Origin of the sequence: Cohnella sp. GCM10012308 (assembly GCF_042649185.1) — a bacterium.
Lineage (GTDB): Bacteria > Bacillota > Bacilli > Paenibacillales > Paenibacillaceae > Cohnella.
In genome coordinates, this window is sequence record NZ_JBHRYU010000001.1 from 173,015 (window position 1) to 229,625 (window position 56,611).

Annotated in this window: 61 protein-coding genes (2 of these 61 cut by a window edge); all 61 read right to left on the reverse strand. The window is 59.6% G+C overall.

What is annotated here, in order from left to right; genetic code table 11:
• Positions 1-255 carry the beginning of a flagellar type III secretion system pore protein FliP gene (gene fliP / locus ACFOTD_RS00810; protein WP_378114795.1) on the reverse strand. The gene continues 492 nt to the left of window position 1, outside the view, so the window shows 255 of its 747 coding nt (coding positions 1-255); its start codon is at positions 253-255; its stop codon lies beyond the left edge, outside the window.
• Entirely contained in the window at positions 252-752 is a 501-nt protein-coding gene (locus tag ACFOTD_RS00815; RefSeq protein WP_378114796.1) for a flagellar biosynthetic protein FliO, read from the reverse strand. Before ACFOTD_RS00815 ends, fliP begins: the two co-directional genes overlap by 4 nt.
• A 15-nt stretch (positions 753-767) precedes the next feature.
• Positions 768-1,130: a response regulator gene (locus tag ACFOTD_RS00820; RefSeq protein WP_090117377.1), complete on the reverse strand. Its 363-nt coding sequence runs from the start codon at positions 1,128-1,130 to the stop codon at positions 768-770.
• A 24-nt stretch (positions 1,131-1,154) separates the two neighbouring features.
• Entirely contained in the window at positions 1,155-2,480 is a 1,326-nt protein-coding gene (gene fliY, locus ACFOTD_RS00825) for a flagellar motor switch phosphatase FliY (protein WP_378114797.1), read from the reverse strand.
• Positions 2,470-3,471, reverse strand: coding sequence for a flagellar motor switch protein FliM (gene fliM, locus ACFOTD_RS00830; protein WP_282909083.1), 1,002 nt, complete (start codon positions 3,469-3,471; stop codon positions 2,470-2,472). The genes fliY and fliM overlap by 11 nt, the downstream gene beginning before the upstream one ends.
• Before the next feature lie 35 nt (positions 3,472-3,506).
• Positions 3,507-3,989 (reverse strand): flagellar basal body-associated FliL family protein, encoded by a 483-nt coding sequence (locus ACFOTD_RS00835; RefSeq protein ID WP_378114798.1) that lies wholly within the window; start codon positions 3,987-3,989, stop codon positions 3,507-3,509.
• Positions 3,986-4,219, reverse strand: a complete 234-nt coding sequence (locus ACFOTD_RS00840) for a flagellar FlbD family protein (protein ID WP_378114799.1) — start codon at positions 4,217-4,219, stop codon at positions 3,986-3,988. The genes ACFOTD_RS00835 and ACFOTD_RS00840 overlap by 4 nt, the downstream gene beginning before the upstream one ends.
• An 89-nt stretch (positions 4,220-4,308) precedes the next feature.
• A complete protein-coding gene (flgG, locus tag ACFOTD_RS00845; protein ID WP_378114800.1) occupies positions 4,309-5,133 on the reverse strand; it encodes a flagellar basal body rod protein FlgG in 825 nt (274 codons plus the stop codon).
• A gap of 101 nt (positions 5,134-5,234) precedes the next feature.
• Positions 5,235-5,636, reverse strand: a complete 402-nt coding sequence (locus tag ACFOTD_RS00850; protein ID WP_378114801.1) for a TIGR02530 family flagellar biosynthesis protein — start codon at positions 5,634-5,636, stop codon at positions 5,235-5,237.
• Entirely contained in the window at positions 5,629-6,081 is a 453-nt protein-coding gene (flgD, locus tag ACFOTD_RS00855; RefSeq protein ID WP_378114803.1) for a flagellar hook assembly protein FlgD, read from the reverse strand. Before flgD ends, ACFOTD_RS00850 begins: the two co-directional genes overlap by 8 nt.
• 28 nt (positions 6,082-6,109) lie before the next feature.
• On the reverse strand, positions 6,110-7,513 hold the full coding sequence (locus ACFOTD_RS00860) for a flagellar hook-length control protein FliK (RefSeq protein ID WP_378114805.1): 1,404 nt from the start codon (positions 7,511-7,513) through the stop codon (positions 6,110-6,112).
• A gap of 43 nt (positions 7,514-7,556) precedes the next feature.
• Positions 7,557-8,465 (reverse strand): MotE family protein, encoded by a 909-nt coding sequence (locus tag ACFOTD_RS00865; RefSeq protein WP_378114807.1) that lies wholly within the window; start codon positions 8,463-8,465, stop codon positions 7,557-7,559.
• Positions 8,466-8,497: 32 nt separating this feature from the next.
• The gene (gene fliJ, locus ACFOTD_RS00870) at positions 8,498-8,944 is read right to left on the reverse strand and encodes a flagellar export protein FliJ (protein ID WP_378114809.1); all 447 of its coding nucleotides are present in this window, start codon (positions 8,942-8,944) and stop codon (positions 8,498-8,500) included.
• A 6-nt stretch (positions 8,945-8,950) separates the two neighbouring features.
• Positions 8,951-10,267 carry a flagellar protein export ATPase FliI gene (fliI, locus tag ACFOTD_RS00875; RefSeq protein ID WP_378114811.1) on the reverse strand — a complete coding sequence of 439 codons (1,317 nt, stop codon included), beginning with the start codon at positions 10,265-10,267 and terminating at the stop codon, positions 8,951-8,953.
• Positions 10,257-11,090: a FliH/SctL family protein gene (locus ACFOTD_RS00880; RefSeq protein WP_378114813.1), complete on the reverse strand. Its 834-nt coding sequence runs from the start codon at positions 11,088-11,090 to the stop codon at positions 10,257-10,259. The genes fliI and ACFOTD_RS00880 overlap by 11 nt, the downstream gene beginning before the upstream one ends.
• Positions 11,083-12,099 carry a flagellar motor switch protein FliG gene (fliG, locus tag ACFOTD_RS00885; protein WP_282909094.1) on the reverse strand — a complete coding sequence of 339 codons (1,017 nt, stop codon included), beginning with the start codon at positions 12,097-12,099 and terminating at the stop codon, positions 11,083-11,085. The genes ACFOTD_RS00880 and fliG overlap by 8 nt, the downstream gene beginning before the upstream one ends.
• An 11-nt stretch (positions 12,100-12,110) precedes the next feature.
• A complete protein-coding gene (gene fliF / locus ACFOTD_RS00890) occupies positions 12,111-13,697 on the reverse strand; it encodes a flagellar basal-body MS-ring/collar protein FliF (protein WP_378114815.1) in 1,587 nt (528 codons plus the stop codon).
• A 44-nt stretch (positions 13,698-13,741) separates the two neighbouring features.
• Positions 13,742-14,056, reverse strand: coding sequence for a flagellar hook-basal body complex protein FliE (gene fliE / locus ACFOTD_RS00895; RefSeq protein WP_378114817.1), 315 nt, complete (start codon positions 14,054-14,056; stop codon positions 13,742-13,744).
• 59 nt (positions 14,057-14,115) lie between these two features.
• A complete protein-coding gene (gene flgC / locus ACFOTD_RS00900) occupies positions 14,116-14,565 on the reverse strand; it encodes a flagellar basal body rod protein FlgC (protein ID WP_378114819.1) in 450 nt (149 codons plus the stop codon).
• A 46-nt stretch (positions 14,566-14,611) separates the two neighbouring features.
• A complete protein-coding gene (flgB, locus tag ACFOTD_RS00905) occupies positions 14,612-15,016 on the reverse strand; it encodes a flagellar basal body rod protein FlgB (RefSeq protein WP_378114821.1) in 405 nt (134 codons plus the stop codon).
• A gap of 234 nt (positions 15,017-15,250) precedes the next feature.
• On the reverse strand, positions 15,251-16,018 hold the full coding sequence (gene codY / locus ACFOTD_RS00910; RefSeq protein ID WP_378114823.1) for a GTP-sensing pleiotropic transcriptional regulator CodY: 768 nt from the start codon (positions 16,016-16,018) through the stop codon (positions 15,251-15,253).
• 35 nt (positions 16,019-16,053) lie between these two features.
• The gene (gene hslU / locus ACFOTD_RS00915; protein ID WP_378114825.1) at positions 16,054-17,448 is read right to left on the reverse strand and encodes an ATP-dependent protease ATPase subunit HslU; all 1,395 of its coding nucleotides are present in this window, start codon (positions 17,446-17,448) and stop codon (positions 16,054-16,056) included.
• Between the two features lie 23 nt (positions 17,449-17,471).
• A complete protein-coding gene (gene hslV, locus ACFOTD_RS00920) occupies positions 17,472-18,014 on the reverse strand; it encodes an ATP-dependent protease subunit HslV (RefSeq protein ID WP_282909101.1) in 543 nt (180 codons plus the stop codon).
• Positions 18,015-18,152: 138 nt separating this feature from the next.
• Entirely contained in the window at positions 18,153-19,481 is a 1,329-nt protein-coding gene (gene trmFO / locus ACFOTD_RS00925) for an FADH(2)-oxidizing methylenetetrahydrofolate--tRNA-(uracil(54)-C(5))-methyltransferase TrmFO (protein ID WP_378114828.1), read from the reverse strand.
• 81 nt (positions 19,482-19,562) lie between these two features.
• Complete coding sequence (gene topA, locus ACFOTD_RS00930) at positions 19,563-21,659, reverse strand: type I DNA topoisomerase (protein WP_378114830.1); 2,097 nt, start codon at positions 21,657-21,659, stop codon at positions 19,563-19,565.
• Positions 21,660-21,738: 79 nt separating this feature from the next.
• A complete protein-coding gene (dprA, locus tag ACFOTD_RS00935) occupies positions 21,739-22,833 on the reverse strand; it encodes a DNA-processing protein DprA (RefSeq protein WP_378114832.1) in 1,095 nt (364 codons plus the stop codon).
• A 107-nt stretch (positions 22,834-22,940) separates the two neighbouring features.
• Entirely contained in the window at positions 22,941-23,867 is a 927-nt protein-coding gene (gene sucD, locus ACFOTD_RS00940) for a succinate--CoA ligase subunit alpha (RefSeq protein WP_378114833.1), read from the reverse strand.
• Between the two features lie 27 nt (positions 23,868-23,894).
• On the reverse strand, positions 23,895-25,055 hold the full coding sequence (gene sucC, locus ACFOTD_RS00945) for an ADP-forming succinate--CoA ligase subunit beta (protein WP_378114835.1): 1,161 nt from the start codon (positions 25,053-25,055) through the stop codon (positions 23,895-23,897).
• Positions 25,056-25,366: 311 nt separating this feature from the next.
• Positions 25,367-26,974: a YifB family Mg chelatase-like AAA ATPase gene (locus tag ACFOTD_RS00950; RefSeq protein ID WP_378114837.1), complete on the reverse strand. Its 1,608-nt coding sequence runs from the start codon at positions 26,972-26,974 to the stop codon at positions 25,367-25,369.
• A 129-nt stretch (positions 26,975-27,103) separates the two neighbouring features.
• Entirely contained in the window at positions 27,104-27,499 is a 396-nt protein-coding gene (locus ACFOTD_RS00955; protein ID WP_378114839.1) for a YraN family protein, read from the reverse strand.
• On the reverse strand, positions 27,496-27,864 hold the full coding sequence (locus ACFOTD_RS00960; RefSeq protein ID WP_378114841.1) for an EscU/YscU/HrcU family type III secretion system export apparatus switch protein: 369 nt from the start codon (positions 27,862-27,864) through the stop codon (positions 27,496-27,498). Before ACFOTD_RS00960 ends, ACFOTD_RS00955 begins: the two co-directional genes overlap by 4 nt.
• A gap of 35 nt (positions 27,865-27,899) precedes the next feature.
• Positions 27,900-29,720 (reverse strand): hypothetical protein, encoded by a 1,821-nt coding sequence (locus tag ACFOTD_RS00965; RefSeq protein WP_378114843.1) that lies wholly within the window; start codon positions 29,718-29,720, stop codon positions 27,900-27,902.
• An 84-nt stretch (positions 29,721-29,804) separates the two neighbouring features.
• A complete protein-coding gene (locus tag ACFOTD_RS00970; protein WP_378114845.1) occupies positions 29,805-30,452 on the reverse strand; it encodes a ribonuclease HII in 648 nt (215 codons plus the stop codon).
• A gap of 219 nt (positions 30,453-30,671) precedes the next feature.
• Entirely contained in the window at positions 30,672-31,538 is an 867-nt protein-coding gene (ylqF, locus tag ACFOTD_RS00975) for a ribosome biogenesis GTPase YlqF (RefSeq protein WP_378114847.1), read from the reverse strand.
• Positions 31,539-31,630: 92 nt separating this feature from the next.
• Positions 31,631-32,368: a signal peptidase I gene (lepB, locus tag ACFOTD_RS00980; protein ID WP_378114849.1), complete on the reverse strand. Its 738-nt coding sequence runs from the start codon at positions 32,366-32,368 to the stop codon at positions 31,631-31,633.
• A gap of 123 nt (positions 32,369-32,491) precedes the next feature.
• Positions 32,492-32,833 (reverse strand): 50S ribosomal protein L19, encoded by a 342-nt coding sequence (gene rplS / locus ACFOTD_RS00985; protein WP_090117408.1) that lies wholly within the window; start codon positions 32,831-32,833, stop codon positions 32,492-32,494.
• 237 nt (positions 32,834-33,070) lie between these two features.
• Entirely contained in the window at positions 33,071-33,883 is an 813-nt protein-coding gene (gene trmD / locus ACFOTD_RS00990; RefSeq protein ID WP_378114851.1) for a tRNA (guanosine(37)-N1)-methyltransferase TrmD, read from the reverse strand.
• A 2-nt stretch (positions 33,884-33,885) separates the two neighbouring features.
• Complete coding sequence (gene rimM / locus ACFOTD_RS00995) at positions 33,886-34,410, reverse strand: ribosome maturation factor RimM (protein ID WP_378114853.1); 525 nt, start codon at positions 34,408-34,410, stop codon at positions 33,886-33,888.
• 120 nt (positions 34,411-34,530) lie between these two features.
• Positions 34,531-34,764, reverse strand: coding sequence for a KH domain-containing protein (locus ACFOTD_RS01000; RefSeq protein WP_090117411.1), 234 nt, complete (start codon positions 34,762-34,764; stop codon positions 34,531-34,533).
• A 29-nt stretch (positions 34,765-34,793) separates the two neighbouring features.
• Positions 34,794-35,066 carry a 30S ribosomal protein S16 gene (rpsP, locus tag ACFOTD_RS01005; protein ID WP_378114855.1) on the reverse strand — a complete coding sequence of 91 codons (273 nt, stop codon included), beginning with the start codon at positions 35,064-35,066 and terminating at the stop codon, positions 34,794-34,796.
• 42 nt (positions 35,067-35,108) lie between these two features.
• A complete protein-coding gene (gene ffh / locus ACFOTD_RS01010; RefSeq protein ID WP_378114857.1) occupies positions 35,109-36,494 on the reverse strand; it encodes a signal recognition particle protein in 1,386 nt (461 codons plus the stop codon).
• A 70-nt stretch (positions 36,495-36,564) separates the two neighbouring features.
• The gene (gene ylxM / locus ACFOTD_RS01015; RefSeq protein ID WP_378114859.1) at positions 36,565-36,927 is read right to left on the reverse strand and encodes a YlxM family DNA-binding protein; all 363 of its coding nucleotides are present in this window, start codon (positions 36,925-36,927) and stop codon (positions 36,565-36,567) included.
• Between the two features lie 173 nt (positions 36,928-37,100).
• On the reverse strand, positions 37,101-38,204 hold the full coding sequence (locus ACFOTD_RS01020) for a stalk domain-containing protein (RefSeq protein ID WP_378114861.1): 1,104 nt from the start codon (positions 38,202-38,204) through the stop codon (positions 37,101-37,103).
• Positions 38,205-38,316: 112 nt separating this feature from the next.
• A complete protein-coding gene (locus tag ACFOTD_RS01025) occupies positions 38,317-39,150 on the reverse strand; it encodes a sugar phosphate isomerase/epimerase family protein (protein ID WP_378114863.1) in 834 nt (277 codons plus the stop codon).
• A gap of 2 nt (positions 39,151-39,152) precedes the next feature.
• Positions 39,153-40,184 (reverse strand): zinc-dependent alcohol dehydrogenase, encoded by a 1,032-nt coding sequence (locus tag ACFOTD_RS01030; protein ID WP_378114865.1) that lies wholly within the window; start codon positions 40,182-40,184, stop codon positions 39,153-39,155.
• Positions 40,185-40,823: 639 nt separating this feature from the next.
• On the reverse strand, positions 40,824-42,071 hold the full coding sequence (locus ACFOTD_RS01035) for a pyridoxal-phosphate-dependent aminotransferase family protein (protein WP_378114867.1): 1,248 nt from the start codon (positions 42,069-42,071) through the stop codon (positions 40,824-40,826).
• Positions 42,072-42,077: 6 nt separating this feature from the next.
• Positions 42,078-43,334: a Zn-dependent hydrolase gene (locus tag ACFOTD_RS01040; RefSeq protein WP_378114869.1), complete on the reverse strand. Its 1,257-nt coding sequence runs from the start codon at positions 43,332-43,334 to the stop codon at positions 42,078-42,080.
• Complete coding sequence (gene allB, locus ACFOTD_RS01045; protein WP_378114870.1) at positions 43,331-44,731, reverse strand: allantoinase AllB; 1,401 nt, start codon at positions 44,729-44,731, stop codon at positions 43,331-43,333. Before allB ends, ACFOTD_RS01040 begins: the two co-directional genes overlap by 4 nt.
• Before the next feature lie 40 nt (positions 44,732-44,771).
• Positions 44,772-45,122, reverse strand: coding sequence for a hydroxyisourate hydrolase (gene uraH / locus ACFOTD_RS01050; protein WP_378114872.1), 351 nt, complete (start codon positions 45,120-45,122; stop codon positions 44,772-44,774).
• A gap of 16 nt (positions 45,123-45,138) precedes the next feature.
• Positions 45,139-45,660: a 2-oxo-4-hydroxy-4-carboxy-5-ureidoimidazoline decarboxylase gene (uraD, locus tag ACFOTD_RS01055; RefSeq protein ID WP_378114874.1), complete on the reverse strand. Its 522-nt coding sequence runs from the start codon at positions 45,658-45,660 to the stop codon at positions 45,139-45,141.
• Positions 45,657-46,148: a nucleoside deaminase gene (locus ACFOTD_RS01060; protein WP_378114876.1), complete on the reverse strand. Its 492-nt coding sequence runs from the start codon at positions 46,146-46,148 to the stop codon at positions 45,657-45,659. The genes uraD and ACFOTD_RS01060 overlap by 4 nt, the downstream gene beginning before the upstream one ends.
• Positions 46,145-46,651: a (2Fe-2S)-binding protein gene (locus ACFOTD_RS01065; protein ID WP_378114878.1), complete on the reverse strand. Its 507-nt coding sequence runs from the start codon at positions 46,649-46,651 to the stop codon at positions 46,145-46,147. The genes ACFOTD_RS01060 and ACFOTD_RS01065 overlap by 4 nt, the downstream gene beginning before the upstream one ends.
• Positions 46,652-46,676: 25 nt before the next feature.
• The gene (gene pucD, locus ACFOTD_RS01070; RefSeq protein ID WP_378114880.1) at positions 46,677-48,947 is read right to left on the reverse strand and encodes a xanthine dehydrogenase subunit D; all 2,271 of its coding nucleotides are present in this window, start codon (positions 48,945-48,947) and stop codon (positions 46,677-46,679) included.
• On the reverse strand, positions 48,938-49,882 hold the full coding sequence (locus ACFOTD_RS01075; RefSeq protein ID WP_378114882.1) for an FAD binding domain-containing protein: 945 nt from the start codon (positions 49,880-49,882) through the stop codon (positions 48,938-48,940). The genes pucD and ACFOTD_RS01075 overlap by 10 nt, the downstream gene beginning before the upstream one ends.
• A gap of 24 nt (positions 49,883-49,906) precedes the next feature.
• Positions 49,907-50,836 (reverse strand): ABC transporter permease, encoded by a 930-nt coding sequence (locus ACFOTD_RS01080; RefSeq protein ID WP_378114884.1) that lies wholly within the window; start codon positions 50,834-50,836, stop codon positions 49,907-49,909.
• Between the two features lie 17 nt (positions 50,837-50,853).
• Entirely contained in the window at positions 50,854-51,969 is a 1,116-nt protein-coding gene (locus ACFOTD_RS01085) for an ABC transporter permease (protein WP_378114886.1), read from the reverse strand.
• Positions 51,966-53,492 (reverse strand): ABC transporter ATP-binding protein, encoded by a 1,527-nt coding sequence (locus tag ACFOTD_RS01090; protein ID WP_378114888.1) that lies wholly within the window; start codon positions 53,490-53,492, stop codon positions 51,966-51,968. Before ACFOTD_RS01090 ends, ACFOTD_RS01085 begins: the two co-directional genes overlap by 4 nt.
• Positions 53,493-53,553: 61 nt before the next feature.
• Positions 53,554-54,747 (reverse strand): BMP family ABC transporter substrate-binding protein, encoded by a 1,194-nt coding sequence (locus tag ACFOTD_RS01095; protein WP_378114890.1) that lies wholly within the window; start codon positions 54,745-54,747, stop codon positions 53,554-53,556.
• A 194-nt stretch (positions 54,748-54,941) separates the two neighbouring features.
• Positions 54,942-55,517: a nucleotidyltransferase family protein gene (locus ACFOTD_RS01100; RefSeq protein WP_378114892.1), complete on the reverse strand. Its 576-nt coding sequence runs from the start codon at positions 55,515-55,517 to the stop codon at positions 54,942-54,944.
• Entirely contained in the window at positions 55,477-56,523 is a 1,047-nt protein-coding gene (locus ACFOTD_RS01105) for an XdhC family protein (RefSeq protein ID WP_378114894.1), read from the reverse strand. Before ACFOTD_RS01105 ends, ACFOTD_RS01100 begins: the two co-directional genes overlap by 41 nt.
• A 19-nt stretch (positions 56,524-56,542) precedes the next feature.
• On the reverse strand, positions 56,543-56,611 hold the 3' end of the coding sequence (locus ACFOTD_RS01110; protein WP_378114896.1) for a 5'-deoxyadenosine deaminase. Its footprint extends 1,275 nt past the window's final position; the window shows 69 of its 1,344 coding nt (coding positions 1,276-1,344); the start codon falls outside the window, past its right edge — the gene reads right to left on this strand; it ends in the stop codon at positions 56,543-56,545.

The following is a 56,611-nucleotide window of genomic DNA, read 5'->3' on the forward strand; positions in this document are numbered from 1 at the left end:
CGTTTGCGTTCCGAGCGACGTGCGCACGAACCCGAGTACGATAACGATTCGCGTGAAGCTGGTCATCAATACCAATATCGATGGAGCCAGACTGAGAACGGTCAGCATCAACAGCAAGGACAGGGACGAAGCGCCAACCGGCTGGCTGCCGTCGCCGGCCGTGATGCTGATGATCGGTTCGGCGTAAGCGGTAGACGATACCGCAAACAGCAAGCCCGCCGTCAACAGAAAACTGAATGTCGTTTTGCGTTTCATGGTTCTTCCGTCCGATCCGCTGGCTTGCTGTCCGATAGCAGCCGATCTACCTGCTGCTTACGCTCTGAGAGCTGGCGCAGGCGTTTTTCCAACGTTTGTTCGAAGCTGCCGGATTCCGCTCCGCCCTTCGCGGCGTCGGAACGATCCGTCGCTGCTTCCTTTTTGTTCAGCAATTGCTTCAGCCAAGGAGGCACCGCAGGACGCGAAGCTTCGACATTATCATATTGGGCGATAAGCGCCGCCACGACGTCGGGATCGGTGATGGACTCGAGCAGCTGTACGTTTTCCCCGACGCCGAGCACGTAGATGCGATTGTTCCATTCTACGACCTGCATCGACTTGTTTGCGCCCAGCGTAAGTCCGCCCAGCGACCGGAGGGAGCGGTTGGCCCACCACCCCCGGTTGCGCCTGCCGACGAATCGGAGCAGCAAAATAATGCCGCCGACCATCAGCAGGAGCACGAGCAGCACCCACAACATTTCCCAAGATGATGTCATGCTGTCTGCAACCGATTAACCCAGCGTTTTTTTGATCGCTTCGATAACGCGGTCGGCCTGGAACGGCTTGACGATAAAGTCTTTGGCGCCGGCTTGGATCGCGTCGATAACCATCGCTTGCTGGCCCATGGCGGAACACATGATAACCTTTGCGTTCGAATCCATCTTGCGAATTTCTTTCAGCGCGGCGATCCCGTCCATCTCGGGCATCGTGATGTCCATCGTGATGAGGTCCGGAGAAAGTTCCTTGAACTTCTCGATCGCTTGAGAGCCGTCCTGCGCTTCGCCTACGACCTCATATCCGTTTTTAGTCAAGATGTCTCGAATCATCATGCGCATAAATGCTGCGTCGTCCACGACTAAGATACGATTTGCCATTACGATTTCCTCCCGGGGTGCTGATTATTGGATTTTTTGAACGCGATCCCACTGACTGACGATGTCTGTCACCCGAACGCCAAAGTTTTCGTCGATGACGACGACCTCGCCTTTGGCGATCAGCTTGTTGTTCACGAGGATATCCACCGGCTCGCCGGCAAGCTTGTCCAGTTCGATAATCGAACCTTGGGACAGTTCCAGAATATCCTTGATTTGTTTATGCGTCCGGCCCAACTCTACTGTGACTCGCAGCGGTATGTCAAGCAAAAGATTCAAATTGCTGTCGTCCGCGTGCGCGCCGCCTCCTGTCGGGAATCCGGCGAACTGGACCGGTTGCACGTTTACGTTGCGTCCGGCAGGCCCGCCCAGCGTCTGCGGCTGCTGAGGCGGCATCGCATATTGCTGAGGCGGCATTTGGTATTGCGGTTGCTCGTATTGCGGCTGCGCGTATTGCGGCTGCCCGTACATCGGCTGCTGCGGCGGATATCCGGGCGGCGGATAAGCGCCGGGCGGCGGATAATCGTAAGCCGGCTGCTGCTGTTGCTGCTGAGGCGCTGGCGCCTGCTGTGCCGGAGGCGCGTATTGCGGCGCCTGAGCGGCCGGAGCGCTGGCCGCGGGCGCAGCCTGGGGCTGCGGCGCAGGGGCCGGCGTATCGTCCATTCCGCCGATGAGAGAGTGCACCAGCTCTTTGGCGAACGGTACGGTCAGCAGCTGCATGATCGTCGAATCGATCAAATCTCCGATTTTTAAGCGGAACGATATTTTGACGAATTCGGCATCCGGCGGTATTTTTTCGATGCCGGTATTTTTTTGCATGTCCATGACGTCGACCGCAGGAGGAGAGATGTTGACGAACCGGTTGAAAATCGTCGACATCGAAGTCGCCGAGGAGCCCATCATTTGATTCATCGCTTCCTGAACCGCGCTGATGTGAATCTCGTTGAGTTCTTCCGTCTGGACATTACCTTCTCCGCCGAGCATCAGATCCGCGATCACTTGTGCGTCGTGCGTCTTGATGACGAGGGAATTGATGCCTTCGAATCCGTCTACATAGTCGACGTGAACGGCGACATGCGGCCTCGGAAACTCGCTTACGAATCTATCCCTCGAGATCATGGATACTTTAGGCGTCGTAATATCCACTTTCCTGCTCAAAAGGGTCGATAATGCCGTCGCCGCGCTTCCGAACGTGATATTGCCGATCTCGCCAAGCGCGTCCTGCTCCAGCGGCGTAAGATAGTCGTCGATGTGCATCTCCGCTTCGGCCGAAGGCGAGCTGTCCTGGTCTCCGGCGGACTGCCGCAGCAAGGCGTCGATCTCCTCCTGGGACAAGTAATCTTTACTCGTCATAAACCTCTTCCACCCCTTCGTCGATAACCTCGAGAATTTGGACCGCGATTTTATCCCGTACCGTTCCCGGACTACCGATGTATTTCAGCTTGTCCCCGACCCGAATGTCCAGTCCGCTATCCACGCTCTTGCCGAGCGTGATCACGTCTCCGACGCCGAGATTGAGAAACTCGTGTATCGAGATTCGAGAGGTTCCGAGCACTGCGGAAATCGGCAGCTGGGCCTTCGTCACCCGTTCTTCGAGGAGCTTGATCTCTTCCGGCGCTCTCGTTTTCTTTTGAGAAACGAACCAGTGATGAACGGAAAGTTTGGACATGATCGGCTCGATGACGACATGCGGTATGCACAAATTAATCATGCCCGTCGTATCGCCGATTTTGGTGCTGAGCGAGATCAGGGCGATCGTCTCGTTTGGCGACACGATCTGCATGAACTGCGGATTCGTCTCCAGCGCTTCAAGGCGCGGTTCGATGTCGATAACGGTCCGCCAGGCTTCCTGAAGCGTCTCCAGCGCACGGCTGAATATTTTTTCCATAATGATGTTCTCGATCTCGGTCAAGCTGCCGATCTTGGAAGGCGCGGTTCCGGCGCCGCCGAGCAGCCTGTCGAGCATCGCGAAGGCGACGTTCGGATGCACTTCCAGAACCATCCTGCCTTCGAGAGGCTCCGCCACGAAAATGTTCAGAATCGTCATTTTCGGAATGGAGCGGATAAACTCGTCGTAAGGCAGCTGCTCGACCTGAACGACGTTAATCTGCACGAATGTCCGCAGTTGAGCCGAGAAATACGTCGTTAAAAACCGCGCGAAGTTTTCATGGATTCTCGTCAAGCTCCGAATATGGTCCTTCGAGAACCGCGTCGCCCGCTTAAAGTCGTAGGATCGTATTTTCTTCTGCGTTTCTTCCTTGCGAAGCTCCTCCGCGTCCATCTCACCGGAAGATAACGCGGCAAGCAAGGCGTCGATCTCGTTTTGTGAGAGAACGTCAACCAATTGATTTCACCCCTTTCCGCTGAATTCGGCCGCTGTCACAATTCTTGCATCAAGAAGTTCGTAATGCCGATTTTGACGACCTTTCCTTCAGTCAGAACAGGATTGATCTCGTTGAGCAATTCGGACACGAGCTGGTCTTTCCCTTTCGTGCCTTGCATCTCTTCCGGTGTCGTGCTCCAGAGCGCGCGATTGATGATCGGCTTGATGAGGCTTTCTTTCACTTCATCGAATTCGGTTTTGGCCTTCGCGTTGTCCAACTGGAAAGTGAATCCGAAAATCACTATATAATTCGTGTCGGACAAGTTCGTTTTTATATCGTTTAAATCGGATGTGACCTTGCTCCGTTCTGCCGCGGAGAGCGCTTCGGCCTCTACATGCTTCACGCTCTCCTGCACCGCCGCTTCCGTGTCGCCGGCATCTTTCTTGCCGAAGAAGGTGGACCAGGAATAGAGCCCGGCAATCACGATCAACGTGATCGCCAGAAGCAATGATACAAGCCAAGGCAACATTTTTTTCATGATGAAGATCCCTCCGTTTGCGTATCGGACGAACTCGTGAGCGCAGCCATCATGCCGATGCTTCTCAAATAATGGCGTATGGAGCGGATCACATCCGAACTGTTTTCGACGACGATGTATTTCTTGCCGGTCGTCAGCGTGACGAGCGTATCCGGCGTCTGCTCTACCGATTCGATCAGCAGCGCGTTAATAAAAAATTGCGTGCCGTTAAGCCGCGTGACGGCGATCATGGGAATCCCTCCGTAATCGGGGAGGGATTCCCCCTCCCGCTTTATTGCCTTTCAATCTCTTAAAGAGGATGAAGCGAGCGATGCTAAGATTAGCGCTTCAGGTTGACGACTTCCTCGAGAATCGAGTCGGAGGTCGTGATGATGCGCGAGTTCGCCTGGAAACCGCGCTGCGCGACGATCATTTCCGTGAATTCATTGGTCAAATCTACGTTGGACATTTCCAGTTGACCGGCGACGATGGAGCCCGTGCCGCGCTCGGCGTCCTGGGCGGCGCCCAGATTCAATTCGCCATCGGCGTTCGCATTCGGCGTCATCCGGTACAGGTTGCCGCCGATTTTTTCGAGGCCGCTCGGGTTGGTGACCTTGGCAATGCCGATCTGTATGCCGGTATCCGTCTGGACGCCGTCCTGGTCGATCGATACGATGCTGCCGTTCTGGGAGATCGAGAACGCAGTTACGCCTTCGTCGAGCGTAATCGGCGCGCCGCCGTCGGCGGAGACGACGAACATGCCTTCTGCGTTTACGAGCTGGCGGTTGGCATCAAGCGTAAAGTTGCCGGCGCGCGTCAGGTAAGTCGCATCCGAGTCGCCGCTCGGCTTGACCGCGAAAAATCCGTCGCCGTCGATTCTAAGGTCCGTAGGAACGTTGGTCGTCATCGCGCTGCCCGCCGTATGAATGTTATCGATCGCCGCAACGGCGACGCCAAGACCGATCTGCTTGGCGTTGACGCCGCCTGTCGTTCCCTCGACAGGCGAAGTCACGCCGGACATCGATTGGCTTAAGATGTCCTTGAACATGACGCGTCCCGCTTTGAAGCCGACCGTATTGACATTGGCGATATTGTTGCCGATTACGTCAAGCTTCGTTTGGAATCCACGCATACCCGATACGCCCGAATACATAGAACGCAACATATGAGTTCACTCTCCATTAAGTTTTTCTGCGCAGACAAACCGCTTCAGTCATTCCACGGTTTAGGCCTCCTCGTGAGGTCCGGCCCGTTTCTGCCCGGTTGTTAGTTGACTACGACGGCGCTGTCGATATTCGTAAAGACATGCTGCTGCATCGACTTATCGTCCATCGCCGTAATGACGGTGCGGCTTGGTACGTTTACGATCATTGCCATGTTCTGATATAACACAAGCGAGTCTCTGGCGCCCTTGGCCGATGCTTGGTCGACGGCGGTCGCGATGGCGCTCAGCTGCTCGGGCCCAAGCTTGATGCCCCTTTGCGCGAGTCGCTGTTCGGCATGTTGGCTGAACTTCAACGACTGTGCCGACAGCATCGTTTTGAACGCGCTGCCGTCCTGCAGCTTGTCATTCTTGGCGCCTCTTATGACCGGCCGCGCCGTCGATGCTAAAGGCGCCGCATTCCGGGCTGCAAACCCTACGTTCAATCCGATCAGCGGATCACTCAACGGTCTCCGCCTCGCCCTCCTGCGCAGCGATGGTAACGGATGTCAAGTCCCCGATCGCCACTTCGTCTTTGCCGATGACGGCAAATTGATCTCCATTTTTCATCTTGATCGAATCGACCACGCCGGACTTCGTTACCGTCGAGCCGCTCGCCGTCGTACCCAGCCATTCGACTTGCTTGCCGATCAAGCTCGATGCGAGCGCGGCTGATTGGCTGAGCCCATGAAGCTCTGTCGACATGTTCATCGTCTGCTCGAGCGAGGAGAACGTAGCCATTTGCGCGATAAAGTCCTTGTCCTGCATCGGCTGCATCGGATCCTGGTTTTGAAGCTGCGTGAGCAAGATTTTCATGAACTGGTCTTTGCCCAGCTCCGCGCCTGCTCCAGTAGGTTCCGTCTTGTTATACGTCGAGTAATTGGACCATACGGTCTTCGATACTACAGTCATGTTTCCAAGTCACCTCCTCTGGCCGTCGTTAGGCGATCACGTTCAGCGCGCTGCCGTATCCGGCATCTCTCAAGGAAGCGGAGCGTTCAAGCTCTTCTTCGAACTCCTCGAGCGTTTCTACGCCGCCGTTCGTTCGTTTGGACTCGCCGTTCCCCGATTGCTGCCTGCGCTGCTCCTGGAACTGGAACGTCGAGCTTTGCGAGGTTTGCGGCTGCTGTTGAACGACTTCTACGCGATCCACCTGGATTCCCTGGTTCTGAAGCGTCCCTCGCAGCTGCGCCATTTGGTTATCGAGCAATTCCCTCGCCGCTTCGTTGTGCGCGACGAATTGCGCGCTCAGTACGCCGTGCTGGATCGTAAGCCGGATTTGCACTTCGCCCAAATGTTCCGGATGCAAGTTGATATTCGCTTCGGAAATGCCGTTGCCGCCGGACAGCGTGAACTGCTTCACCAAAAACTTGTCCATTTGCTCCGCGAATTGCTGTCCCGGTACGGTAACCGGAGCTTGGGGCTTCACGTTTGCCGAGGGATCCGTCTTAGAAGCAAGATCGCCAGTCAATGCCTGCCAATTCAGATTAACCGGTTGCTCTTCGGTACCGGACGCGTTATCCGTCTGCGCGGAAGCTGCGGACGTCGACGCATCCTCGGCCACTGCGTTGGCATTCAGATTCCAGTAAACGACCGGCTCCTTAAATACCGCATAGGTCTTCTTCACTTCAACGTTAATGCCGACGTCGCTTGCATACGATCCTTCTTTGACCATGCGATCCGCAAACGAGGTATGCTGCACCGCTTTGTTGCGATTGCCGCCATTAGCCGCTAGAACGTCTTGTCCCGACTGAAGCACATTTTTGATGCTCGCTCCCGTCTCGGCGATCTCGCCGCCGGACAGCTTGCCGTTTTGCAGAAGCGTGCGAAGATTTTGCACAGCGTCCTGTAAGGCCGTCAACGAGAAGACCGGCTGAGACTGACCGGTTGATGCGGCTTCCGTTTGAATGTCGGCTTGACCCGTCATGCCGTTATCAGCTTCCGGCACGGTCGGCGCATGCAACATCTTGGGCTGAATCAGCGTCTGTAGGCTTGCGAGCAGTTCGGCCAGCTGATTCATCTGAGAATCCGGCAGTTCTTTGCCCTGCTGAAGCTGAGCCACCTGCTCCTCCAAACCGTCCAGGAGCTGCGACAGTTCATCCGCTTCCTGATTTTGTTCGTCGGACTGCGAATCGCTTGGGGCGATTGTCAGCGCGGCGGACAGCATGCCGAGCAATCCGGCCATCTGATTGGGCGCAGCGGCGTTTTTTCCGTCTGCCGCAGGTGCCGCATCGATTTTTTGCACCAGCACGCCTTGGAAAATCCCGCCTGCCGCTGTCGCCTTTGATGCGCCCGCGCCACTCGCGTTCGTAGCGGAAGCTGCGTTCGTCGATTGAATATTCATCTTTTTCACCTCCCTTCCAAGACGCTAACGGTTATTTCAAACGTTAAGAGTTCGCCGGTACGAGCTTGCTTACCAGCGACGCGGTCTTATCCGCGTCCTTTTGCGACATCGCGGCGAGCACGCTCGATCTGGCGTTGTTAGTCATCGCGCTCAAGATTCGGAGCGTCTTCGTTTGCTCCGACGCAGACATTTTGAGCAGCAGATCCGCGGCGCTAGCCGCGTCCATGGAAGAAAAGGTGCTTGCAAGCGCCGAGCTGTCAAGCGAGCTCGAAGCCGTCTTCGTCTGGTTCTCAAGCTCTTTGACCCTGGCCTGCAACGCTGCGATCTGCTGGTTGGTCACGCCGTCGGAATCTTTGAGCCTCATCGTAATATCTGCTGCCACGGCAGGCGTCATCTTCTCGAGAATACGGCCTCTGGAAGTATCGTTCATCGCCCCCATAACGAGCGCCGCTTCTTCCACCGTTAAGCTTTCCATAATCGGAGCAGCCTTGCCCGGCGTCATTTTGCCATACATATCAGCTAGCGAACGAATCTTGGCCTGATAGGCGTCTTGGTTGATCTGGTGATCGCTCGACTGCTTGTCCAGCGCGGCGATCTTCTCCTGGAGCTCCGCGATCGTCTTTTGCTGCGTGACGCTTTTGGCATCCGAAGCTTTGAGCGCGGCGTCGCGCTGAGTCAGTAGCGCCTGAAGTTCCGCCAGCTTTTGCCTGGCTTCGTTCACCGATTCGACCTGCGACTGCTGCGCGGGATCCTCCGCGCTCTTCACGTCGGGCACGAGCGAATTAATGACCGGTATTTGATTGCCGATCTTCTGCGCCTTCTCTCGCAATGCCGGATTGAAGATAATCAGGAGAACGAACAGCAATATCGCCGTAAAAATGATAGGCGTAATAAAAAACAGAAAACGTTCAAAGCCGGAATAGCCGTTTTTTTCCGCGCTGGCATCCGCCACGGCCTTCCCCTCCATTCACCGAGCTGACTAAGTTACCTTCTGGCAGAAGCTCTCCGCAACGCGATTTCGTCCAGCTCGTTCTGCTCGCGGATGAGCGCCTCCTGACGGTACTTTTGCAGCGATTTGGAGCGTGCGTTCTGCCATACCTTCTCGTCCACCATCTTGTCGGTGAGGAAAACCTGACGCTGCTGGACATGCTCTTCGGCCACGCGCACGCCTTGTCTTTGTTGCCTGATCCTGTCGTCCAAAAAAGAGATGTAATCCTGCAGCAGGTGAAGCTCGGCAAGCGCCGTCGGTTTTGACGAGCGTTCGGACAGCTCCATTTCGTAAGCGCCGCGCTCCTGGCGGAGCTGATCGAGCTGCTCTTCTTCGCTTTTTAAGCGTCCGAGCGACGCGGCATACTCCCATTCCGCCATCGACTTCTCGCTTCCCTTAAGATCTACGATCTTTTGCAATGGATATCGGAATCGCAAGACCATTCAGCCTCATCTCTTGTAGAAGTCAATGACCAGCCGTTCCTGCGCCTGCTGCAGCGTCAGCTTTTCCGACGTGCGCTGCCTGCAGTAATCGTTGATAACGTCGATAAATTGAATGGCTTTATCGATCTGGGGGTTCGTGCCCCGCTGATAAGCGCCGATATTGATCAGATCCTCCGAATCGCGGTAAACGGATAACAGTCGCTTCAACTGCTCCGCCGCTTCCTGCTGCTCGCTCGCCACGATATCTTTCATGACGCGGCTGATGCTGGCCAGCACGTCGATGGCCGGAAAATGTCCTTTGTGGGCCAAATGCCTGCTCAGGACGATATGACCGTCCAAGATGCCGCGAACGGCGTCCGCGATCGGCTCGTTCATATCGTCGCCGTCTACCAGGACGGTATAAAACGCGGTAATCGATCCCGCAACGCCCGTGCCCGCCCGCTCCAGCAGCTTGGGCAGCGCCGCGAACACCGAAGGCGTATACCCGCGCGTGGCCGGCGGCTCCCCGATGGCGAGCCCTACCTCGCGCAGCGCCATCGCGTAGCGCGTGACCGAATCCATCATCAGCATGACATTCATGCCGCGATCCCTGAAGTACTCCGCGATCGACGTTGCGATGAGCGCGCCCTTGATTCGGATCAATGCAGGCTGGTCGGAAGTCGCCACGATAACGACGGATCTTTCGAGACCTTCCGGCCCGAGATCCCGCTCGATAAACTCGAGCACTTCCCGTCCGCGCTCCCCGATCAAGGCAATGACGTTGACGTCTGCCGACGTGTTGCGCGCGATCATGCCGAGCAGCGTGCTCTTGCCGACGCCGGAGCCGGCGAAGATCCCCATCCGCTGCCCTTGTCCGACGGTTAGCAGACCGTCGATGCAACGTACGCCCGTGCCCAGCGGATCGGTAACGCGCGGTCGCTTGAGCGGATTGCTCGGCACGCTCTGCGTCGAATACCTGGGCATCCGCGCGGGCAGCCTGGCGCCGTCGAGCGGCCGGCCGAGCCCGTCCAGCACTTGTCCCAGCAGTTCGGAACCGACCTGTACGGTCAAAGGTCTGCCGGTCGCGACGACATCGCAGCCCGGTCCGATCGCCTGCAGCTCGCCAAGCGGCATTAACAGTACGCGATTGTCGCGAAACCCGACGACCTCCGCCTCGATGGGAGCCCCGCCCCGAACCGGATAAATAAGACAAACTTCTCCGATCGCCGCATCCGGCCCTTCGGATTCGACGGTGAGGCCGATGATCTGCGCCACTTTTCCGTTGACGCGAACCGGGTCGATATGCTTCAACGCCTCGGTGTACTTGCCGAGATCAAGCGCCATCCGCCGTCGCTCCTTCGTCCGAGGAATGCGCCGCGATCTGCAGCAGTTCTTCTCGTATCGACTCCAGTTGCGTATCGACCCGCGCATCGATGCTGCCGTATGCGGAGCGGATCACGCAGCCGCCGCCCCGGACAGTCGGGTCCGGAACGATCTGAAGCTCCGCTTGAGAATCGATGGAGTGCGCGAGCTCGTCTTTGGCCGCCTCTACGAATTCGAACTGCTCCGGCGCGACGCATAGCGTGATCGTTCCCTGCTCCTTGCGCCGTGCCAGCGCCTGCTTCATCAGGTCCAGCGCCGTCTCGGGCGCGCTTCCCAGCGTACCGCGCACGATTTTCCCGGCGATATCGCAGCTAAGCTCAACGACGAAACGCTCCGCCTCAGCGATAATTCTCGACTTGGCTTCGTAGGCTTGCGTCACGACGCGCTGCGCCTCTTGCAGCATCTGATCCAGTCTCGCCATCGTCTGATGCTCTGCCTGCTCGCTGCCGCTTGCGAAGCCTTCCTCGTAGCCGCTTCGTTTCGCCTCTTCGACGTATTCGGCATCTTCCGCCCTACGGGCTTCCCACCATGCCGCGATTTGCGCCTCGGCATCCGCCTGGAACGCATTCGATTGCTCCGCCGCAGTTTGAAGGATCTGCCGCGCCGTCTCTTCGGCATCCTCGAGTATGCGATCCTTCAATGCCAGCGTTTCTTCGTCGGGCGCGTCGTCAACTGCCGCTTCTCCGCCGTTCGTCTTAGACTGCTGCGCAACGAAGCGTATCTGCTCCAGCCGCTTCAGCTCGTCCAGCGATATAACGTGCGAGGATTTGATCAGATTAGACAATAATATCGTCTCCTCCGCCGCGAGCGATGATGATCTCGCCGGATTCCTCGAGCCTGCGTATCGTCGCTACGATACGCGTCTGCGCCTCTTCGACGTCGCGCAGCCGCACTGGTCCCATGTATTCCATTTCTTCCCTGAACGTTTCGGCCATCCGCTTGGACATGTTGCGGAAGATCGCGTCCCGCACTTCCTCGCTCGCCACCTTGAGCGCGAGCTGCAGATCCGCGCTCTCCACGTCCCGGATAATACGCTGGATCGAACGGTTGTCCAGGTTGACGATGTCCTCGAAGACGAACATTCGCTTTTTGATTTCTTCCGCGAGCTCCGGATCCTGTATCTCCAGGGAATCGAGAATGGTCCGTTCCGTACCGCGGTCTACGCCGTTCAGAATCTGTACGATCGATTCGATGCCGCCCGCGTTCGTATAGTCCTGCGTAACCGTGGAAGACAGCTTTTGCTCGAGCACCCGCTCCACCTGAGCGATCACGTCAGGCGACGTGCTGTCCATGAGCGCGATTCTTCTCGCGACGTCCGCTTGCTTCTCCGTCGGCAGCGAAGACAACACCGCCGACGATTGTTCCGGCTGCAAATAGGAAAGCACGAGCGCGATCGTTTGCGAATTTTCGTTTTGGATAAAGTTTAAAATCTGCGTCGGCTCAGCCTTGCGGGCAAAGTCGAACGGCCTTACCTGCAGCGTTGCAGTCAGCCTGTTCAAAATGTCGTTTGCCTTTTGCGAGCCGAGCGCCTTCTCGAGAATTTCCTTGGCGTACGTAATACCGCCCTGCGTCAGATATTCTTGCGCTACGCAAATTTGGTGGAACTCGCTGAGGATGGACTCTTTTTCGTTATGATCGACTTTGCGTACGTTCGCGATCTCCAGCGTAAGCTGCTCGATCTCTTCCTCTCGCAGATGCTTGAACACTTGGGCGGAAACTTCAGGCCCGAGCGTGATAAGCAGGATCGCCGCTTTTTGCCGGCCGCTGAGCTGCATTTGCGTTCCTTTAGCCATGTATGCCACCTCTATTCATCCACCAGCCATGTACGCAATAGATTGACGAATTCGTCCGGCTTGCGCTTGGCGAGCCCTTCAAGCTGCTTGCGCACCTGGCTCTCGTTCGTGACGCTCTCGATATCGATCGTCGGCAATTCTGCGCGAGGGGCGTCGAGCTGCGCTTGCGCCGCCGCCGCCAACTCTGCTTCCCTTGCATTCTTTCGTCTGCGGTATACCAGATATCCGGCGCCGCCCAGCACGGCAAGCGCTGCAACGCCGATGCCCGCCAGCCAAAGCGACGAAGCCGATACGCCGCCGCTCCCGGCGGATTCGTCCGAAAATTGCTGTGATACGACCGACACGCGGTTCGCAAGATCCGTGTCCGTCAGCGACTGTCCGGAATCCGCGAGCAGGATCCGCACGTTGTTGCGAAGCATCTGCTCCAGCTGCGTCTGCTTTTCGGGCGTCATGACGGTCGAATCGACCGCTACGCTGATTGCAAGATCCTTAACCTGGTATGGCGCGTAGGCGATGCTTGTCGTTTCCCGGCTCGGCTCGTAGTTCGTCGTGCCGCTCGTGCTCTCCGAGCTGGCCGTGCCGCTCGTTCCGCCTGACGGATAGTTGGGCACGTCCGTCGAGCCGGTTCCGGCGACGCCGCCCGCCGTGCCCGTGCCGCCGGTCGAGGACTCGCTTTGCGTCTGTTCGCTGATGATAATGCCTTTGTTGTCGTTGTTATCGAGCGGCTTGACCAGATTGAGCTGCGTAGAGCGCTGGTCGAAATTGAGCGTCGACACGACGCTGACGACGAAGTTATCCATGCCGACCGTCTTGGCCAGAATCTGTTGAATGTTCGTCTTCACGCCGCTCTCGTACTGCTTCTGGATGGCGAACTGCTCGTCGAGCGCGCTGCCGCCGACCGCTCCCGTTCCGCCCAGCTTGGCGGACGGCGCAAGGTCTCCCGTCGTGCTCGTGATGGTGATGCCGTCATAGTTGAGGTTAGGAACCGATGTTTTCACCAGCTTGTAGTAGCTGTCGATCTCTTCTTGCTTGGGCCGGTAGCCCGGCTTGAAGGTGATCTGAACGGAGGCCGTGGCGAGTTCCTTGTCGGAATCGTTCAGGAACACGGATTCCTCGGGAAGGTTGATCAGCACCTTCGCCTTCTTGACGCCCTGCATGCCCTGGAGCAGCTGCTGCACTTCGCCGTTCAGCGCGTTGCGGTATTTGACCTTGAACTCCTGATCGGTCGTACCGATCGTCGAGGAGGATTGGCTGAGCTCCGCAAAGCCGATGCTGCCGTTCTGCACGAGCCCCTGGGAGCCGACATCGACTTTGACCTTGTCCGCGGAAGCGCTCGGCACGGAAATGCTCGTACCGCCGTTGCTGAGCTTGTAGGGGATGCCGCTTCCGTTCAAATATTCCATAATGGCCGACGCGTCGCCGCTGTCGAGATCTTGAAAGGCCAACTCGTATTCGGTACGCGTCAGCAGATAGGAGATAAAAATAATAAAGATCAGGATAAACGCTGCGGATGAAGCTAAAATCCACTTTTGCTTTTTGCTGTATTGATTCCAAAAGCCGATCAGTCTGTCTCTCAAGCGGGCCCATCTTTCGTTCACAATTTCACCTCATCTGCGGACTTTGGATGCTCGTCTAACCCAAGTTACATCTGCATCCGCATGACTTCTTGGTAGGCCTCGACCACTTTATTGCGAACCTGAGCGGTCATCTCGAGACTGAGTTCGGCTTTTGTCGAGGCGATCATTACATCGCTCACGTCGGCTTTGCCCACTAAAAATTGATCCGTCACAGCATGAGAATTTTGCTCTTGGGACGCGACGCTTTCTACGGCTTTTTTCAGGAAGTCCGCGAAGCTCGCAGTCGCCTCGGAAGGCGTCGTTCCAGCCTGCGTGTTTTGAAGCTGGGACATCGAAGCGGCGGAAATGCCGGAGGCGCCCAAAAGATTATTGATAATCATGTTTCAATCCATCCTCGCGTGGGTAATGACGTTCAAGAGAACTGTGATCAATTACATAATTAAGAGGATCTGCCGATCTCAAGCGTTTTGGAGAACATAGATTTGCTGGCGTTGAGGGCCGTGACGCTCGCTTCGTAGGAACGGGTGGCCGAGATCATGTCGACCATTTCCTTCAATACGTCGACGTTGGGCATGCTCACCATGCCGTTCGCGTCAGCGTCCGGATGCGTAGGATTGTAGACTTGCTTGAATGGCGTCTGATCGTCTGTAATAGCCGTGACCTTTACGCCTTGGGCGCCCGTAGCGTCCAGTTTGTCGTTCAGCATGTTCTGAAAAGTCGTGTCTACCGGCGCGACTTCTACCATTTTCCGCCGGTACGGTACGAATTTGCCGTCGACATACGAAGCGCGCGTAGTTTCCGCGTTGGCGATGTTCGACGAGATGACGTCCATGCGCAATCTTTGCGCGGTCAAGGCGGAAGCGCTGATATCGAAGCTTCCCAGGATCATTAATGCCCCTCCTCGATGGGTGTTTCTTAATGTTCGATACTACCGTTTATTTACCCATGCCTGTGCGCATCATCTTAACGTCGTGGTTCAGTTGTTGAATATATAAGTTATAGCGCAATTGGTTTTCGGCTAGCTTCGTCATCTCGCTGTCGATATCCACGTTGTTGCCGCTGTTGTTAAACACTGTTGTCTTATCTGACAGCACCTGCGCGTCCGGAATCGAGCCCGAAGCGCCGATCGCGATATGCCTCGCATCCGTTCGTTTCCCGATTAATGTCGAATTGCCGCCGTTCATCGCCTGACTAAGCAGCTGCTCGAATTGAACGTCCGACCGTTTAAAATTAGGCGTATCGACATTGGCCACATTGTTTTGCAGAACGCTTTGCCTTAACGAAGCCGCGTGCAATGCGCCTTCGAGCCGCTGGTAGCTGACGCCGCTCAGCAAATCCATGTCTCTACCCCCTTTATTAAAAATCTATCACTTCTCTAATATAACTTCGTCCTTAAAATCCAAATTCCTCTTTTTTTTCGACAAAGTCTTCACATGGCGTGGAAAAAAGTCGATATATAGGAGATTAAAATTTTCTAAAATTATCATCTACGAGTAGCCCTATTCTGACAATAAGAAAAAAGCCCTAATCTTCATGGAGAAGATTAGGGCTTAAATCTATGTTTTATGGATATTTCAGGATTTTCTGGCCGCCAATTCCGGAAGCAGCTTCGGGTTCATAATGCGAATGTATGTCCCTTTCATGCCGAGCGAACGCGTCTCGATAACGCCGGCGCTCTCCAGCTTGCGCAGCGCGTTGACGATGACAGAGCGCGTGATACCCGCACGATCCGCGATTTTCGAAGCGACGAGGAGGCCTTCTTTTCCTTCTAATTCCTCAAAAATCTGATCGACGGCCTCCAATTCGCTGAACGACAGCGAGCTTACCGCAATCGCGACGACCGTCTTGCTCCGGGATTCCAGTTCGGCTTCTTCGGCTCTTTCGCGCAAGATTTCCATACCGATAATCGTAGAACCGTATTCCGCCAGAATGAGGTTATCGTCTCCGAATTGTCCGCTTTCGCGGGCAAGGACTATAGTCCCTAATCGGTCTCCCCCTCCAATAATTGGCACAATTGTTACATTCGTCCCCGCGAACGCGGCATCGACGGGCGCCAGGAGAGATTGGCTATCGACGTCTACGGCCGTAGTGTCAATTCTCAGCAATCTTGCGTTCGTTTCATTCGGAAAGCGGAATTCATCCTGCCCTTCCTGCTTCAGCATCCAATCCTGGAAATAGGAAGGCAGGGAGGCGCCCAAAATTTTCCCTCGCCTGCTGACGACGAATACGCCGCCCGTGAGCGTCTCCCGCAAGCCTTCCGCCATTTCGCGAAAACTTAGCGATTTGCCCGCAGCCTTTTGCAGCAGCGCGTTAAGCGTACGGGTCTTTTCCAACAGCGTCATGACTGCTTCCTCCTGCCTGACTTAAGCAACGGCTTTTACAAAATATATTGGCTTAAATCTCGGTTGCTGGCAATCGTGCCGAGCTTCTCCCGCACGTACTCGGGCGTAATTTCCAGCCGCTCCAGCTGCAGCTCCGGCGCTTCGAACGACAAATCCTCCAGCAGCTTTTCCAGCAGCGTATGGAGGCGGCGAGCGCCGATATTTTCGGTATTGCGGTTTACGTCTTGCGCCATGTTCGCCAGCTCCGAGATCGCCTCGGCGGTGAACTCGACTTCGATGCCTTCGGTACGAAGCAGCGCCGCATACTGCTTTGTCAAGGCATTTTCCGGCTCCGTCAAGATCCGCACGAAATCTTCGTCCGTCAGGCTGCTGAGCTCGACACGAATCGGAAAACGCCCTTGCAGTTCCGGGATAAGGTCGGAAGGCTTCGCGACATGAAATGCGCCCGCTGCGATAAATAAAATATAATCCGTTTTAACGGGACCATACTTGGTCACGACGGTCGAGCCCTCTACGATAGGCAAAATATCGCGCTGCACGCCTTCTCGCGATACGTCTGGCCCCTGGCCTCTGCCGTTACTTGCAATTTTGTCGATTTCGTCAAGGAATATAATGCCCGATTGCTCCGCGCGGCGAACCGATTCCGATACGACTTCGTCCATGTCGATCAGCTTGCCCGCCTCTTCCTGCACGAGCAGCTTGCGCGCGTCCCGAACGGGCAGCTTGCGCTTCTTACGCTTTTTAGGCATGAACTGGCTCAGCATTTCCTGCATGTTCTGACCCATTTGTTCCTGTCCAGGCCCCGAAAAGAGATCCATCATCGAAGGCGTTTGGTCTTCCACTTCGACTTCGACCAGCTCGTTTTCCAGCTTGCCGTCTTCAATCTTGGACAGGATATCGGAACGCTTGGATGCCAGATCGGGATCGACAGGGTCCGGTTCTTCCGCCTGCGCGTTCGCATTGCCGCCGAACAACATCTCCAGCGGATTGCGCTGCGTTTTGGCCTTGGACGGGGACGGCGCCAGCAAAGCGGCCAGACGCTCGTTTGCCGCGCGAACAGCCTTATCCTTGACTTTTTCCGTCCGTTCTTCCTTCACCATGCGGATCGACGTTTCGACGAGGTCCCTAATCATCGACTCGACGTCCCGTCCAACGTAGCCGACCTCGGTAAACTTGGTAGCTTCGAGCTTAATAAACGGAGCGTGCACGAGCTTCGCAAGCCTGCGGGCGATTTCCGTTTTCCCTACGCCGGTAGGTCCGATCATCAAAATATTTTTGGGCACGACCTCGTCTCGCAGCTCGTCAGGGAGTCTGCTGCGACGGTACCGGTTGCGCAGCGCGACGGCTACCGAACGCTTCGCGGGCTTCTGGCCGACAATGTATTTATCAAGCTCGGCTACGATCTGCCGCGGGGTGAGTTGATCGTTCATCGCTATCCCTCCACTTATCCGATTCAAATTTCTTCGACGATGAGGTTGTCGTTCGTAAATACGCAAATTTCGGAAGCGATCTGCAGCGAGTTTCGCGCGATCTCTGCGGCCGTCATTTGCGGCGCATGACGCTTTAATGCCCGAGCGGCGGATAAGGCGAAGCTGCCGCCGGATCCGATCGCCAGGATTCCGTCGTCCGGCTCGATGACCTCCCCATTTCCGGACAGGAGCAGCATGCCCGTGGCGTCGACGACGAGGAGCATCGCTTCCAGACGCCGCAGTACGCGATCCGAGCGCCAATCCTTGGCGAGCTCCACTGCCGCGCGCTGTAGATTGCCGTGATGCTCCTCGAGCTTGCCTTCGAACTTTTCGAACAGCGTGATCGCGTCCGCGACCGAGCCCGCGAAGCCTGCAAGCACCTGCCCACGGTACAACCGTCGTACCTTTTTCGCGGAAGCCTTCATTACCATGCTGTTGCCGAACGTGACCTGGCCATCTCCTGCGATCGCGCCTTTCCCGTTGTGCCGGACGGCGCAGATCGTTGTGGCGTGAAAAGTAGCTTCCATGCGTATTCCTCCCTCTTTCATCGGTTGAACGCTTGACGTGCCTATTGTCCGTCATTGACTGCGTACTGAAACGGCAAGTTTTGCGCCAAAGAAGCGGCTAGCTATTAATGCGCTGCCGCTGCTTCGACTGCCTATTGCCTAAGTGCCGACGAACCGCGATTCCTCGGCAAAAGCGCGAACCGCCTCAAGCGCGCGTTCCGCGATCGCTTCATTTTTCTCTTTTTTACTCTTGACCTTTCTGCCCAGCGGTGGAAACAACCCGAAGTTTGCGTTCATCGGCTGGAAATGGCGGAAATCTGCCGTCGTAATATAATGCGCCATGCTGCCTAGCGTCGTGTGCTCGGGCAGCGTTACCGGTTCGAGCCCCCGCGCGAGCCGGCCTGCGTTCAAACCGGCGATCAAGCCCGAGGCGGCCGATTCGACATAGCCTTCTACGCCGGTCATCTGACCCGCGAAGAAGAGCGTCTCTCTTTCCCGGTATTGATAGGTGGGACGCAATAGCTTGGGCGAGTTGATAAACGTGTTGCGATGCATGACGCCAAAACGCACGAACTCGGCATTTTCCAGTCCGGGAATCAACGAAAATACGCGTTTTTGTTCTCCCCATTTGAGATGGGTCTGGAAGCCGACAAGGTTGAAGAGCGTACCGGCTGCATTATCCTGCCTCAGTTGGATGACCGCATGCGGCAATTTGCCGGTCCGCGGATCGACCAGACCTACCGGCTTCATCGGTCCGAACAGTACCGTCTGTTTGCCTCGGCCCGCCATTACTTCGATCGGCATGCAGCCTTCGAAATACATTTCTTTCTCGAAGTCTTTGATTTCCGCCGTCTCGGCGGTCGTGAGCGCCTCGTGGAAAGCATCGAACTGCTCCTCCGACATCGGACAGTTCAAATACGCCGCTTCGCCCTTGTCGTATCGCGAGGCCAGAAATACCTTATCCATATCGATCGAGTCTTTCTCGACGATCGGCGCTGCCGCATCGTAAAAATAAAAATACTCTTCGCCGAACAAGTCCTTGATTTGTGCGGACAGCTCCGGAGAAGTCAAAGGTCCGGTCGCAATAACGACGATTTCGTCCTGCGGAATGGCGGACAGCTCTTCGTTGATGACGGTGACAAGCGGGTGCTCGCGCAAACGGCTCGTCACTTCGCCCGAAAAGCCTTCGCGGTCGACCGCAAGCGCGCCGCCTGCAGGCACCGCATGACGATCCGCAGCGGATAAAATTAAAGATTGCAAAAGCCGCATTTCTTCTTTAAGTACGCCGACCGCATTGGTCAGGCCATTGGCTCTTAAGCTATTGCTGCATACGAGTTCGGCAAACCCGTCGGTATGGTGTGCCGGCGTCTTGCGTACGGGCCTCATCTCGTAAAGCTTGACCGGCACGCCTTGAGAAGCGATCTGCCAGGCCGCTTCGCTGCCGGCGAGTCCCGCCCCGACGACGGTTACGGCTGGATATGAATTCACGATCATTGACCTCCTGCGCTGCAAATACAATTCGGCTCCCGCAACCGGCAAGGCGCGCTTGCGATCCCGGGAGCCGCCATTTTAGTCAAACGCTTCTTCGAGTTCCGCGGCTTCCTCCTGATGGGTGCATGCGGTGCAATGCCATTCGGTCTGGCCGCGCACGCGCTTCTCCACCATCATGCCGCCGCACTCCGGACAAGGCTTCGGCACCGGTTTGTCCCAAGAGACAAAGTCGCATTCCGGATACTTGTCGCAGCCGTAAAACATCCGTCCCTTTTTGCTTCGCCGCTCAACGACCTGGCCGCTCTTGCACTTCGGACAAGTGACGCCCGTCGCCTTGACGATCGGCTTGGTATTGCGGCATTCGGGAAATCCGGAGCAAGCGAGAAACTTGCCGAATCTGCCCATCTTGTAAACCATCTGGCTGCCGCATTTTTCGCAGATCTCGTCCGAGGGCTCGTCCTTGATCTCGATTTCTTTCATTTCCTCTTCGGCCACTTCAAGCCGCTTCTCGAACGACTTGTAAAACTCGCCGATGACGTCGACCCAATCTTCCTTGCCGTCCTCGACATGGTCGAGGTCGCCTTCCATATGCGCCGTGAATTCGGCATCCAGAATTTCCGGGAAAAACTCTTCCATAAGTTGAATGACTAACTCGCCGAGCTCGGTCGGAAAAAACTTCTTCTCTTCGATGGCCACGTAGTTGCGCTTTTGGATCGTCTCCAGCGTCGGCGCGTACGTGCTTGGCCGTCCGATGCCGAGTTCCTCGAGCGACCTTACCAGACGCGCTTCGGTGTATCGCGGAGGCGGCTGCGTGAAGTGCTGCTTGGGATCGACAGATTCCGTCTGCACCTTGTCGCCCGTCGTAAGGGCAGGCAACAGCCGCTCTTCGTCGGTCGTGTCGTCATCGCTGCCCTCGACGTATACCTTCATAAAGCCGGCGAATTTGAGCTTGGAGCCCGCTGCGCGGAATGTCGCCTCGCCGCTAGTCAGGTCGACCGTCATCGTGTCGAGCACCGCGGAAGACATCTGGCTCGCGACGAAGCGCTCCCATACGAGCTTGTAGAGCCGAAGCTGATCGCGCGACAGGTACTGCTTGACTTCTTCCGGCGTTCGCAGTACGGATGTCGGCCTGATCGCTTCATGCGCATCTTGCGCGTTGGCATTCTTTTTCAAATAAACGCGAGGCGTTTCCGGATAGAAGCTCGCGCCGTATTTTTCTTCGATAAAGCCTTTGGCTTCCTCTTGGGCGATCGGCGAGATGCGCGTCGAATCCGTACGCATGTACGTGATAAGACCTACCGTGCCTTCAGCGCCGAGGTCGACGCCCTCGTACAGTTGCTGCGCCACCTGCATCGTTTTGGAAGCGCGGAAGTTCAGCTTGCGTGCCGCCTCCTGCTGCAAGGAGCTCGTAATAAACGGCGGCGAAGGGTTGCGCTGCCTTTCCTTTTCCTTGATCTCGCCGACGATAAAGGGGTTGTCGCCGACTTTTTCGAGCACCTTGTTCACGTCGGCTTCAGTGTGAAGCTCGCTTTTGTCGCCGGCCAGCGAATGGAACTTCGCTTCGAATGCCGACGCCCCCTGCTTCAAGTGAGCGGTGATGCTCCAATATTCGACGGGCTCAAACACTTTGATTTCGTTTTCACGGTCCATGATCAGCTTGACCGCAACGGATTGAACGCGGCCCGCGCTCAAGCCCTTCTTCACTTTTTTCCATAGAAGCGGGCTGATCTTGTAGCCGACCAGGCGATCGAGCACGCGGCGGGCTTGCTGCGCGTTGACAAGATCCATGTTAATCGGTCGAGGCGTTTTGAATGCGTCCTTGACGGCCTGCTTCGTTATTTCATTAAATACGACGCGGCATGCGTCCTTTTCGTTCAGTTCCAAATAGTGGGCAAGGTGCCATGCGATCGCTTCGCCTTCGCGATCGGGGTCAGCCGCGAGATAGACGCGCTTGACCCGCTTGCTGGCGTCCTTCAGCTCTTTGAGGACGCTTCCTTTGCCTCTGATCGTTATATATTTCGGTTGAAAATCGTTTTCCACTTCCACGCCGATTTGGCTTTTCGGTAAATCGCGGATGTGCCCCATGGATGCCTTGACGATATACTTGCTGCCTAAATATTTGCCGATCGTCTTGGCCTTGGCCGGGGATTCTACGATGACGAGTGAATCCGCCACGTCAAAACCTCCTCTCCTACGGTCAACGGGCCCTTGGCCGGACCGTCGTCCGTATGAAATCCGGGATCGACGGTGCTGCTCACAGGGCGATATATACGGAACCGGGTTGCTGGTGTATTCGTTGCTTTATTTGTAAAGATATCAGAACCGCGTGTAAAAGTCCAAACGTGAGGCCGCTGCGATGGCATAGTTCCTCCGCGGAAGCCGGCCCGTCGGCCAGCAAACGGAATATTCGCGCTTCTTGTTCCGTCAATTCGGGCTCGCTGTACGAGGGCATTTCCGGGATCCGGACGCCGCCAAGATAGCGGCGGTAATGCTTGATCACATCCTCCGCTTCAAGCACTTGGGCGGCCGCTCCGTCACGAAGCAGTTCGAGCGCTCCGCGGCTTCTCGGCGAGCTGATCGGACCCGGCACCGCAAAGACATCGCGATTTTCCTTGATTGCCTCGTTCGCCGTGAGCAATGCTCCGCTGCGCGACGCCGCTTCAACTACGACGACGCCAAGCGACAAACCCGCGATAACCCGATTGCGCATCGGAAACATGCCGGGATGAATCGGCACGTCCGGCGGCGTGATCGAAACGATCACTCCTTCTTCCGCGATGCGCCTGTAGAGCAAACGATTTTCCGGCGGGTATACCACGTCGGCGGGCGAGCCGAGCACGGCTACCGTCCCACCGCTGCCGCGCAGCGCGCCGGCATGGGCGGCTGCGTCTATGCCCTTGGCCATTCCGCTTGTGACCGCGAGTCCGGCGCGGCTGAAAGCGGCGGACAAATCCTCTGCGGCGCGCTTGCCGTAAATCGTCGCTTGCCGGGTCCCTACGACGGCGATCTGCGGCCTAGCAAGCAATTCCAATCGTCCAATATAATAGAGCACCCAAGGCGGTCTGTAAATATGCCGCAGCAAATCCGGATAGTCCGGATCCATCTCCGTCACGACGGAAAGCCCGGTTTTATCCCATCTGGCGCGGCGCTGTTCCATTCGACGGCTGTCCAAGCTTGCGGCGATCGCCTCCGCTCTTCTTGCGGAAAGCCCCATTTCCCGCCATTCTGCCGGCCTTCGCAGCGCTGCGTCCTTCAAGCCGTCCTTTGCCATGATCGTGTTGATCGTTTCCCAGCCGACGCCTTCCGTCTCGTGAAGCGCAGCCAGCGTATCGCGCATCCGCTCGAACATCCGGGCACAACCTTTCCTTTTTTCAAAAAAACAAACAGCCCTCCACGCTCCGTCGGGAGCGCGGAAGGCTGCCTGCCATCCGAAAAATCACGTATTTTGTCTAATTGTTAGATCTTGCACTTTTCCAGCATGCCGCGCTCTTCAAGAACAGCGACCAAAGTCGCGCCCATGTCGGAAGGCGTCGGCGCAACGCGAATGCCACACTCTTCGAGCACTTTGATCTTCTCGGCCGCGGTACCCTTGCCGCCGGAGATGATCGCGCCGGCGTGGCCCATGCGCTTGCCGGCAGGCGCCGTCGCGCCGCCGATGAAGCCCACGACAGGCTTGGTCATGTTGGCCTTGACCCATTCTGCCGCTTCTTCTTCCGCCGTGCCGCCGATCTCGCCGATCATGATGACCGCGTATGTGTCCGGGTCTTCATTGAATAGGTTCAAAATATCGATGAACTCGGACCCTTTGACCGGGTCGCCGCCGATGCCGACTGCGGAAGACTGACCGATGCCGCGCGTCGTCAATTGATGAACGGCTTCGTACGTCAGCGTACCCGAGCGGGATACGACGCCGACATGGCCCTTTTTGTGAATGTAGCCAGGCATGATGCCGATCTTGATCTCGTCCGGCGTAATGACGCCTGGGCAGTTCGGACCGATCAGGCGAGTTTTCTTGCCTTCCATGTAGCGCTTGACCTTAACCATGTCGAGCACCGGGATGCCTTCGGTGATACAGATGACAAGATCGAGCTCCGCGTCGACCGCTTCGATGATCGAATCGGCGGCGAACGGAGGCGCGACGTAAATGACGGATGCGGTTGCGCCCGTCTTGGCTACGGCTTCGCGAACCGTGTTAAAAATGGGCAGCGTTACCTTCGTGCCGTTCTCCAGATCGAAATCGATCGTTTGGCCGCCCTTGCCCGGCGTAACGCCGCCGACCATTTGCGTGCCGTATTCGAGTGCGCCCTTGGCGTGGAACGCGCCAGTCGCCCCCGTGATGCCTTGGGTAATGACCTTCGTATTTTTATCGATCAAGATGCTCATGACTTCACACTCCCCGGTTCTCCCTGATTATTTCACCAGCGCGACGATCTTCTGAGCGCCGTCCGACATCGAATCCGCGGCCACGATATTGAGGCCGGAGTTGTTCAAAATTTCCTTGCCGAGCTTGACGTTCGTGCCTTCGAGGCGAACGACGAGCGGCTTGTCGAGGCCCAGCTCGCGCGCAGCGGCAACGACGCCTTCGGCAATGATGTCGCACTTCATGATGCCGCCGAAGATATTGACGAAGATACCCTTAACGTTCGCGTCGGACAAAATGATCTTGAACGCCTCGGTTACTTTTTCCTTCGTCGCGCCGCCGCCGACGTCGAGGAAGTTAGCCGGCTCGCCGCCGAAATATTTGATAATGTCCATCGTGGCCATAGCAAGGCCCGCGCCGTTGACCATGCAACCGATGTTGCCGTCAAGCGCGATATAGGACAGATCGAATTTGGAAGCTTGGATTTCCTTTTCGTCTTCTTCGTCCAGGTCGCGAAGCTCCAGGATATCCTTGTGGCGGAACAGCGCGTTGGAATCGAAATTCAGCTTGGCGTCGAGCGCCATGACGTCGCCGCCGCCGGTAACGACGAGCGGATTGATCTCGGCGATGGAGCAATCCTTGTCCACGAACGCCTGGTACAGCGACAGCATGAACTTCGCCGCTTTGTTGACGAGCTCGTTCGGAATATTGATAGCGTAGGCGATGCGGCGGGCCTGGAACGTCTGCAGGCCGATCGCCGGATCGACGATTTCCTTGATAATTTTCTCAGGGGAGTGCGCGGCGACTTCTTCGATCTCCGTGCCGCCTTCTTCGGAAGCCATCAGGACTACGCATCCCGTGCCGCGGTCGACGACGAGGCCTACGTAATATTCCTTCTTGATGTCGCAGCCTTCCTCGATCAGCAGGCGCTTGACTTCCTTGCCTTCCGGACCGGTCTGGTGCGTGACCAGAACCTTGCCGAGAATGTCGGAGGCATATTGGCGAACCTCGTCCAGGTTTTTGGCTACCTTGACGCCGCCGGCCTTGCCGCGTCCGCCGGCATGAATTTGCGCTTTGACGACCGAGACGGCCGTGCCGAGCTCTTCGGCAGCCTTGACCGCTTCGTCGACCGTAAACGCGACCTTCCCGCGAGGTACGGCGACGCCGTACTGTCTCAAGACTTCCTTGCCTTGATACTCATGAATATTCATGGCCCTGCATCCTCCCGTTTAAAACGCATCATAACAACCTTGTAGGCGCTTCGTACAAGCACCAAACCTTACCCATTGTATCACTTTTCGACTTGGCGTTCCTCTGTTTTTCATCAAATTTTTAGATGACTTTGGCAACGATTTCATCTAAAAAGGAGAATGAACGGCCCACGCTTTCCTTAACATAGCCCAACATGCAGACACTGTATTCATCGCTTTTGCCTATTGCCGGCTGCAGCGAAAGAAGACATTTCCCGCGTTAGTTCGGGCAGCTTTGTATGATCACCGCAGCTTAACGAGCAGTCCGTCGCTCATTTGCCCCGGGAAGGCGGTTTCGTCCGGCTGCCTCCCCTCGTGCCAAGCGTATCGCGCGTCGCGCCGGATTCATAGCCGGGCATTTGCCTGTCCAGGGCGCGATACTGAACCGCCTCCGCGACATGCTCGAGCCTCACCGCTTCGCTGTCTTCCAGATCCGCGATCGTTCGCGACAGCTTTAAGATACGGTCATGGGCCCGGTAACTAAGCCCTAGCCTGCTGTACATACTGGTCAGCAGCGCCTCCGCGTCGTCCGCGAGCCGAACATGTGCGGACAGCAGCCGTCCTGACAGCTCGCTGTTCCACCGGATGCCGGCTTCCTCATAGCGGCGCAGCTGCCTATCGTAGGCGACGCTTAACCTGTCTCTTGCGTCCGCGGATGTCATCCCGCCCCCGCCGAAGCTGACTGCCTGTCTGGGGATCTCGACCTGAAGATCGATCCGGTCCGCGAGCGGCCCCGACATTCTTGCGCGATAACGGGCAAGCGAGCCGACCGAGCAGGTGCAAGGATGCTCGCTCTGGTCTCCTCCAAAGTAACCGCAAGCGCATGGATTCATCGCCGCGGCCAGCATGAAGCTTGCGGGAAAACGCGTCACGCCGCGCGCCCGTCCGATCGTCACGTGACGATCCTCGAGCGGCTGGCGAAGCGACTCGAGCGCACCTCTTCCGAATTCGGGCAATTCGTCTAAAAACAGCACGCCCCGGTGTGCGAGCGTGACCTCGCCGGGCTTGGGCACAGGTCCCCCTCCGATCAGGCCGGAGGTCGATATCGTATGATGCGGCGCCCGAAAAGGGCGCTCCCGAATCAAGCCGGCGCGCGCGCCCGGGAACTTCCCGCTCACGCTGTATATTTTGGTAACCTCGAGCGCCTCTTCGTCCACAAGCGGCGGCAGCAGCGACGGCAGCCTCCTGCAAAGCATCGTCTTGCCCGTCCCCGGCGGACCGAGAAAAAGAAGATTGTGCATGCCGGCAGCCGCGATTAGCAGCGCACGCTTGCCCTGCAGCTGTCCGGCGACGTCCGCCAGATCGAGCGGGACGCCCGAGACAGGTCCGCTTATCGGCTCCGGATCGGTCTCGGCATGCGCCGTCGCGTCCGTCCCGCTCCGGCCGCGAATCCAATCCTCCAGCGACGAGACGGACTGGACATCGATGCCTTCGATCAATCCGGCTTCGCGCGCACTCGCCGGCGGCACGAATACGCGCCGCAATCCCGCCGTCCGGGCCTTCTCCGCCATTGCAAGCACGCCAGGAACAGACTTCACTTCTCCGTTCAGCGACAATTCGCCGATGATCAGAGCGCCGTCAAGCTCGTCCTGCCGCATCTGCCCGCTCGCGCAAAGAATGCCGGCCGCGATCGCCAGATCGAACGCGCTCCCTTGCTTGCGCATGTCCGCCGGCGCCAGATTGACCGTGATGCGGTCCAGCGGAAACTTCATTCCGGCGTTCTGAATGGCTGCCCGCGCACGGTCGATCGATTCGCGCACGGCCGGATCGGGCAAGCCGACCACGTTGACTTGGGGCAAACCCGCGGCAATGTCCACCTCCACCTCGATCAGCCTGCCTTCAACGCCTAGCACGATGGCGCTCAACAGCTTGCAGTACATAAAAAATACACCTTCCCTCCGCAACGTATATTCGTCGCCGGAGCAAGGTGCTTCCCTGCAATCCGTATCCATTTTATTTCCTTATCGCTTAGTCTAATGACGTGCGCGCCGCTTGTCAATCGCCGGCATTCAAAATGCACCGGACAAGTGCCGCACTTCCGTGATTTCATCCGCCCAGTCGTACGTTACCGCCACGACGTCGAACCTCGTCCTTACGCCCTCAAGTCCCGCGAAGCGCAAATACACCTGGGCCGTCGCGCGAACCTGCATGCACTTGCGCGGCGTGACCGCCTCGACCGCCGTGCCGAACCGGCCGTTTTCCCTGCGCGAACGAACCTCCACGATCACGGTAACGTCCCCGTCCGTCGCGACGATATCAAGCTCGCCGGTCCGGCAGCGCCAGTTCCGCTCGCGTATGCGGTAACCCAAACGTTCCAAATAAGCAGCCGCTTCCGCCTCGGCCCGATCGCCGCGCATTTTGCGAAGGTCCGGCTTCCGATTGTCCGCCCCTGGGTCCCGCGTCAATTTGACTGCCCCCTGTTCCTCTGGGAGGCCCGCTTGTCCGAACGGTAAACAAAGCTAAGCACCTCAGCGACCAGCTGGTACAGCTCCTGCGGAATCTCCTGCTCCAGGTCCAGCTTCGAGAGCACTTCGACGAGCGACGCGTCCTCTTGGACAGGTATGCCGTTCTCCGCCGCGCGTTTCATGATCTCTTCAGCAACGACGCCTTTGCCTTTGGCTACAACGACTGGCGCGGACCTTATCTCCGGATTGTACTTCAGCGCGACGGCTTTGTGAGGGACATACCGCTCGCCTCCGCCCGTCTCTCCAGCTCCGCCGGAACGATCTGCGCCTACCGACTTTCGTCCGTCACCCTTCGGCTGCTCCATGCGCTTCCCACCTTGTTGTATCCGTGTGCAGGCCGTTAAGCCCGATAATCGATGCCTTTGTAAAGTTTGGCCGCATAAGCGCCTCCAGAGGCCGCTTGATTGGATTCCGGCGCGCCCGTCTCCGGGGCGACCCGCTCGGGATAGGGCGCTGCCGTTAAGGACATAAGCCGGTATCCGGCCGACCTGAGGCCGTCCGCGGCTTCTCCCTTGGCTTCCTCGACCAGCTCCGCCATGCCCGGCTGATCGTTCAACAGGCGAAGCGAGACCGTCCGGTCGACGACCTGCACGTCGACGACGGTGCGTCCCATATGACGCATGTCCAGATCGAACAACAGTCTGCAGTTGTCTGCATCCAGTTGGCCGCGCCGCCCGCGCCGCGCTTCGATATGAACCTTGGCCGTCGTCTCGCCGTCCTGCCCCTTCATCGGAACGAACAACGTCATATGGCTCATCATCGCCGTATTCTGGCGTTCTGCCGACAACAGCAGCTGCTGCCCCGTGATTTGCTGGACGAGATTTTGCGCCGCTTCGCGCAGCGCAGGCGGAACGTCGTCGCTCGCGGTCAATCCTAGCAGCACGCTTTTTAACGAGTCCGCCGGTTGTGCCGACCCGCTCGAAGCTGGATCCGCCGCGTTTGCCGCGCCGCCCTGAAGTTCGCTCCAAATGCCGCTTTTGAGCGCCGCATGCTCATGGTTTGCGCCTAGCGCGTTGAGCAGCTTGCCGATCCAAGACGGCTCCTTGTCCGCGCTTGTCCCGGCCGTTCGATCGCCCGTGACTGCGGCTGCGCCGCTCGCCGGGCGCGGAGGCTCGGAAGAAGCCCGGGGCTCCGCCCGGCCGCCGACGGCTCCGGAAACCTCCCCCGCCTCATCAGGCGCAGCGCCCACGGCATGCAAGCCTGCCGCTGCCGAATCCGCCGCACGTCTGCCCACCGCTTCCGCAGCGCGCGGCGCGTCTCCCTTTACCCCCGCCGTATCTGCTTGCAGGACGACGTTCCCGCGGCCAGCCGCGTCCTGGCGCCCCTCGGCCTGCCGAACCGCTTTTGAAGGCTCGGCGGGATCGCTGCCGCCTTCCGGCCGCTGCCTGCTGCTTGCGGTTGGATCCGCAGCCGCCGAACGGCCTTCGCCATCCGTTTCGCTCGCGCCGGAGACCTGTGCAGTGTCTCCTGCGGCTGGGCCTTCTACCAGCGCGGACACCTGCCTTAGCAGCGTCAAAACGCGCTGCGAGGCATCCGCCGTCTCCGGCTTGATCGACGGATCGGCCGCGGCTTGCCCAGCTATCTCCGCCAGGGCGGACAGCTGCTCATGCAGCGGCGGGCCGTATAAAGCCTGTCTTAAAGAGCCGATCGTCGTCTCCGTCGGCTGCAACCCTCGCCGCAAGGCGACCCCCGCCGCGTTCATCCACTCCTGCGCATCGGCACCCGGCGGCTTGGCCGATGCCGCCTGCGCGAACCAGTCGGCCGTCTCGCGCGTGACGGGGTAGCCGTCCCGAGCAAGCCCGCGAAGCAGCTCCCGGCTCCATGGCTGCTCGGGCAGGCCGAACGCCTTCACGCCTTCGCGGGCCAGCGTCCCGTCCGCGGCGTCGGCCTGCGTAACGTCCGCCAGCGGCCGCAAGGAGACCAAGCCCGAAGACGAATCCGGACGCACCTGCAGCAGCGTGCTCTGGCCGACCGTCATTTCGGCCTCGAGCTTGGCCCGGACAGGGACGCCGTTGATGTTCATGAGCGCATCCTGCCCGTCCAGCATTTCGATCAAAACGCCCCGCACGATCTGTCCGATCCGCAGCTCCAGCGCTTTGACGTCGGTCGGCTGGCTGTCCTTCATGAACGCCCGCATCAAAGAACCGATGTTCATGTCCATCTTGGCTCAACTCCCTTCTTCGAGTCTGCACTTCACACGACTGAAGGCTATGTATCCGTTTATCGGCTGCCGCCCGTTAATTCGTTAAAAAAGCGTCTGCTGCTCGGCGGCGTACTTCGTTAAAAACGATCTGCGGTGGAGAGGCGTCGGGCCGAGCGCGAGCAGCGCGTCGCGATGCACCTTTGTCGCGTAGCCCTTGTGGTCTTTAATTCCGTAGCCGGCATAATTTAAATCCCATATTTGATCGCATAGCCGGTCCCGCGTTACCTTGGCGACGATCGAAGCCGCGCCGATCGATTGGCTGAGCATGTCGCCCTTGATGATCTTCGTTTGCGGAAGCGGCAATTCGACGGTCTCCGCGTCGATCAGCAGGTGATCCGGCTTCACCGCCAGTCCTTCGACAGCCAGCTTCATCGCCAAACGAGACGCCTGCCGGATATTGATTCTGTCGATCGTCGCGGCGTCGACGCGGCCGACCGACCACGCAACCGCATTCGCAAGAATGATATCGTACAGCTCGTCCCGCTTCTTTTCGCTCAGCCGCTTGGAATCGTCGATTCCTTCAAGCGCCAGGCCGGCCGGCAACACGACGGCCGCGGCGACGACATCGCCGAACAAGCATCCTCTGCCTACTTCGTCCACGCCGGCGACGGCGGACATACCGTCCGCCCATAAGTCTCGTTCATATGATAATCTATCGATTTCAAGAGGTAGCTCGGTTTTCAAATCCATCTCCGCCTTTAATGCGCTTTTGTTCGTTTGCGTTCTGTCCTCTATTGTCCGACAACTGCGACAATCCGGCAACTGTTTTTCAACGCTCCCCGCCGCCTGCAGCCTTCCAAACCCGCAAATACGCGCGGAAGTTTTACCCAACGCCGAGGGGCAACCGCACTTGCAGCAGTCTTCCCGTCCATAAAAAAAGCCCGCCGACCGAAGTCGACAAGCCTCTATTTAAATGACCGGCGTCTCGAGCGATATTCGCCCCAGCTTGCCCGAGCGCAGGTCGCGCAGCAGGACGCCCGCAGCCTTGTCGTAATCCACATGGCCCCCGCTGCCGAGACATCCCCGGCGCTTGCCGATATCGGCAAGTACGTCTGCCGCTGCCGCCGTGTCAGGAAGTTCCTCGGGGAGCGTATCCAGACTGTAACGGTCGGTCAGCGTGTCCCGGTAATGCTCCGCAAGATATCGGATCAGCGTACAGCCGACCTCGTCGACGTGCAGAACCTCTTCCTTGATTGCGCCCGTTGCGGCAAGCCTGAAGCCGACGTCCGCATCCTCGAACCGGGGCCACAAAATGCCGGGCGTATCCAGCAGCTCGAGGCCGCCGCCGGTACGGATCCATTGCTGCCCCTTCGTGACGCCGGGCTTGTCGCCGGTCACGGCCGCGCTTCGTCCTGCCAGCTTGTTGATCAGCGTAGACTTCCCTACGTTCGGTATACCTACGATCAAAGCGCGGGCAGGCCTCGGCTTAAGGCCCTTGGCGATCTGCCGGTCGGTCTTTTCCTTGAGCAGCGCCTGAACGCGAACGGCGATATCCTTGACGCCAGTGCCGGTGCTCGAGTCGATCAGGAGCGCGCTGTGTCCGAGAGCCTGGTAATGGGCGAGCCAGGCCGCGTTCGCGGCCGGATCGGCCAGGTCAGCCTTGTTCAGTAAAATGAGCCTCGGCTTGCCGCCGACGATCTCGTCGATCATCGGATTGCGGCTTGCTTCGGGTATGCGCGCGTCCAGCAGCTCGAATACGACGTCAATCAGCTTAAGCTTTTCTTCGATTTGCCTTTTGGCCCGGGTCATATGACCGGGGAACCATTGGATGGTCAAACGAAACAGCCTCCTCTCGTATGCGCCTCGGGTAGCGCCGGTCCATCCGGCTGCCGCAGCCTTAGGCCAAGACGCATCGCGTCAGATTCGGCTTAATACCCTTTGCCGATGTATTTGATCTTGTCGAGCGGCCAGAAAACGAGTTCGGCCCGGCCGACGACGCGGTCGATCGGCACATAGCCGATCATGCGGCTGTCCTTGCTGTTCGGACGGTTGTCGCCCATGACGTACAGCATGCCGTCCGGCACTTTGCCGTCCGGGAACGTTTCGTTCGGGAAATCGCTGCTCCACTTTTCTTCGTTGTACAGCTGACCCGAGGCGTGCATTTCCTCGTACGTATCCTGCAAATACGGCTCCTTGATTTTCGTATCGTTGACGTAAATGTCGTCGCCTTGAACCTTGACGGTGTCGCCTCCTACGGCGATGATCCGCTTGATATAGTCCCTATGCTCGTCCGGCACGTGAAAAACGATGACTTCGCCGGCCTTCGGCTTGCGAATGTCGTACAGGGCTTTGTTCACGATAATACGTTCGCCGTCCCAGAAGTTCGGCTGCATCGACTCGCCGTCGACGATAAAAGGGTTGAACAGCAGCCAGCGGATCAGAACGACGAGCACGCCGGCGATCGCCAGCGCCTTGACCCATTCGACGGCCTCTTTGCCGGCCTTGGATTTTCCGGCGCCGGGCGCGGGCGGAGACGCCCCGTTCGAGCCGGGCTCGCTAGGGGAAGCTTCCGGAACGGTCTGCCCGGAAGGCGAGCCGGGTACGGACGAATCGCCGAACGCGGTCTCCGTTTGCTCCAATTCATTCCGTTTGTCAGATTGATCCATAAGCTCGCCTCTTTTCTGCCTCAGCTAAATGTACCCGTCCCAGGGTATGTATGCCACTTGTGCGAAGAACGCGAAGAACGCAAAAGAGGGCTTGAACGAATGCCAAGCCCCCTTGCTTTTTCATTATCGAATTTCCTTGATGCGAGCTGCCTTGCCGCGCAGGTTGCGCAGGTAGTAAAGCTTCGCACGGCGAACTTTACCGCGGCGCGCCACTTCGATCTTCTCGATGCGGGGCGAGTGAACCGGGAAAGTACGCTCGACGCCGACGCCGTAGGAAATCTTGCGAACCGTAAAGGTCTCGCTGATCCCGCCGCCGCGACGCTTGATCACGACGCCTTCGAACAGTTGTACCCGCTCGCGGGAACCCTCGACGACTTTAACGTGAACCTTCAGCGTATCGCCTGGACGGAAAGCCGGGATGTCCTTGCGCAGTTGCTCTTGCGTAATCGTTTGAATCAGACTCATGGGGGTGTCCCCTCCTTCCGCCATAGACGTTCGTGCCGCTCCCCGAATATTCGTATCCGGATCTTAGCTTGCAGAGGACCGCCCGATTAATCATGCCGCAGCTCCGAGGCACAAGGCCGATCATAGGCTCCGACATACACAACATTTGAAATTTTATCACAAACGCCCGCCGCATTCAAGTTCTAATTATTCCAGCAGGCGACCGGCGGCGTTATCGCCCGGCTAAAAGGCAACGATTCAAAGTGCGTCGCCTTCACCCGGCTCCCGTACCGCGGTCTCAAGCCACTTTTTCTCCTTGTCGGTCAGCTCCGCAAGGTCCAGCAGCTCGGGCCGGCGCGCATGCGTCCGCAGAAGCGACTGTTGCCGGCGCCATTTGTCGATCTCCGCGTGATGACCCGACAGCAGAACGTCCGGCACCTGGAGGCCGCGGAAATTAACGGGACGGGTATAGTGAGGATATTCGAGCAAGCCGTCGCTGAACGAATCGGTAACGGCGGAGCTCTCGTTGCCGAGCACGCCAGGCAGCAGCCTGACGACGGCGTCCACGACGGTCATGGCGGGCAGCTCTCCGCCCGTGAGCACGTAGTCTCCGATGGACAGCTCGTCCGTCACCAAGTGACTGCGTATGCGCTCGTCATAGCCCTCGTAATGGCCGCAGATGAAAATGAGATGCGCCTCCCGGGACAGCTCCTGCGCCTTCGCCTGCGTGAAGGTCTCTCCCTGCGGACACATGAGAATAACGCGTGGCTGCGAATTCTGAGCCTCCGAAGCAGGCATGTCGCGCTCGGCTTCGTCGTCGCGTGGTTCCGTTAGCACCGTCCGTCCAGTCACCGCCTCTACGGCCGCGAAGATCGGGTCCGGCTTCAGCACCATGCCGCCCCCGCCGCCGTAGGGCGTGTCGTCGACGGTGTTGTGCTTGTTGTTCGCGTAGTCGCGGAAGTTCACCGTATTCAGCGAGACGAGCCCGCGATCGCGCGCCTTGCCCAGGATGCTGCTGCCGAACACGCCCTCGAACATCTCCGGGAAAAGCGTTAAAACGTCTACGCGCATCGTCAGAGCAATCCTTCCATCAGATGAACTTTGACCCTGCGGGCGGCGACGTCGACTTCCTTGACGACTTCGTCGATATACGGCAGCAGCAAATCTCCGCCCTTCAGACGTTTGACGACCCAGACATCGTTCGCGCCGGGGGACAGAATCTCCTTGACGAAGCCCAGCTCCTCGCCTTCCTCCGTGAAGACGGCGCAGCCGACAATATCGCTCAGATAGTATTCGTCTTCCTCGAGCTCCACGCGGTCCTCGGCTTCGACCTTAAGCTCCCAGCCCTTGTACTTCTCGACCTGGTTGATGTCGTCCCAGCCCTTCAGCCGGACCACGAACATGTTTTTTTGCTCGCGGGCGCTGACGACCTCGACCTCCGCAGGCTGCCCGCCGGCTTCCGGATTCACGAGAAGCAGCTTGCTGCCCGCGCGGAACCGCACATCCGGAAAGTCCGTCTGCGGCCACACCTTGATCTCGCCCCGCACGCCGTGCGTATTGACGATTTTGCCGACGTTCAACAGTTGTTGCTCTGACAAGGGAACGCCCCCTTTTACGATAGAATATCCAGACCCGCTGCCTGCCCATACGGCAACGGTTGGCCCAGAAGGACGAAAAAGCCCGGTACGCTGTTCGCGCGCCCGGACTTCAGCTGCCTGCTATTCGGATACGATGTCCACGATGACGCGTTTGTGGGTCTTGACCGCGGCGGACGAGACGACCGTGCGCAGCGCCTTCGCGATCCGCCCCTGCTTGCCGATGACCTTGCCGACATCGCCGGGATGAACGGTAAGCTCGTACACCAGGCCTCGCGCGTCTTCCTTGACCTGAATTCGTACGTCTTCCGGATGATCCACCAATGCCTGTGCAATAACCCGTATGAGTTGTTCCATGGCCGTTAGCCTCCGGGAAATCCGACGTCTTACTTCGAGAGCTTGGATTCGTGGAACTTCTTCAGAACGCCGGACTTGCTCAGGAGATTGCGGACCGTATCGGACGCTTGCGCGCCGGATTGCAGCCACTTCAGTGCCTTCTCCTCGTCGATCTTCACTTCGGCCGGTTGAGCGACCGGGTTGTAGATACCGATCTCCTCGATGAAGCGGCCGTCGCGCGGGGAGCGGGAATCAGCTACGACCACGCGGTAGAAAGGGGCTTTGTGAGCGCCCATACGCTTAAGACGAATGCGAGTTGCCATTTTAAACTTTCACCTCCTTAACGAGATATCGATGCTTGCGAATCAGAAAGGAAACTTCATGCCCTTGCCGCCTTTGCCGCCGAGCAGATTTTTGAGGCCCTTCATACCGCCCTTGGGTCCCTTCGGTCCCATCATGCCGGAAAATTGCTTCATCATCTTCTTCATGTCCTCGAACTGCTTGAGCAACCGGTTCACGTCGGCCACGTTCGTGCCGCTGCCGGCCGCGATCCGCTTGCGCCTGCTATAGTTGATGATGTCGGGCTTCTGCTTCTCCGCCTTCGTCATCGACTTGGCGATCGCCTCGGTCCGGGAGATCTGCTTCTCGTCGATCTTGAAGTTCGGATTGGCCTTCAGCTTGTTCATGCCGGGCATCATGTCGAGCAGTTGGTCGAGCGGCCCCATCTTGCGGACCTGCTCCATCTGTTCGAGGAAGTCGTCGAACGTGAACTCGGCCGTGCGCATCTTGCGCTCGAGCTCCTTCGCCTTCTCCTCGTCGATGTTCGTCTGGGCCTTCTCGATCAGCGACAGCATGTCGCCCATGCCGAGAATCCGCGACGCCATCCGGTCGGGATGGAACGCCTCGAGCTGGTCGATCTTCTCCCCCGTGGAGGCGAACTTGATCGGACAGCCCGTCACCGCCTTGACCGACAACGCCGCGCCGCCGCGGGTGTCGCCGTCGAGCTTGGTCAGCACGACCCCGGTCAGCGCCAGCTGATCGTGGAAGCTCTTGGCCACGTTGACCGCCTCTTGGCCGGTCATGGCGTCGACGACCAGCAGCACCTCGTCGGGATTGACCGCCGCATGAATCTGCTTGATCTCTTCCATGAGCGCTTCGTCGATCTGCAGACGGCCCGCGGTATCGATAAGCACGTAGTCGCGGCCCTCTTCCTTGGCGCGCGCCACGCCCTGCCGGGCGATCTCGACCGGACTGACCTGGTCGCCCAGGGAGAATACCGGCACGTCGATCTGTCCGCCGAGCACCTGAAGCTGCTTGATCGCGGCGGGACGGTAGATGTCGCCGGCTACGAGCAGCGGCTTGTGGTTCTGCGACTGCAGCTGCTTGGCGAGCTTGCCGACGAGCGTCGTCTTGCCCGCGCCCTGCAGGCCTGCCATCAGAACGACCGTAGGAGGCCGGTTGGACTTGGCCAGCTTGGACTGCGTGCCGCCCATCAGCTCGATCAGTTCCTTGTGGACGATGTCGACTACGACCATCCCAGGCGTGAAGCTCTTCGTCACTTCCAGGCCGACGGCCTTCTCCTTCACCTTCGCGATGAAGTCCTTGACGACCTTGAAGTTGACGTCGGCCTCCAGCAGCGCCAGACGCACCTCGCGCATCGCCTCGTTGACATCGTCCTCGGACAGCTTGCCTTTGCCGCGCAGCTTGCCGAACACGTTCTGCAGCCTTGTCGTCAATCCTTCGAATGCCATGAGCCGGTCCCTCCCTTCCTCAAAAATCTCGCATCTATTCGTTCAATCATATCATTTGTCGGGTTCGCGTTCAAAGCTCGCCGTCTTCCGATCCGCGCAAGCCCGCGGCCGTCCTGGCCAGCGCCTCGCGGTGCGGCTCCGGGAGCCCGCCGATCTGCCGGTCGAGCGTCTCGAGCCAACTGTGCATCCGCACGTGCCGCGCCATGAGTCCAAGCTTGTCCTCGTAGCCCTCGAGCGCCTGCTCCGCCCGCTTCAGATGCTCGTAGACCGCCTGCCGGCTGATCTCGAAGTCCGAAGCGATCTCGCCGAGCGAGTAATCGTCGTGGTAATAAAACTTCAGAAACGTCTGCTGCTTGTCGGTCAGCAGCGGCCCGTAAAAATCGAACAGCATGTTCATCCGGGTCGTCTTCGCGAGTGCGCGCTCTCCCTGCATCACGATCACTCCTATGCTGTCAAGGGAAACGACTTGACACTCCGCGTCCGAAAACTATCATAAGCTTTCGCCCTGACGTTGTCAAGGCAAATACCTTAACACATAAAAAAGAACCCACGCCTCCTTTAAATGAGGCCATGGGTTCGGCTGTCAATACGATTATTGCCAATACATTATCGCCTGACGAAATATCCGACCAGCTTCTCCGTCTCGGGATCGAATACAATCGTCAGCGGCCCGATCAATGCATCTTGATCCGTGCTGTAATTGACTGCGATCAGCTTGCCGCCGGCCGCCTTGATCTCTTCGACGCGCTTCTTGGCAGCTTCATCGGCAGCCATAAGACCTGCGCTGTCAGGTTCGATCACGGCAACCTGGGCTTCTTCCTTCTTGGTCAGCAGATGCGGCAGCTGCTCGGCAGGCACCAGCTTCCAGGCGATCTCGCGATAAGCCGCGATCTGCTCGGCGGTAGGCTGCTGTTCCAGCACGACGACCGTATCGAGCGCCGCAACCTGCCCCTCGGTAATCGTCGGGCCGTAATAAGCGCGAACCGGCGTGCCCGGCTTGATCTGCGTCCAGTCGGCGGATCGGCCTTCCTTGTCGACGAGGCGCGTTTCCTTGCCGGATTGGAGAGTAAGCACGGGCGTATCGACGCCGTCCTTCAATTCTGAGAATTGAATCCGCCAGCCGCCGTCCGCTTTTTCCACGGAATAGACCGCATTCTCCTTGACGAGCCGCTCGGCCGTCACGGTTACGGACGCCGCATGGGATTGCCCCGGATAACTCATCGCGATGGCCGGACCGTATTCGGCGATAATATGCATGCCCGCCTTCAGGTCGCCGGCCGCGATCTTCTTGCCGTCCGCGCCGGTGACGACCGACTTGGCGTCGGCCGTCAGGATGATCCACGCGTTCGGTCCGGTACCGAGCACCTCAAGTCTGACGCCGCCGTCCGCATTGGCGGTCGCGCTCGCTACGACGCCGGAAGTCATCGCGTACTCGGCCTCTTCCGCAGGCGCGTTCTTGCTCGTCAGATCCAGCTGCTTTTGATTCCAAGAGATGCCGTAGCCGAACGCTTCAGCCGCGTCGCGGACCGGGATGTAAGCTTTGCCGTCGATATAAACCGGGTGAAGCTGCGTTTTTTCGCCGTTGACCGAAACTGAGATATCGCCGCGGAGCTGGCCGCTTACTTTTTCGATAAGTCCGGCCGCGCTGGCGCCCGTCGTCGCGAGCAGTCCGGCCGCGGTCGCGAGAATGATCCATTTTTGTTTTTTCATAAGAAATGCTCCCTTCTGAACCCGAGATAGCGCAGCGATCAAGCGCTTGCATGGTCACTGACGCGCCGGCGCGTCCAAAAGTTACACCCCTTGAGCGATTTCGTCCATTTATTTATAAAGAAATATTCAGCTCTCGGGCCACGGACCGGATATAACGAGCCGCTTCCTCGGCTTCTTCGGGCGCATGCAGATGTTCCACGATCAGCGAAGTATCGGGGTCCAGCTTGCTCAGCTCGCTAAGAAAGGTCCGGTAGTCCAGCGCGCCGCGGCCGGGCACGACCTCGTCCAGATGCACCGTCAGCTTGCCGGCCAGCTTGATATCCTTGGCATGGCAGTTGCGTATATACGGGCCGAGCTTGTCGAAAAAGTCGCGAATCATATCGCCGTTCTTATAGTAGATTCTCGGGCTTGCGATCATGTTGACCGGGTCGAAATGGACTGCGAACGCCTTCCGGTCGATCGCCTTGAGCAGCGCCAGATACGTGTCCGCGGAATCCGGAAAAATCCATGGCATCGTCTCCAGCGCAAAATACGTGCGTGTCGGACGCACGGCGTCGATAATCTCGCGTACCGTGTCTACGATGAGCGCGAAGGTGTCTTCCGTAAAATTGTCCGGGTGCGGTCCGTCCCATTGTTCGCCACGGGACCCGGCGATGTTGACGCAGCAGCGGGCGCCGACCGTGTCAGAGAGCGCAAGCCGCCGCTTGCAATGGGTCAGCGCCGCCTGCCGGACCGTCTCGTCCGCGCTGATCGGATTGCTCCAGGCGCCTACCTCCGAGATGGTGATGTCGCTTGCCTCCGCGGCTCGCACGTAAGCGCGTACGACGTCGTCGGACGTATCGTTCAAATCCGGGCATACGGCGGACCGGTATCCGCCCTTAAGCACCTCGTTCACCCATGATTCAGGTGTGCTCGTATCTCCGAATAGCTGGCTGCCCAGTCGCATTTTTATATCCTCCCCGGTTCGTTTTCGAATCGTTCGTCGTTAAGAACGACTGCCTTTAACAATGCGCCGTCATCGCCCATGACCTTGCCGAATTCGGTCGGCAAATCCGCAAGACGGAACCGATGCGTAACGAAAGCGAGCGGGTCCAGTTCGCCCGCAACCGCCATCCGCTGCAGCTCGGCCCCGTCCTCCATCGAGGAATACAGCGAACCGACCAGCGTGAGATGCTTATGGATAAGTAGGCTCGAATCGAATGCGAACTTCGCGCCTTCGCCGATCGTGACGACCGTGCCTCCGATCGCGACAAGCTCGAAGATAAGCTCGTAGGAAGCCGCCTTGCCCGAGCAGTCGACGCCGTAACCGAAGCCGGATTCGCCCGAAAACGCGCGCAGACGCGAAGCTGCGTTCTCGTCCGCAGACACGGCGATCGACGCGCCGAGACGCAGCGCGGCCTCCCTGCGCGCCGCGATCGGATCGACCGCCGCCACGGCGGCGCCCTTGGCCTTGCATAGCGCCACCGCGGCCAGACCGATCGGTCCGCAGCCGGTCACGAGCACGCTGTCGCCCGCGCCGAGACGCGTCCGTTTTAGCGCGGCGTAGGGCGTGCCCCAGTTGTCGAACAGCAGCGCGCCTTGCTCGAAGCTGATCGCCGGATCGAGCGGAAGGCAGTTGCGCGCGGGCACCGCCATTCGCTCGGCGAAGCCGAATCCCATATGGACGAGCGGCGCACTGCCGCAGCGGACAAATCGTCCCGCCCGGCATTCTTCGCATTCGCCGCAGCCTTTTACATTGTTAACCGCCACCCGGTCGCCAGGCTTGAAGCCGGTCACGCCTTCACCGGTCTTGACGATCACGCCGGCCGCCTCATGTCCGGCTACGTAATCACTGGGCGCCTCGACATGCCAAAACCATTTGTCTGACCCGCAAATGCCGCAGGCCCGGGTCTCGACCAGCACTTCGCCGGGGCCGGGCTCGGGCTCCGCGCCATCGACGACGCGCAGATTCTGCGGCCCGAAGGCTTTAACCGTTTTCATTGCACACAGCACCTCCATAGTCGCAAAAGCTCGTTGGCTTGAATAGACGTGAACGCGTGTTTACGCAATTTATTATAGCAAATAGTCCTCGCATTTTAAATCACTACCCTTTGCTTAGTCGGCTGCGGGCGCAGTTGAGCGGCAAAACCGCGTAACTTCGGCACAACGTCTGCTCTGGAAGCCAGTTATGCGAAAAACCGTGTAGCTTCGACAAAACGCAGGCTGCGAGATCAGAGGCTACCGAGCGCCAGTTGTGCGGAAAAACTGTGCACTCCAGTAAAACTCAGGCTGCGGGCGCTCAGTTAAACCAGCAGAAACGGGCAACTTGTGCCGATGAGCGCGAATGGGCGCTAACGCCGTATCCGTGCCGCCGGAGGCTGTGCCAATACGAGCAAAGAGGCACGATCGCGCCTCCTGACCGAGCGGGAAGCCGACGCTAAGCCCAAAAAGGCGTTAACGCCATCTTCGCGACACCTCGGACTGTGCCGATAAGCGAAAATGGACGCTAACGCCTTTTGTAATTCTCGTTCGTTGCAAAAACGACCGACGCTCCCGCGTTTCTCCAAAGCAAAGCAAACGAGCTACCCCCGCACAGGAGGCTAGGGATCGGCTTCCTTGCGAAACGATTCTGCGAATTTTTCACAACGCTTCGCCCGACTCGTAAACGTCCAGCGCCGCCTGCAAAGCTGCGCCGGCCTTTACCTGCGCGCCGTGCCGCAAGAGCACCGCCTCGAAAGCGCCAAGCAGACTCAGCACGTTGTCCCGGCGGCAGCTGTAGCCCATCGTGCCGATGCGCCAGATCCGGCCCTTGAGCGGGCCGAAGGAGCTGGCGATCTCGATGCCGAACATTGTCAGCAGCATCGCGCGTACCGACTCGCCGTCGACGCCTCTTGGAATCTCCACGCAGGTCACAACCGCCATTTTGCAGGACGGGTCGCCGTACTGGCGCACGCCCATCGCCTCCAGACCCGCGACGAGCGCGATCTCGTGATGGCGGTGCCTCGCCCAGCGCGTCTCCAGCCCTTCCTGCAGCACGATCCGCAGCCCTTCGCGCAGCCCATACAGCATGCTGGTCATCTCCGTATGATGGTTCAGACGCGCGGCGCTCCAGTAGTCCTGCAGCTGGGCCAGATCCAAATAATTGCTCTGAATGAAACGGCGCCCTTCCTCCGGCTCGGCGCCCGCCATGCCGGGGACGCGAAGGCCGCGCTCCACCCGCTTACGGGCGAGCACCTTCGCTTCGGCGCGCGCGTTGTAGGTGATCGGAGCCATGCCCGATGGCACGGACAGGCACTTCTGCGTGCCGCCGACGACGGCGTCGAGCAGCCAGGCGTCCGTCTCCACGGGCACGCCGCCGAGCGTCGCGACCGCGTCGACCACGAGCAGCGCGTCCGTCTCGCGGCAAACGGCGCCGATGCCGTCGAGCGGCTGCACGCGGCCGGTCGACGTCTCGCCGTGCACGATCGCGACGAGCTGCGGACGCTCGCGCCGGATCGCCGCGGCGATGTCGGACGGATCGAACACGCGGCCCCATTCCTGCGCAAGCGTCACGACTTCGGCGCCGCAGCGCTCCGCGATCTCGTGCAGCAGATGTCCGAACCGTCCGTAGATCGGCACCAGCACCTTGTCGCCGGGTTCGATCAAGCTCGTAAGTACCGCCTCGATGCCGGAACGCGAAGTACCGTCCACCGGATACGCCCACCGGTTGCCGGTGCGAAAGACGTGCCGCAGCATTTCCATCGTATCGTTCATAAGCGCGGTGAATTCGGGATCGAACTGGCCGAGGATCGGATAGGACAGCGCCCGCAAGACGCGGGGATCGACCTCGACCGGGCCTGGCGTCATGATCGTGCGGGGCGATGGGCACAATTCAGCATAGGTTTTCATGAAAATCTACTCCTTGTAGGCTAGATCGTACAAGACGGAAACGAGTACGGCCGCCCCTTCGGCAAGCTGCTCGGGCGACGTGTATTCATCCGGCGAATGGCTGATTCCAGCGCGGCTCGGCACAAAAATCATCGCCGTCGGACACAGCGGCGCCATCAGCTGCGCGTCATGTCCGGCCCCGCTCACCATACGCTGGTAGGAAAGCGACATTCCGGCGCATGCCGCCTCTATGTGAGCGGCCAGCCGCCCGCTCATCGGCACCGGTTTGGTCGCGAGCCAAGGCGTCACGGCAAGCCGCAATCGGCGCCGGTCCGCGATCCGCTGAATCTCGCTGAGCACGAGATCGGAAAAAGCGGACAAGCTCCATTCGTCCGAATGGCGGATATCGAGCGTCATCTCCACGAAACCGGGGATGACGTTCGGCGTATTCGGGCGCGCTTCGATCTTGCCGACCGTAGCGACGAGCGGCTCTCCCCACGACGAGGCGAGCGATTCCAGCTTGAGCGCGATCTCCGCCGCGCCCGCGAGCGCGTCCTGACGGAGCGTCATCGGCGTCGTGCCCGCATGGTTGGCCGCTCCCTCGATCGACAGCGCGTACCTGCGCTGCCCGACGATCGTCTCGACGATGCCGATCCGACGGTTGCGATGCTCGAGCACGAGCCCCTGCTCGATATGCAGCTCCACAAATCCCGCGAGCGGCGCAAGCCGACACTCCGGTCCGTCCGAACGGCCGAAGCCCGACGCCTGCATCGCTTCCTCAAGGGATACGCCGTCCTCGTCCTTATAGCTCCCGGCTTGACGCCAGTCATAGATGCCCGCGGCGTTGCCGGAGCCCCAGTAAGCGATCGGAAACCGGCTCCCCTCTTCTTCGCAAAAAGAGACGACTTCGAGCGGACGCCGAGGCTTCCCGAACGTCCGGCGCAAATAGGCGAGCGCCGCGATGCCGGCGACGATGCCGTAAACGCCGTCGAATACTCCCCCATACCGCACCGAATCGATGTGCGAGCCGGTCAGTACGGTTGGTTCGCCGTCGCGTTTCCCCGAGAGACGTCCGTAAAGATTGCCCACATTGTCGTACCGGACCGCAAGTCCCGCTTCCTCCATGCGGGCGGCGAGCGCCGCCTGCGCGCTAAGCCAGGATACGCCATACAGCAGTCTGGTGACGCCCGGCTTTTCAGGCTCGTCGGTATGGACGGCCATCTCGCCGAGCAGCGCCACGATCTCTTCATTTAACGCATGGACCGGAATGTCGGACAGGCTCATCTTTCGTTCACCCTTTCCTTGAGCGGACTCAGCAGCTCGCCGCATCCCGCTCGAACGATACCGCCGCCGCTCAGCGAATAAACCATTCGACCGCGCACGAGCGTATTTACGACCCTGCAGGAAAATGTCCTGCCGATATAAGGACTATGGCGATGGCGTTGGTAAAGGTCTTCGCGCTTCAGCGTATACGCTTCCTCCGGATCGACGATTGCCAGATCGGCATCGAAGCCGACCGCGATCCGTCCCTTGCGGCCGTTCAAGCCGAACCGCCTCGCAGGTCCGTCGGCCGTCAACCTGGCGATGACCGGCAGCGGAAGCCCGCGCTTCACCGCTCCTTCGTCCAGCATTAGCTCCAGACTGCTCTGCGCACCCGCAATGCCCCCCCAGGCGCTCATGAAGGTACGACCCTCCATCGACTTCCAGGCCTCCGGCGAAGGCGAATGGTCCGAGGCGATCACGTCGATCAGGCCGGCGGCGACCTGCTGCCAGAGACGCTCCCGCCGCGCATCGTCGCGCATCGGCGGCGCGCATTTGGCGGCAGGACCGATCCGCCCCATGTCCAGATCGCTCAGCGCGAGATAATGCGGACAAGTCTCGGCCGTGACGTCGAGCCCTTCGATCCTCGCTTGCGCGATCAGCTCCACCGCCTCCGGGCTGCTCATGTGCACGAAGTGAAGACGGCAGCCCGTCTCGCGCGCGAACAGCAGCGCGCGGCTCACCGCCTCCAGCTCCGCGACGACCGGGCGGGAGGCGACAAAATCCGCCGCGTCCGCCCTGCCTTCGGCGGCTGCCTTAGCCGCGAGTCGGGAGGTGATCGCCTCGCTCTCCGCGTGAAGTCCGAGCAGACCGCCGAACGAAGCGATCGTTCGCATGCCCTCAAGCAGCGTCAGATCGTCGACTTCGCGGAAGCGGTCTTCCGTTTCGCCGCCCGGATCGGACATAAACGCCTTGAAGGCTTTGACCCCCGACTCGTGAAGCGCCTGAAGGTCGTTTGCGTTGCCCGGCACGAGCCCGCCCCAGAAAGCGTAGTCGATGCTCGACACGCCAACAGCGCGATCGGCTTTCATCGCCAGCGCTTCCGCGTTCACGGTCGGAGGCAGACCGTTGAGCGGCATGTCGACGAAAGTCGTGCAGCCGCCGGCCGCGAGCGCAGCGGAACCGGACGCGAAGCCCTCCCAGTGCCCCATGCCCGGTTCGTTCAGATGCACATGCGCGTCCACCATCCCCGGCAGCACCCATTTCCCGCGCGCGTCGACGATCTCGGTATCCGGGCTTGCGCATAGCTTCGCGCCGATCCCGGCAATTTTCCCGTCTTTTATGCCGATATCGAGAAAAACCGCTTGATCCGGCAGCGTGACATATCCGCCTTTTACGATCAGATCGTAGCTAATTCCCATCGCGCGTCTCCCCCTCCCCAGCTCCTGCCGGCCCCATGCTTCAACTCCCCCGGTACGTGCTGTAGCCGCCGGGGGAGACGAGCAACGGTACATGATAATGGCTCGACGGCTCCGACACCTCGAAGCGAATCGGCACCTGGCTCAAGAAAAACGCATGCGCGTTGCCCCGAAAATAATCCCCGACGCCAAAAAGCAGCTCGTAAGTTCCCTCTGCAAGCAGGTCGCCCTCCACAAGCGGAGCGTCGAGCCTCCCGTCCTCGTTCGTGAAGGCTTCCTTTATAAGCGTCCGCGCCGAATCGCCCACCCCGATGCCGAACAATTGCACCCGCATACCTGCCGCAGGTCGTCCGATCGACGTATCGAGTACGTGCGTCGTCAGTTTGCCGCTCATGCAAGCCGCCTCCCTTCTATTCGTCCGCTAGCAGGTCCGCGAGCCGGAAGCCCGTAATGCGCGCGATTTGCGCGACCGCCTCAGCCAACTCTTCCTCCGCGTCATAGTCCAAGCGCGCCATCATCGCTTCCAAAATTTCTTCCCGCCCCTTCCCCCTGACGGCGAGAATAAACGGGAAGCCGAAACGGTCCACGTAAGTCTTGTTCAGCGCCGAAAAGGTATCGTATTCTTCCGGCGTCAGGCGGTCGAGCCCCGCTCCGGATTGCTCCGATGCCGAATAAGACGTGACGGCAAGCCGCGTACCGAGATCCGGGTGAGCCCGTAAAAAGGCGATCAGCCGCTCCCTCGGCGAACCGCGGACTTCGTCCATCATCGCTTGGTGAAGCGCGGCGACCGACGCATACGGACGACCCGCCCAAGCTGCCTCCGCCACCCATGGCGAATGCTCGAACACGCTGCCAAGCGCTTCGACGAACGACTCTCGGTCAAGTCCGTTAACGTCCGACAACGACAACTTGCCGTTCGCTGCGCCGCTCATTTCCAATATCCCTCGTGTACCGCTACGACTTCTCGTTCAATCTCCGGAAAAGGACCGACGACCTCGATCGGCTTGCGCCCGCTTGCCAGAATGTCCCGGCAAGGCATGTCGAGCGTCAGATTCTGCTCGTCGTCGCCCGTCAGCTCGGCAAGCCGATGCTCGGAGATGCCGTATACGACCCGTCCGACGTTGCCCCAATAGATCGCCCCCGCGCACATGGCGCAGGGCTCGGCCGTCGAATACAGCGTGCAGCCCCACAAAAAGGGTTTCGAATACGCCTGCGATGCGCGCTGCATGAGCGACGTCTCCGCATGGCCGGTGCAGACGCGACCGGTAATCTCGATATTGCCCTGCTCCATCAGCACTTCTCCCTCCGGCCCGACGAGCACGCAGCCGAACGGCGTATTGCCCGCCGACCGCGCCTGCCGCGACACCTCGACGCTTTTGCGGAGATAAAATAGATGAAGCTCCTTCTCGTTACCGTTCATCCCGTTTGCTCCTTTTTCAGCGCGATCGCTTTATGAACGGACCGCCAGACTCCGCCGTAGCCGGTGCACCTGCACAGATTGCCGGACAAGGCCTCCTCGATATCCGCGTCGCTCGGCGACGGATTATTCGCCAGAAGCGCCGTAACGGAAACGACCATGCCCGGCGTGCAGTAGCCGCATTGATAGCCGCCCTCCTCGAGGAAGCACTGCTGAACCGGCGTCAAGCCGCCTTCGGACAAGCCCTCGATCGTCGTGACCTTCTTGCCGTCGCATTGATAGGCCATCGCCAGACACGAATTGACCGGCTTGCCGTCGACGAGCACCATGCAGGCGCCGCAGCGTCCCATCTCGCAGGACCGCTTCGTCCCGGTGAGGCCGAGATCGTCGCGCAGCACGTGCAGCAGCCGCTTCGCCGGCGGTATTTCCAGCGCCGTAGGTTTGCCGTTCACGTTGATGTTCAAAAAGCGGACCGGCTCCGCCGATACCGGCGCTATCTCGCTCATTCGGCTCCCCTCCTGTCGGCACGGATCATTTGAAGCGGATCGGCTCCTGCAGCAGCGCGGGATCGATCGGCAGCCTGCTCACGCGCTTGCCCGTGGCCCGATAGACCGCCTCCGCGATCGCCGGCGCCAATCCGACCGATCCCAGCTCGCCAAGCCCCCTCGGCCCGTGCTCGTCGCCTTCCGGCAGCTCCTCGATCGCGTCCACCGTCACGGCTCCGCTCTGCTCGACGATCGTCGGCACGAGGTAGGTGTCCAGATTTTTGGTTAAATAATGACCGCCGCGCATGACCGCCTCCTCCGTCAGCGCGAAGCCGAGCGCCATGCTGCTGCCTCCCTCGATCTGACCGAGGTAGCCCTGCGGATTAACGACCGGGCCGGCGGCGACCGCATGATATTGCCCCACGACATGAACGCGCCCGGTCAACGTGTTCACTTCGACCTCCGCCGCGACGGCTGCGTACGAGTACATGTAATGCGCGCCGACCCGTTCAACGGGAGACGTCGGATAGGTGAAGTGCGTCTCTGCCGCGATCGGCTGCCCGGCAGCCTCGGCCAGCGCGGCGAGCTCGGCGTAAGCGATGAGCAGCCGCCCGTCCTCCGCGCCGCGAATGCCGTCTTCTCCAACCGCCAGCCTATCCGCGGGCAGCCCTAGCGCGCGCGCAGCGGCTTCGAGCAGCTTGCCGGCAAAGGGACCGCGCAGCCGGCGAAGCGATTGCCACATCATGCTCGTCGCGCGCGAGGCGGTCGTGGAGCCGCTGTCGGGAACGACGTCGGTATCCCCGATCGTGATGACGATGTCGCGCTCGGCGAAGCCGAACATCTCGATCAGCATCTGCGTCAGCGATGCGATAAGACCTTGGCCGAATTCCTCGTAGCCGAAGACGGCCTCGATTTTCCCATCGCCCCGAAGCCTCAGCCGCCCGCCCGCAGGATCGGGAATGCCGACGCCGAGACCTGCGGCGTGCATAACGTACGCCGCGCCGATGCCGCGCCTGAGCCACGGCGCGGACGGCGACTGGGCGGACGCCTCGCTTTTTCTACGCCAGAGCTCGCTTGCCGCAAGCGATTCCCACACCTGGGCGGCTCCGCCCGTCACCGAGATCGGCTGTCCGAGCGGTCCCGGGTCCTCCGCCCGCCGCAGATTGCGGCGCCGGAGCTCCCACGGGTCGATGCCGAGCAGCGCGGCAAGCCGATCCATCTGTCCCTCCAGCGCGAAGATCGCCTGGTTGCCGCCGAAGCCTCTGAACTCGCCCGACATTCCGTTGTTCGTGAACGCCGATACGGTGTCCACATCGACCGCCTTGAAGCGGTACGGACCGACGACATGCTCCGTCGCGAAGTTCAATACCTCCGCGCCGAGCGTCGAATACGGCCCTTTGTCTGCGATGACGTAAGCCCGATGCGCGACGAGCCTTCCGTCGGCGTCAACGCCCGTTTTCATCGTAATTTTCATCGGATGTCGCTTGAGCCCGGCGCGAACCGACTCCCATCTGGAATTGTGAAGCTTCACCGGACGTCCGGTCGCCAGCGCCAGCAATGCGCCGTACGGCTGCACGTTCAGCTCGTCCTTGCCGCCGAACGAGCCGCCGATCGGGCTGGACACGACGCGAATGTCCGTCTCGGGTTTTGCCAGGATACGGGCCAGCTGCATCCGGTCCATGAAGCCGTGCTGCGTCGGAGAATATGCCGTCAGCCTGCCGTCCTCGCCAGGCACGAACAGGCCGCCTTCGGTTTCCATATACGTATGCATCTGCCTGGGCGTGGAATACGTCTCCTCGACGATATGCGCGGCTTCGGCAAAGCAGGCCTCGATATCGCCGAACTTGTATTCGTTGCGGTGGAACACGTTGCCCTCGGGATAAAGCAGAGGCGAACCGTCCCGGATGGCGCGCTCCGGATCGTCGACGACCGGCAGCGGCTCGTAGTCGACCTCGATTGCCGCAAGCGCGAGCACCGCAAGCTCGTCGGACGCTGCGGCGACGGCCGCGACGGCATCGCCGATGAAGCGGACGCGGTCCTCGCAGAAGACCGGATAATCGGGACGGGCGATGCCGAAGCGGTTAAGCCCCGGCACGTCTTTTGCCGTGAGCGCCGCGTGTACGCCGGGAAGCGCCAATGCCTTGGATACGTCGATGCTGCGGATGTAGGCGTGCGGGTGCGGACTGCGGAGCACGCGGCCGATCAGCATGCCGGGAAGCGACAGGTCCGTCAGGTAAGCCAGCTTGCCCGTCACTTTGCCTTCGCCGTCGGGACGAACGCGCCAGCGGCGGCCGCTCGAAGCGCGGTTCAACAGCATGGCGTCCCCTCCTGTCCGGGCTCGGCATCGGCGCGATCGTCGATGCACGATTTCCAGCTCGCGGCCGCGACGAGATTGGCCGCCGTCATCCGCCGATATTCCTCGCCGACGAACGGATCCGGCATAGGCGCATATTCGTCCTTGACCTTCTCGTGCAGCGACGCGAGCAGCGCGGTATCCGGCACTCGGCCCGCGATCAGCGCCTCGGCGGCCGCCAACCTGGCGGGAATCGTCGTTCCGCCGCCGGCCGATATGGCGATGTCCGCGATCGTTCCGCCTTCGCCGAACGAGACGTTCAGCGCGACGTTTACGACGGGCGGGATAAAGGCTTCGCGACGGCCGACTTTATGAAAAGCGCAAAAACGCCTTGTCTTCGAGCTCGCGGAAATACGATAGATGGCCGGCAGCAGAATCGCAGTCAGCAAACCGGGTGCGCCGCCAGAGCCTGCTCGCTCCCGCTCTAGCCAAGCCGACAGCGGTTCGGCATGCGCGCCCGCGCCATCCTGCCAGACGAGCGCCGCATCCAGCGCGAGCAGCGCGGTCGCCATGTCTCCCGTGCGAGAAAGCACATTGCCGCCGATCGTCGCCAGATTGCGGACGGACGGCGCAGCGATGACGCGCGCGGCTTCCTTCACGAGCGGATACGCCGCCGCAAGTCCGGGATGACTGCGACATTCCGCGAGCGTGGTCAGCGCGCCGATTCGCCAGCCGCCGCAACCTTCGTCCGACGGCCCGACGCCGGTCATTTCCGCCACGCCCGACAGATCGATCAAATGAGCGGGGTACGGGGCGAGCCCCGCCTCCCATTGCGTTCGCAGCAGCGTGCCTCCCGCGACGACTACCGCTCCCGCTCCAAGGTCCCGCTTGAGCCGCCAAGCCTCGCCGGCGGTGGAAGGATGCCATACGAAGGGAGACTCGAAAAGAGAATTTGCCATCGCGCGCTCCCCCTTTTGCCGCAGCTAGAATCGCTGCTCGCGGATATACGGCAGCCCCAGCGATTGCGGCGTGCCGGACAGCTTGTTGCGGCTGCGCCAGCCGAGGTACATAAGCACGAGAATCGTGACGATGTAAGGAATCATCTTGAGGAAGTAAGACGGGATCTCGCTGCCGATCAATTGAATCTTGAAGCCGATCGTGTCCATCGCGCCGAAGAAGTAGGCGCACAGCAGCGCGCGCACCGGGTTCCAGCGGGCGAAAATAATGAGCGCGACGGCGATCCAGCCGCGTCCGGCGGTCATCCCTTCGGTCCAGGTCGGCGAGTAGGCGAGCAGCATGTCGGCGCCGGCCAGGCCGATCAGAATGGTGCCGGCGATGACATAACCGTAGCGGAACGTCTGCACGCGGATACCCATGACGTCCGCCGTCGCCGGATTGTCGCCGATGGCGCGCAGGTGCAATCCCCATGAGGTGCGGTGAATGTACAAGTGAAGGACGACGACCAGTACGAAGCTGAGCCAGGTGAGCACGTTCAAGTGGCCGAACACGTCGCCGAGGAACGGTACGCCGTCCAAGAAGTTCAAGTCGAGCTTCGGCACCGAGCCCGGTATCGGCGTGCCCGCGACCGACTTGCCGAGATAGGCGCTGAGTCCCGTGCCGAACAGCGTCATCGCCAGACCGCTCACCGTCTGGTTCGCCCTGAGCGTTACCGTCATGAAGGCATGTACCAGTCCGAGCGCGATGCTGATGCCGGCGACCGCGAGCAGCGCCAGGGGCAAGCTGCCCGTGCGGATAAACGTCATGCAGGAGATGACGGCGCCGAGCAGCATGATGCCTTCCGCGCCGAGCTGAATAATGCCGGAGCGCTCGATCAGGATGCCGCCCAGCGCGGCGAACAGCAGCGGCGTGCCGGAAGAGATCGCGGCGACGACGATCTGCGTAAATGTATCCATGGTCGATCTCTCCTCTCCTAAGCGTTGCGCCGCAATCTGAACTTGCCGAACATGCCGCCGGCGATCAGGAAGAACAAGATCGCGCCTTGAATCATGTTGGAGATGGACGACGGCAGGCCGATCGTCTGCACGCTGTAGCCGCCGACGATCAGGCCGCCGAACAGGACCGCGGAAACGACGAGCAAGGCCGGATTCAGCTTGGCGAGCCAGGCGACGATAATCGCCGTATAGCCGTAGCCCGGCGAGATACCGTACATCAGCCTATGCGACACGCCGGACACCTCCGCCATGCCGGCGAGACCCGCAAGGCCTCCGCTGATCAGCATCACGAGTAAAATGTGTCTTTTGATCGGAATGCCGGCGTTTTTGGCCGCTTCGGGATTGGCACCTATGAGCCGCAGCTCGTAGCCCCATTTCGTGTATTTGACGAGCAGTCCGTACAGAACGACGGCGACAAGCGCGAACGCGAGCCCGAGGTGAAGCCGCGTATCGCCCAGCGCAGGCAGCGTCTGCGCTTCGTTAAACATCGGGGTGCCTGGGAAATTAAAACCTTTCGGATCCTTCCAGGGTCCGAACACGAAATAGTCGAGCAGCAAAATCGCGACATAGTTCAGCATCAGCGAAGTAACGAGCTCGTTGACCTGAAAATAGGTGCGGGGAATCGCCGTGAGCAGTCCCCATACGCCGCCGGCGGCGATGGCGAAGACGACCATAAGCGGGATCGTGCCGTAAATCGGCAGATTCGGGAACCAGATCGTAACGGCCGTCGCCGCGACTGCCCCGACGAGGAACTGCCCTTCGGCCCCGATGTTCCAGACGGAGATGCGGTAAGCGATCGCCACGCCGATGCCGCACAAGAGGAGCGGGATCGCCTTGACGAGCGTCTCGGTAATGCCGAACGAGGAGCCGAAGGCGCCTTTGATCATCTTGGCGTAAACGGCGATCGGATTCATGCCGTTGGCGGCGATGAATATGCCGCACAGCACGAGCGCGAGCAAGATGGAGAGCGGCGCGATCCACCACGGATTGCCGGCGCCCGACGGATCGATCTCGATCCGGTACGAAAAGCGCCTGCGGCGCGGCGCGTCGGCCGGTTCGAGCGGCAGCGCGGACGCGGCTTGGGTCTTGCTCATATCGCTTCCTCCTCCGCTCCGTGCAGTCCGGCCATGTACATGCCGATCGTTTCCCTGTTCGCCTCGCCGCGGCGCAGTTCGGCGACGATGCGTCCGCCGAAAATGACGAGGATGCGATCCGACAGCTGCATGACTTCATCGAGATCCTCCGAGATGAGCAGTACGCTCTTGTCCTCGGCCCGCAGCTTGGCGAGCAGCCGGTGCACGCCCTCGGTTGCGCCGACGTCGAGCCCTTGCGTAGGGTGCACCGCGACCATCAGCTTCGGATCGTGATGGATCTCGCGCGCAAGCAGCAGCTTCTGCTGGTTGCCGCCCGACAGCTGCTGCACCGGCGTGTCGATGCCGGGCGTCCGCACGTCGAACTCGTCGACCAGCCGCTGGCCCCAGGCTTTGTTGCGGCCGATGCGCAGGAAGCCGAGCTTAGCCCGATCCGCGGACCGGTAGGACTTGAACAGCAGATTGTCGACAAGCCCGAGACTGCCGGCAAGGCCGCTTTTCATGCGATTTTCCGGCACATGCGAGATGCCCGCTTCGATCGCGCCGCGCACGGATGCGTTGCGAAGCGCCCTGCCGTCGAACTCGATCTGTCCGCGCCGCCAAGGAATCAGGCCGGTCAGCACCTCGGCGAGCTCCTTCTGGCCGTTGCCCGCAACGCCGGCGACGCCTACGATCTCACCGGCGCGAATGCTGAGCGACAAACCGTCCAACGCTTTGCGCCCATGCTCCGCCACGACTTCCAACCGGCTCACCTCGAGCAGCGTCCTTCCCGGCGTTCGGGCAGGCAGTTCCCGCTGCGCGGCGACTTCCTTGCCGACCATGAGCCTTGCCAGCTCTCTCTCGTTCGTATCCTTTTTGTCGATCGTGTGGATCATTTTCCCTTTGCGCATGACAGAGATGCGATCGGCCACGGCCATGACTTCCTTCAACTTGTGCGTCGTCACGATGACCGTCTTGCCATCCGCCTTCATCGCCCGCAACGTCTCGAACAGCTGATCCGCCTCGCCGGGCGTCAGCACGGAAGTCGGTTCGTCCAGAATGATGAATTGGGCGCCCCGATACAGCGTCTTGACAATCTCCACGCGCTGCTGCTCGCCCACCGACAGCTGCCAGATCGGCCGGTCGACCGGGAAAGCGAGTCCGAACTTCTCGGCCAACGCCCCAATTTCCCGCTGCTTGTTTTTCATCCAGTTCGAACCGCGCCAGAAGGATGAACGCTCGCCAAGCACGATATTTTCCGCGGCCGTAAGCGTCGCGACGAGCCTAAAGTTCTGGAACACCATGCCGACGCCAAGCCTCGCTGCATCCTTCGGCGAGCGAATGCGGACTTGTTCGCCCCGGAGCAGGATCTCGCCGCTCGTGGGGCGGTAGACGCCGGACAGCATGCACATCATCGTGCTTTTTCCGGCGCCGTTTTCCCCGAGCAGCGCATGGATCTCTCCCGCTCCGGCCGCAAAGTCTACGCGGTCGTTGGCGACGACCGCGCCGAACTGCTTGACGATCCGGCGCATCTCGATAGCGTGCATCTTTGTTGTCCTCCTTCGTTGCGGGCGCTCAAGGGATTTTGCCCGGTGCCTGCATGCGGACTTACTGCGGTATCGTGCCTTCTACGCCTTTGACGAACCAGTTCATTTCGAGAATTTCCGCGTCCGAGAGCAACTTGCCGCTCGGGACTTTTTCCGCGCCGCTCTGATCGAGGATCGGGCCGCTATAAATATTGTCTTCGCCCGCGAGGAACTTCGCCTTCTGGTCTTCGACCAGCTTTTTCACGTCGTCCGGAATGCTCTCGCCGAGCGGGGCGATATCGACCATGCCGTCCGTGAAGGAACCCAGGTATTGCTCGTTGGTCCAGGTGCCGTCCATCAGCGCTTTGACTTTCTTCACGTAGTACGGGCCCCAGTTCCAGATCGGGTTCGTCAGGTAGGCCTTCGGCGCGTAACGCGTCATGTCGGAGTCGTTGCCGCCCGCCATCGCGCCCTTCTCCGCAGCCGCCTGGAGCGATGCCGGAGAATCCTGGTAAGCCATCAGCACGTCTGCGCCCTTATCGAGCAGGCTCATCGCCGCATTGCGCTCGGTCGTCGGATCGAACCAGGTGTTGGTCCAGACGACGTCGACCTTAACGTCCTTGTTGACGGTTTGCGCGCCGAGCGTAAAAGCGTTGATGTTATAAACGAGTTCGGGGATCGGAAACGCCGCGACGTATCCGAGGTGGTTTTTCTTAGTCATCTTGCCCGCCGCGATGCCGCTCAAATAGCTGGCCTCCCAGTTTTTTCCGAAGTAAGTCGCCATGTTGTCGTTCGTTTTGTAGCCGCCCGCGTGCTCGAACTTGACGTTCGGGAACTTCTTGGCGACGTTCAGCGTGTAGTCCATGTAGCCGAAGCTGGTGGTGAAAATGATATCGTGGTTTTGAGCGAGCTCGGTGATAATCCGCTCTGCGTCGGCGCTTTCCGGTACGTTTTCGACCGTGTCCGCCTTGATGCCAAGCTCTTTCTCCATGTATTTGACGCCTTGATCGTGTTGATACGTCCAGCCGCCGTCTCCCGGAGGACCGATATAGACGAACGCGACGCGGGGATTCGGGATGCCTGTGCCGGTCGAAGCTGCCGACGGCGACGACGATGCGGTTGATGATGCGCCGGACGAAGCCGGCGAGCTTGCGGAGGCTGACGCCGACGGGCTCGCGTTACCATTGTTGTTCGAATTGCCGCAGCCCGACAGGACGAGCACCATCATCACGACAAATGCAAGACTTGCGCTCCAAGTGCTTCTGATTTTTTTCATACCGTTCCTCCCCGACTCCCTGTTTGTTGGTCGATTTGGCCTGTGCCAATGACGTAATCCCACTATAGAACCGCGTCATTTTAACGTCAACATAGATGACATGTCGTTGGAGAATCGTCTAAATCATGCTTATCCGAATTGTGCACGGCGCACTTCCGAATGATCGAGGCGGGATTCGGGATATTAAAGGCGTTTTAATGCGAATATCCGAACGATTGAGAATACTCAAGCTTTGCAGCCTGCCAATCCGCCGGCGTATCCACATCTATGGCAAACCGCGCTTCTTCTACAGGTATACGAATACCAGGGTATACTCCGCCATTCATTAGCTTTCTCGCTCCCGCATCGCCTTCAAGCGCTTCTAAAGCATCGTACATGCGAGGAGAAAAGATTGCAGGAGGGGCCGAAAAACGGCCATAATCGCAGGCTATATAGTCAAGCGAGGGGGAATCCTCAAAAACGCGCACTAGACGCTCGAACAGCGGCGGCGTTAAAAACGGCTGATCGGCTAAAGCGATGATCACCGCGTCCGGCGAATGTCTCCGGGCGGCCCGAAGACCCGCCCGAATCGAATGAGAGATGCCTCGCTTCGATTCCGAACTGCGCACGATCACCGCGCCGGACGCGTCATTCAGCCAATCGAGCGGATCCATCGGCCGGACGACGGCGATAAATCGCGACACCGCGCCGCATGCACGCAACGCCCCCCATCCCTTTTCGCCAAGACGCTCACCATCCGCAAACGCCAGGGACAGCTTGTGCTTGCCCATTCTGGCGCTCTGCCCGGCCGCCAGGTAAATAGCAGCGATTTTCAACCCGTTCATCCGCTTCACCGCTTCCGTTTTTTCGTCTGACCGCGATTAATTCCGCGGCGATGCTGACCGCGATCTCCTCCGCCCCTTCCGCGCCGATCCGCAGGCCGACGGGCGCCCTGACAAACGGCGGCATCGGAAGCCCGTCGAACAGATGGGCGATGCGCCGGGCGGAGCCGATCACGCCGATATACGCAAGCCTCGCGGGCAACAGCGCCTCGATCAGCGCCCTGTCCTTTTGCATCTGATGACCCATCACGAGCGCATAATCGGGCGGACCCGCTCCCAGCTCGACCGCGACCTCGGCAGGCGAACCGCATATGAGCTCCGCGCCGGGAAACCGCGCGACCGAGAGCAGTCCCGGCCGCCAATCGACCACGACCACGCCGAACCCGAGCGCGCCGGCGATTCTCGCAACAGGCTCCGCGTCGAAGCCTGCGCCGAACAGCAGCAGCCTCGGCCGGGGCGTCACATTCTGCTCGAACAGGAGCCGCTCGAACCGGCTTGCTGCCGGCACCGCCGGACGATCGGCCGTCCGCTTAGCCCGAACCTCGTATGCGATCGCGGCTCCGTCCCGATAGCGAATAATTGAAGTTTCCTCCCCGGCCCCAAGCCGAGCCCCTACCTCGCGAAACGCATCGGCAGCCTCGCCGGCCAGCGGCTCGAGCAGCACTTTAATGACGCCGCCGCAGCCCAAGGCATCGCCCCAGATCGCGTCCTCCTCAGGCCTCATATCGTACTTCACGATCTCGCAGCGGCTTTCCGCCAGCAATCGCTGCGCCCGTTCGAGCAGATCGCGCTCAAGGCAGCCGGGGCTGATCGTCCCGCGCGTTCTGCCGTCTGCGTACAGCAGCATCATCGCGCCTGGCTTGCGGTACGCGTGTCCCTCTACGCCAATGACCGTCGCAAGTACGGCGGGGGCGGCATCCGTCATCCAGCATTCCACGATTTCGCAGGCTTCCATGCCGCCTCCCCCTTTTGGTTCAAACGCCGATCCGCGCCAGCAGCGCCTTGAGCGAACGGTCCGACTCCTTTAAAACGCGACGGCGATC

Bases quoted from the DNA above. Each gene is read 5' to 3' on its own strand.
- ACFOTD_RS01065 (WP_378114878.1), bottom strand. From the start codon at position 46,651: ATGAGCGAGATAGCGCCGGTATCGGCGGAGCCGGTCCGCTTTTTGAAC.
- ACFOTD_RS00840 (WP_378114799.1), bottom strand. From the start codon at position 4,219: ATGATCGCCGTCACGCGGCTTAACGGCACGCAATTTTTTATTAACGCG.
- fliI (WP_378114811.1), bottom strand. From the start codon at position 10,267: ATGGCGCTTGATCTCGGCAAGTACACCGAGGCGTTGAAGCATATCGAC.
- fliG (WP_282909094.1), bottom strand. From the start codon at position 12,099: ATGGCTAAAGGAACGCAAATGCAGCTCAGCGGCCGGCAAAAAGCGGCG.
- ACFOTD_RS01025 (WP_378114863.1), bottom strand. From the start codon at position 39,150: ATGCGACTGGGCAGCCAGCTATTCGGAGATACGAGCACACCTGAATCA.
- ACFOTD_RS01080 (WP_378114884.1), bottom strand. From the start codon at position 50,836: ATGGATACATTTACGCAGATCGTCGTCGCCGCGATCTCTTCCGGCACG.
- ACFOTD_RS00965 (WP_378114843.1), bottom strand. From the start codon at position 29,720: ATGGACATGAACATCGGTTCTTTGATGCGGGCGTTCATGAAGGACAGC.
- ACFOTD_RS00835 (WP_378114798.1), bottom strand. From the start codon at position 3,989: ATGAAAAAAATGTTGCCTTGGCTTGTATCATTGCTTCTGGCGATCACG.
- hslV (WP_282909101.1), bottom strand. From the start codon at position 18,014: ATGGAAGCTACTTTTCACGCCACAACGATCTGCGCCGTCCGGCACAAC.
- hslU (WP_378114825.1), bottom strand. From the start codon at position 17,448: ATGAACGATCAACTCACCCCGCGGCAGATCGTAGCCGAGCTTGATAAA.
- codY (WP_378114823.1), bottom strand. From the start codon at position 16,018: ATGACGCTGTTGGAAAAGACCCGTACGCTTAACGCGCTGCTGCAAAAG.
- rplS (WP_090117408.1), bottom strand. From the start codon at position 32,833: ATGAGTCTGATTCAAACGATTACGCAAGAGCAACTGCGCAAGGACATC.
- lepB (WP_378114849.1), bottom strand. From the start codon at position 32,368: ATGGATCAATCTGACAAACGGAATGAATTGGAGCAAACGGAGACCGCG.
- flgD (WP_378114803.1), bottom strand. From the start codon at position 6,081: ATGACTGTAGTATCGAAGACCGTATGGTCCAATTACTCGACGTATAAC.
- ACFOTD_RS01020 (WP_378114861.1), bottom strand. From the start codon at position 38,204: ATGAAAAAACAAAAATGGATCATTCTCGCGACCGCGGCCGGACTGCTC.
- ACFOTD_RS01085 (WP_378114886.1), bottom strand. From the start codon at position 51,969: ATGAGCAAGACCCAAGCCGCGTCCGCGCTGCCGCTCGAACCGGCCGAC.
- ACFOTD_RS00820 (WP_090117377.1), bottom strand. From the start codon at position 1,130: ATGGCAAATCGTATCTTAGTCGTGGACGACGCAGCATTTATGCGCATG.
- ACFOTD_RS01100 (WP_378114892.1), bottom strand. From the start codon at position 55,517: ATGGGCAAGCACAAGCTGTCCCTGGCGTTTGCGGATGGTGAGCGTCTT.
- ACFOTD_RS00815 (WP_378114796.1), bottom strand. From the start codon at position 752: ATGACATCATCTTGGGAAATGTTGTGGGTGCTGCTCGTGCTCCTGCTG.
- pucD (WP_378114880.1), bottom strand. From the start codon at position 48,947: ATGCTGTTGAACCGCGCTTCGAGCGGCCGCCGCTGGCGCGTTCGTCCC.
- trmD (WP_378114851.1), bottom strand. From the start codon at position 33,883: ATGCGCGTAGACGTTTTAACGCTTTTCCCGGAGATGTTCGAGGGCGTG.
- fliY (WP_378114797.1), bottom strand. From the start codon at position 2,480: ATGACGAGTAAAGATTACTTGTCCCAGGAGGAGATCGACGCCTTGCTG.
- ACFOTD_RS01040 (WP_378114869.1), bottom strand. From the start codon at position 43,334: ATGAGCCTGTCCGACATTCCGGTCCATGCGTTAAATGAAGAGATCGTG.
- flgC (WP_378114819.1), bottom strand. From the start codon at position 14,565: ATGATCCTGGGAAGCTTCGATATCAGCGCTTCCGCCTTGACCGCGCAA.
- ACFOTD_RS00970 (WP_378114845.1), bottom strand. From the start codon at position 30,452: ATGGATTTGAAAACCGAGCTACCTCTTGAAATCGATAGATTATCATAT.
- allB (WP_378114870.1), bottom strand. From the start codon at position 44,731: ATGGGAATTAGCTACGATCTGATCGTAAAAGGCGGATATGTCACGCTG.
- fliJ (WP_378114809.1), bottom strand. From the start codon at position 8,944: ATGGTCTTGCGATTCCGATATCCATTGCAAAAGATCGTAGATCTTAAG.
- ACFOTD_RS01090 (WP_378114888.1), bottom strand. From the start codon at position 53,492: ATGCACGCTATCGAGATGCGCCGGATCGTCAAGCAGTTCGGCGCGGTC.
- flgB (WP_378114821.1), bottom strand. From the start codon at position 15,016: ATGGATTTGCTGAGCGGCGTCAGCTACCAGCGGCTCGAAGGCGCATTG.
- sucD (WP_378114833.1), bottom strand. From the start codon at position 23,867: ATGAGCATCTTGATCGATAAAAATACGAAGGTCATTACCCAAGGCATC.
- ACFOTD_RS01105 (WP_378114894.1), bottom strand. From the start codon at position 56,523: ATGGAAGCCTGCGAAATCGTGGAATGCTGGATGACGGATGCCGCCCCC.
- ACFOTD_RS01095 (WP_378114890.1), bottom strand. From the start codon at position 54,747: ATGAAAAAAATCAGAAGCACTTGGAGCGCAAGTCTTGCATTTGTCGTG.
- ACFOTD_RS00950 (WP_378114837.1), bottom strand. From the start codon at position 26,974: ATGTACTGCAAGCTGTTGAGCGCCATCGTGCTAGGCGTTGAAGGCAGG.
- dprA (WP_378114832.1), bottom strand. From the start codon at position 22,833: ATGTTCGAGCGGATGCGCGATACGCTGGCTGCGCTTCACGAGACGGAA.
- rpsP (WP_378114855.1), bottom strand. From the start codon at position 35,066: ATGGCAACTCGCATTCGTCTTAAGCGTATGGGCGCTCACAAAGCCCCT.
- uraH (WP_378114872.1), bottom strand. From the start codon at position 45,122: ATGAGCGGCAAACTGACGACGCACGTACTCGATACGTCGATCGGACGA.
- ACFOTD_RS01030 (WP_378114865.1), bottom strand. From the start codon at position 40,184: ATGAAAACGGTTAAAGCCTTCGGGCCGCAGAATCTGCGCGTCGTCGAT.
- ffh (WP_378114857.1), bottom strand. From the start codon at position 36,494: ATGGCATTCGAAGGATTGACGACAAGGCTGCAGAACGTGTTCGGCAAG.
- ACFOTD_RS01000 (WP_090117411.1), bottom strand. From the start codon at position 34,764: ATGGAACAACTCATACGGGTTATTGCACAGGCATTGGTGGATCATCCG.
- ACFOTD_RS01075 (WP_378114882.1), bottom strand. From the start codon at position 49,882: ATGGCAAATTCTCTTTTCGAGTCTCCCTTCGTATGGCATCCTTCCACC.
- sucC (WP_378114835.1), bottom strand. From the start codon at position 25,055: ATGAATATTCATGAGTATCAAGGCAAGGAAGTCTTGAGACAGTACGGC.
- ylxM (WP_378114859.1), bottom strand. From the start codon at position 36,927: ATGCAGGGAGAGCGCGCACTCGCGAAGACGACCCGGATGAACATGCTG.
- flgG (WP_378114800.1), bottom strand. From the start codon at position 5,133: ATGTTGCGTTCTATGTATTCGGGCGTATCGGGTATGCGTGGATTCCAA.
- ACFOTD_RS01060 (WP_378114876.1), bottom strand. From the start codon at position 46,148: ATGAACGGTAACGAGAAGGAGCTTCATCTATTTTATCTCCGCAAAAGC.
- ACFOTD_RS00960 (WP_378114841.1), bottom strand. From the start codon at position 27,864: ATGGAGCAGCCGAAGGGTGACGGACGAAAGTCGGTAGGCGCAGATCGT.
- ACFOTD_RS00860 (WP_378114805.1), bottom strand. From the start codon at position 7,513: ATGAATATTCAATCGACGAACGCAGCTTCCGCTACGAACGCGAGTGGC.
- fliE (WP_378114817.1), bottom strand. From the start codon at position 14,056: ATGATTATCAATAATCTTTTGGGCGCCTCCGGCATTTCCGCCGCTTCG.
- ACFOTD_RS01035 (WP_378114867.1), bottom strand. From the start codon at position 42,071: ATGAAAACCTATGCTGAATTGTGCCCATCGCCCCGCACGATCATGACG.
- uraD (WP_378114874.1), bottom strand. From the start codon at position 45,660: ATGAGCGGCGCAGCGAACGGCAAGTTGTCGTTGTCGGACGTTAACGGA.